General features: G+C 71.2%; 57 protein-coding genes and 2 pseudogenes (2 of these 59 cut by a window edge). 18 read left to right on the plus strand and 41 right to left on the minus strand.

What is annotated here, in order from left to right:
- Positions 1-80, minus strand: the start of a protein-coding gene (locus tag AB0M82_RS16455; protein WP_364722223.1) for a CBS domain-containing protein. It extends 580 nt beyond the left edge of the window; the window shows 80 of its 660 coding nt (coding positions 1-80); it begins with the start codon at positions 78-80; the stop codon falls past the left edge of the window.
- Between the two features lie 154 nt (positions 81-234).
- On the opposite strand from AB0M82_RS16455, the gene AB0M82_RS16460 reads away from it, so the two are divergent.
- Complete coding sequence (locus AB0M82_RS16460) at positions 235-480, plus strand: PLD nuclease N-terminal domain-containing protein (protein ID WP_364722225.1); 246 nt, start codon at positions 235-237, stop codon at positions 478-480.
- On the opposite strand, the gene AB0M82_RS16465 is transcribed toward AB0M82_RS16460, so the two are convergent.
- A complete protein-coding gene (locus tag AB0M82_RS16465; protein ID WP_364722227.1) occupies positions 426-1,319 on the minus strand; it encodes a universal stress protein in 894 nt (297 codons plus the stop codon). The two genes, AB0M82_RS16460 and AB0M82_RS16465, sit on opposite strands and share 55 nt — an antisense overlap.
- Before the next feature lie 218 nt (positions 1,320-1,537).
- Between AB0M82_RS16465 and AB0M82_RS16470 the strand changes: the two genes are divergently transcribed.
- Positions 1,538-2,134, plus strand: a complete 597-nt coding sequence (locus tag AB0M82_RS16470; RefSeq protein WP_364722229.1) for a DoxX family membrane protein — start codon at positions 1,538-1,540, stop codon at positions 2,132-2,134.
- Between the two features lie 313 nt (positions 2,135-2,447).
- Here AB0M82_RS16470 and AB0M82_RS16475 read toward each other — a convergent pair whose 3' ends face one another.
- The 3 genes from AB0M82_RS16475 to AB0M82_RS16485 are packed head-to-tail and all read right to left on the minus strand — an operon-like array spanning position 2,448 to position 4,294.
- The gene (locus AB0M82_RS16475) at positions 2,448-3,146 is read right to left on the minus strand and encodes a CBS domain-containing protein (RefSeq protein WP_364722231.1); all 699 of its coding nucleotides are present in this window, start codon (positions 3,144-3,146) and stop codon (positions 2,448-2,450) included.
- An 11-nt stretch (positions 3,147-3,157) separates the two neighbouring features.
- The gene (locus AB0M82_RS16480; protein ID WP_364722232.1) at positions 3,158-3,670 is read right to left on the minus strand and encodes a universal stress protein; all 513 of its coding nucleotides are present in this window, start codon (positions 3,668-3,670) and stop codon (positions 3,158-3,160) included.
- Between the two features lie 24 nt (positions 3,671-3,694).
- On the minus strand, positions 3,695-4,294 hold the full coding sequence (locus AB0M82_RS16485) for a hypothetical protein (protein ID WP_364722234.1): 600 nt from the start codon (positions 4,292-4,294) through the stop codon (positions 3,695-3,697).
- Positions 4,295-4,501: 207 nt separating this feature from the next.
- On the opposite strand from AB0M82_RS16485, the gene AB0M82_RS16490 reads away from it, so the two are divergent.
- A complete protein-coding gene (locus tag AB0M82_RS16490) occupies positions 4,502-4,903 on the plus strand; it encodes a CBS domain-containing protein (protein ID WP_364722236.1) in 402 nt (133 codons plus the stop codon).
- A gap of 43 nt (positions 4,904-4,946) precedes the next feature.
- Here the strand turns inward: AB0M82_RS16490 and AB0M82_RS16495 are convergent, their stop codons facing one another.
- From AB0M82_RS16495 to AB0M82_RS16505, 3 genes are read right to left on the minus strand one after another with little or no spacing between them, the layout of a single operon-like run.
- Positions 4,947-6,536: an ABC transporter permease gene (locus AB0M82_RS16495; RefSeq protein WP_364722238.1), complete on the minus strand. Its 1,590-nt coding sequence runs from the start codon at positions 6,534-6,536 to the stop codon at positions 4,947-4,949.
- Positions 6,533-7,441, minus strand: a complete 909-nt coding sequence (locus AB0M82_RS16500; RefSeq protein ID WP_364722240.1) for an ABC transporter ATP-binding protein — start codon at positions 7,439-7,441, stop codon at positions 6,533-6,535. The genes AB0M82_RS16495 and AB0M82_RS16500 overlap by 4 nt, the downstream gene beginning before the upstream one ends.
- Positions 7,438-8,373 carry a nitroreductase gene (locus tag AB0M82_RS16505; protein WP_364722242.1) on the minus strand — a complete coding sequence of 312 codons (936 nt, stop codon included), beginning with the start codon at positions 8,371-8,373 and terminating at the stop codon, positions 7,438-7,440. The genes AB0M82_RS16500 and AB0M82_RS16505 overlap by 4 nt, the downstream gene beginning before the upstream one ends.
- A 171-nt stretch (positions 8,374-8,544) precedes the next feature.
- On the opposite strand from AB0M82_RS16505, the gene AB0M82_RS16510 reads away from it, so the two are divergent.
- Positions 8,545-9,000 carry a universal stress protein gene (locus tag AB0M82_RS16510; protein ID WP_364722244.1) on the plus strand — a complete coding sequence of 152 codons (456 nt, stop codon included), beginning with the start codon at positions 8,545-8,547 and terminating at the stop codon, positions 8,998-9,000.
- On the opposite strand, the gene AB0M82_RS16515 is transcribed toward AB0M82_RS16510, so the two are convergent.
- The 7 genes from AB0M82_RS16515 to AB0M82_RS16545 all read right to left on the minus strand — a co-directional run bounded on the left by AB0M82_RS16515 (position 8,987) and on the right by AB0M82_RS16545 (position 16,822).
- Entirely contained in the window at positions 8,987-9,373 is a 387-nt protein-coding gene (locus tag AB0M82_RS16515) for a cation-transporting P-type ATPase (RefSeq protein ID WP_364722246.1), read from the minus strand. The two genes, AB0M82_RS16510 and AB0M82_RS16515, sit on opposite strands and share 14 nt — an antisense overlap.
- Before the next feature lie 136 nt (positions 9,374-9,509).
- Complete coding sequence (locus tag AB0M82_RS16520) at positions 9,510-10,247, minus strand: hypothetical protein (RefSeq protein ID WP_364722248.1); 738 nt, start codon at positions 10,245-10,247, stop codon at positions 9,510-9,512.
- Positions 10,244-10,627, minus strand: coding sequence for a hypothetical protein (locus AB0M82_RS16525; protein ID WP_364722250.1), 384 nt, complete (start codon positions 10,625-10,627; stop codon positions 10,244-10,246). Before AB0M82_RS16525 ends, AB0M82_RS16520 begins: the two co-directional genes overlap by 4 nt.
- A gap of 4 nt (positions 10,628-10,631) precedes the next feature.
- Positions 10,632-11,717 (minus strand): acetate kinase, encoded by a 1,086-nt coding sequence (locus AB0M82_RS16530; protein ID WP_364722251.1) that lies wholly within the window; start codon positions 11,715-11,717, stop codon positions 10,632-10,634.
- 14 nt (positions 11,718-11,731) lie between these two features.
- Entirely contained in the window at positions 11,732-14,362 is a 2,631-nt protein-coding gene (locus AB0M82_RS16535) for a GNAT family N-acetyltransferase (protein WP_364722253.1), read from the minus strand.
- Positions 14,363-14,429: 67 nt separating this feature from the next.
- Positions 14,430-14,840, minus strand: a complete 411-nt coding sequence (locus AB0M82_RS16540) for an Hsp20/alpha crystallin family protein (protein WP_364722255.1) — start codon at positions 14,838-14,840, stop codon at positions 14,430-14,432.
- A gap of 287 nt (positions 14,841-15,127) precedes the next feature.
- Positions 15,128-16,822: a GAF domain-containing sensor histidine kinase gene (locus AB0M82_RS16545; protein WP_364722363.1), complete on the minus strand. Its 1,695-nt coding sequence runs from the start codon at positions 16,820-16,822 to the stop codon at positions 15,128-15,130.
- Positions 16,823-17,063: 241 nt separating this feature from the next.
- On the opposite strand from AB0M82_RS16545, the pseudogene AB0M82_RS16550 reads away from it, so the two are divergent.
- Positions 17,064-17,288: pseudogene (locus tag AB0M82_RS16550) on the plus strand (hypothetical protein); the annotation flags it as partial.
- Positions 17,289-17,307: 19 nt separating this feature from the next.
- On the opposite strand, the gene AB0M82_RS16555 reads toward AB0M82_RS16550, so the two are convergent.
- On the minus strand, positions 17,308-17,946 hold the full coding sequence (locus AB0M82_RS16555) for a response regulator transcription factor (RefSeq protein ID WP_364722257.1): 639 nt from the start codon (positions 17,944-17,946) through the stop codon (positions 17,308-17,310).
- A 164-nt stretch (positions 17,947-18,110) separates the two neighbouring features.
- On the opposite strand from AB0M82_RS16555, the gene AB0M82_RS16560 reads away from it, so the two are divergent.
- From AB0M82_RS16560 to cydD, 3 genes are read left to right on the plus strand one after another with little or no spacing between them, the layout of a single operon-like run.
- A complete protein-coding gene (locus tag AB0M82_RS16560) occupies positions 18,111-19,517 on the plus strand; it encodes a cytochrome ubiquinol oxidase subunit I (RefSeq protein WP_364722259.1) in 1,407 nt (468 codons plus the stop codon).
- Between the two features lie 16 nt (positions 19,518-19,533).
- On the plus strand, positions 19,534-20,553 hold the full coding sequence (gene cydB, locus AB0M82_RS16565; protein WP_364722260.1) for a cytochrome d ubiquinol oxidase subunit II: 1,020 nt from the start codon (positions 19,534-19,536) through the stop codon (positions 20,551-20,553).
- On the plus strand, positions 20,550-23,909 hold the full coding sequence (gene cydD, locus AB0M82_RS16570; RefSeq protein WP_364722262.1) for a thiol reductant ABC exporter subunit CydD: 3,360 nt from the start codon (positions 20,550-20,552) through the stop codon (positions 23,907-23,909). The genes cydB and cydD overlap by 4 nt, the downstream gene beginning before the upstream one ends.
- Before the next feature lie 235 nt (positions 23,910-24,144).
- Here cydD and AB0M82_RS16575 read toward each other — a convergent pair whose 3' ends face one another.
- The 11 genes from AB0M82_RS16575 to AB0M82_RS16625 form a co-directional block, all read right to left on the minus strand.
- The gene (locus tag AB0M82_RS16575; RefSeq protein ID WP_364722264.1) at positions 24,145-24,615 is read right to left on the minus strand and encodes a hypothetical protein; all 471 of its coding nucleotides are present in this window, start codon (positions 24,613-24,615) and stop codon (positions 24,145-24,147) included.
- A gap of 247 nt (positions 24,616-24,862) precedes the next feature.
- Positions 24,863-27,208: a phosphoketolase family protein gene (locus AB0M82_RS16580; RefSeq protein ID WP_364722266.1), complete on the minus strand. Its 2,346-nt coding sequence runs from the start codon at positions 27,206-27,208 to the stop codon at positions 24,863-24,865.
- The gene (locus tag AB0M82_RS16585) at positions 27,205-28,110 is read right to left on the minus strand and encodes a universal stress protein (protein ID WP_364722268.1); all 906 of its coding nucleotides are present in this window, start codon (positions 28,108-28,110) and stop codon (positions 27,205-27,207) included. Before AB0M82_RS16585 ends, AB0M82_RS16580 begins: the two co-directional genes overlap by 4 nt.
- Complete coding sequence (locus AB0M82_RS16590; protein WP_364722269.1) at positions 28,107-28,718, minus strand: CBS domain-containing protein; 612 nt, start codon at positions 28,716-28,718, stop codon at positions 28,107-28,109. Before AB0M82_RS16590 ends, AB0M82_RS16585 begins: the two co-directional genes overlap by 4 nt.
- A 205-nt stretch (positions 28,719-28,923) precedes the next feature.
- Positions 28,924-29,331 (minus strand): hypothetical protein, encoded by a 408-nt coding sequence (locus AB0M82_RS16595; RefSeq protein WP_364722271.1) that lies wholly within the window; start codon positions 29,329-29,331, stop codon positions 28,924-28,926.
- Positions 29,328-30,239, minus strand: a complete 912-nt coding sequence (locus AB0M82_RS16600) for a universal stress protein (protein WP_364722273.1) — start codon at positions 30,237-30,239, stop codon at positions 29,328-29,330. Before AB0M82_RS16600 ends, AB0M82_RS16595 begins: the two co-directional genes overlap by 4 nt.
- Positions 30,223-30,501 carry a DUF1918 domain-containing protein gene (locus AB0M82_RS16605; protein ID WP_364722275.1) on the minus strand — a complete coding sequence of 93 codons (279 nt, stop codon included), beginning with the start codon at positions 30,499-30,501 and terminating at the stop codon, positions 30,223-30,225. The genes AB0M82_RS16600 and AB0M82_RS16605 overlap by 17 nt, the downstream gene beginning before the upstream one ends.
- A gap of 13 nt (positions 30,502-30,514) precedes the next feature.
- Positions 30,515-31,918, minus strand: a complete 1,404-nt coding sequence (locus AB0M82_RS16610) for a DUF4389 domain-containing protein (RefSeq protein ID WP_364722277.1) — start codon at positions 31,916-31,918, stop codon at positions 30,515-30,517.
- Positions 31,915-32,277 carry a flavodoxin domain-containing protein gene (locus tag AB0M82_RS16615; RefSeq protein ID WP_364722279.1) on the minus strand — a complete coding sequence of 121 codons (363 nt, stop codon included), beginning with the start codon at positions 32,275-32,277 and terminating at the stop codon, positions 31,915-31,917. Before AB0M82_RS16615 ends, AB0M82_RS16610 begins: the two co-directional genes overlap by 4 nt.
- Positions 32,274-32,861 (minus strand): CBS domain-containing protein, encoded by a 588-nt coding sequence (locus tag AB0M82_RS16620; protein WP_364722281.1) that lies wholly within the window; start codon positions 32,859-32,861, stop codon positions 32,274-32,276. Before AB0M82_RS16620 ends, AB0M82_RS16615 begins: the two co-directional genes overlap by 4 nt.
- Positions 32,862-32,881: 20 nt before the next feature.
- On the minus strand, positions 32,882-33,721 hold the full coding sequence (locus AB0M82_RS16625; RefSeq protein ID WP_364722283.1) for a universal stress protein: 840 nt from the start codon (positions 33,719-33,721) through the stop codon (positions 32,882-32,884).
- A 185-nt stretch (positions 33,722-33,906) separates the two neighbouring features.
- Here AB0M82_RS16625 and AB0M82_RS16630 point away from each other — a divergent pair, with 185 nt between their 5' ends.
- A complete protein-coding gene (locus tag AB0M82_RS16630; RefSeq protein WP_364722284.1) occupies positions 33,907-34,044 on the plus strand; it encodes a hypothetical protein in 138 nt (45 codons plus the stop codon).
- 64 nt (positions 34,045-34,108) lie between these two features.
- Here AB0M82_RS16630 and AB0M82_RS16635 read toward each other — a convergent pair whose 3' ends face one another.
- On the minus strand, positions 34,109-34,744 hold the full coding sequence (locus AB0M82_RS16635; RefSeq protein WP_364722365.1) for a CBS domain-containing protein: 636 nt from the start codon (positions 34,742-34,744) through the stop codon (positions 34,109-34,111).
- A gap of 2 nt (positions 34,745-34,746) precedes the next feature.
- Positions 34,747-35,631: a universal stress protein gene (locus tag AB0M82_RS16640; protein ID WP_364722286.1), complete on the minus strand. Its 885-nt coding sequence runs from the start codon at positions 35,629-35,631 to the stop codon at positions 34,747-34,749.
- A gap of 189 nt (positions 35,632-35,820) precedes the next feature.
- Between AB0M82_RS16640 and AB0M82_RS16645 the strand changes: the two genes are divergently transcribed.
- Entirely contained in the window at positions 35,821-36,696 is an 876-nt protein-coding gene (locus AB0M82_RS16645; RefSeq protein ID WP_364722288.1) for a universal stress protein, read from the plus strand.
- Positions 36,697-36,834: 138 nt separating this feature from the next.
- On the opposite strand, the gene AB0M82_RS16650 is transcribed toward AB0M82_RS16645, so the two are convergent.
- Positions 36,835-37,182, minus strand: coding sequence for a hypothetical protein (locus AB0M82_RS16650; protein WP_364722290.1), 348 nt, complete (start codon positions 37,180-37,182; stop codon positions 36,835-36,837).
- A gap of 70 nt (positions 37,183-37,252) precedes the next feature.
- Between AB0M82_RS16650 and AB0M82_RS16655 the strand changes: the two genes are divergently transcribed.
- Positions 37,253-38,653: a hypothetical protein gene (locus AB0M82_RS16655; RefSeq protein WP_364722291.1), complete on the plus strand. Its 1,401-nt coding sequence runs from the start codon at positions 37,253-37,255 to the stop codon at positions 38,651-38,653.
- Positions 38,654-38,704: 51 nt separating this feature from the next.
- On the opposite strand, the gene AB0M82_RS16660 is transcribed toward AB0M82_RS16655, so the two are convergent.
- Genes AB0M82_RS16660 through AB0M82_RS16690 form a run of 7 tightly spaced genes read right to left on the minus strand, consistent with a single transcriptional unit; the run spans position 38,705 to position 44,848 of the window.
- Positions 38,705-39,226, minus strand: coding sequence for a flavodoxin domain-containing protein (locus AB0M82_RS16660; protein ID WP_364722293.1), 522 nt, complete (start codon positions 39,224-39,226; stop codon positions 38,705-38,707).
- A 10-nt stretch (positions 39,227-39,236) separates the two neighbouring features.
- Positions 39,237-39,503, minus strand: a complete 267-nt coding sequence (locus tag AB0M82_RS16665) for a DUF1876 domain-containing protein (RefSeq protein ID WP_364722295.1) — start codon at positions 39,501-39,503, stop codon at positions 39,237-39,239.
- 9 nt (positions 39,504-39,512) lie between these two features.
- Entirely contained in the window at positions 39,513-41,135 is a 1,623-nt protein-coding gene (locus AB0M82_RS16670; protein WP_364722297.1) for an NAD(P)-binding protein, read from the minus strand.
- Between the two features lies 1 nt (position 41,136).
- Positions 41,137-42,132, minus strand: coding sequence for a thiamine pyrophosphate-dependent enzyme (locus AB0M82_RS16675; protein WP_364722299.1), 996 nt, complete (start codon positions 42,130-42,132; stop codon positions 41,137-41,139).
- A 4-nt stretch (positions 42,133-42,136) separates the two neighbouring features.
- Positions 42,137-43,378 carry a transketolase C-terminal domain-containing protein gene (locus AB0M82_RS16680; RefSeq protein ID WP_364722301.1) on the minus strand — a complete coding sequence of 414 codons (1,242 nt, stop codon included), beginning with the start codon at positions 43,376-43,378 and terminating at the stop codon, positions 42,137-42,139.
- Complete coding sequence (locus AB0M82_RS16685; protein ID WP_364722303.1) at positions 43,362-43,958, minus strand: 2-oxoacid:acceptor oxidoreductase family protein; 597 nt, start codon at positions 43,956-43,958, stop codon at positions 43,362-43,364. The genes AB0M82_RS16680 and AB0M82_RS16685 overlap by 17 nt, the downstream gene beginning before the upstream one ends.
- Positions 43,955-44,848 carry a fructose-bisphosphate aldolase gene (locus tag AB0M82_RS16690; RefSeq protein WP_364722305.1) on the minus strand — a complete coding sequence of 298 codons (894 nt, stop codon included), beginning with the start codon at positions 44,846-44,848 and terminating at the stop codon, positions 43,955-43,957. Before AB0M82_RS16690 ends, AB0M82_RS16685 begins: the two co-directional genes overlap by 4 nt.
- 156 nt (positions 44,849-45,004) lie before the next feature.
- On the opposite strand from AB0M82_RS16690, the gene AB0M82_RS16695 reads away from it, so the two are divergent.
- The 5 genes from AB0M82_RS16695 (at position 45,005) to AB0M82_RS16715 (ending at position 48,204) form a co-directional block, all read left to right on the plus strand.
- A complete protein-coding gene (locus AB0M82_RS16695; RefSeq protein ID WP_364722307.1) occupies positions 45,005-45,361 on the plus strand; it encodes a spore germination protein GerW family protein in 357 nt (118 codons plus the stop codon).
- Positions 45,348-45,785, plus strand: coding sequence for a pyridoxamine 5'-phosphate oxidase family protein (locus tag AB0M82_RS16700; protein WP_364722309.1), 438 nt, complete (start codon positions 45,348-45,350; stop codon positions 45,783-45,785). The genes AB0M82_RS16695 and AB0M82_RS16700 overlap by 14 nt, the downstream gene beginning before the upstream one ends.
- Positions 45,782-46,105 (plus strand): hypothetical protein, encoded by a 324-nt coding sequence (locus tag AB0M82_RS16705; RefSeq protein WP_364722311.1) that lies wholly within the window; start codon positions 45,782-45,784, stop codon positions 46,103-46,105. Before AB0M82_RS16700 ends, AB0M82_RS16705 begins: the two co-directional genes overlap by 4 nt.
- A 55-nt stretch (positions 46,106-46,160) precedes the next feature.
- Complete coding sequence (locus AB0M82_RS16710; RefSeq protein WP_364722313.1) at positions 46,161-46,856, plus strand: response regulator; 696 nt, start codon at positions 46,161-46,163, stop codon at positions 46,854-46,856.
- Between the two features lie 160 nt (positions 46,857-47,016).
- Complete coding sequence (locus AB0M82_RS16715) at positions 47,017-48,204, plus strand: globin domain-containing protein (protein WP_364722315.1); 1,188 nt, start codon at positions 47,017-47,019, stop codon at positions 48,202-48,204.
- 527 nt (positions 48,205-48,731) lie between these two features.
- On the opposite strand, the gene AB0M82_RS16720 is transcribed toward AB0M82_RS16715, so the two are convergent.
- Entirely contained in the window at positions 48,732-48,944 is a 213-nt protein-coding gene (locus tag AB0M82_RS16720; protein WP_364722317.1) for a hypothetical protein, read from the minus strand.
- 248 nt (positions 48,945-49,192) lie between these two features.
- Here AB0M82_RS16720 and AB0M82_RS16725 point away from each other — a divergent pair, with 248 nt between their 5' ends.
- Entirely contained in the window at positions 49,193-49,420 is a 228-nt protein-coding gene (locus AB0M82_RS16725) for a hypothetical protein (protein ID WP_364722319.1), read from the plus strand.
- 208 nt (positions 49,421-49,628) lie between these two features.
- Here AB0M82_RS16725 and AB0M82_RS16730 read toward each other — a convergent pair whose 3' ends face one another.
- Positions 49,629-49,784 carry a hypothetical protein gene (locus tag AB0M82_RS16730; protein WP_364722321.1) on the minus strand — a complete coding sequence of 52 codons (156 nt, stop codon included), beginning with the start codon at positions 49,782-49,784 and terminating at the stop codon, positions 49,629-49,631.
- 457 nt (positions 49,785-50,241) lie between these two features.
- Here AB0M82_RS16730 and AB0M82_RS16735 point away from each other — a divergent pair, with 457 nt between their 5' ends.
- Positions 50,242-51,687, plus strand: coding sequence for a family 43 glycosylhydrolase (locus AB0M82_RS16735; protein ID WP_364722323.1), 1,446 nt, complete (start codon positions 50,242-50,244; stop codon positions 51,685-51,687).
- A 105-nt stretch (positions 51,688-51,792) separates the two neighbouring features.
- Here AB0M82_RS16735 and AB0M82_RS16740 read toward each other — a convergent pair.
- Together AB0M82_RS16740 and ppdK are read right to left on the minus strand one after the other, a co-directional pair.
- Positions 51,793-52,086: pseudogene (locus AB0M82_RS16740) on the minus strand (cbb3-type cytochrome c oxidase subunit I); the annotation flags it as partial.
- Positions 52,087-52,209: 123 nt separating this feature from the next.
- On the minus strand, positions 52,210-54,578 hold the 3' portion of the coding sequence (gene ppdK, locus AB0M82_RS16745; protein WP_364722325.1) for a pyruvate, phosphate dikinase. 313 nt of this gene lie beyond the right edge of the window; only the last 2,369 of its 2,682 coding nucleotides appear in the window; its start codon lies off the right edge, out of view; it ends in the stop codon at positions 52,210-52,212.

Raw genomic sequence — 54,578 nt, forward strand, 5'->3', positions numbered from 1 at the left:
ACCAGTTCCTTGAACGACGTCCCGGAACCTGCCGACACGACCGGCCGGCTCATCAGGTCGGAAACCAGCGGACCACGCATGACTCCACCTCCGTCGAAAATCCTTCTCCGGCCAAGTTAGAAGCCGGCACGTGCTTCGCACGGCTGGCTACGGTCCCCGGCCGAGAGGCCTTTCGCCCCTTTGCGCCGGGGATTCCGATGCCGTTGCCTGGAAGCCCGACAAGAGGAGAACGACATGGGAGACCACAGGCGGTGGCGTGACCTGACCGCGCGGCAGCGCACGGGAATCGGCGCCGCGGCGAGCGTGCAGCTCCTGCTCGCCGCGGCGGCCTGGTGGGATCTCGTCCGCCTGCCCGCCGGCCGCGTCCGCGGGCCGAAATGGCTGTGGGCGCTGGTGATCGCGGTGAACTACGTCGGCCCGGTGGTCTACTTCGCGTGCGGGCGGGTGCCGCGGGCGACGACGACCGGGCAGAGGGCGTAGGACATCAGCGACTGGCTCGTCGAGCCCAGGGCCAGGCCGCTGAAGCCGCCCCGGCCGCGGCTCCCGACCACAAGCAGTTGCGCCCGGTCGGCGAGGTCGAGCAGCTGCTCGGCCGGGCGTCCGGCCCGCACGACGCGGTCGACGACCACGTCCGGGTACTTCTCCTGCCAGCCGGCCAGCCGCTGGGCGAGCAATTCGTGTTCGTGCTCCTCCACTGCCGAGCTGTCCATCGTCCACCTGCCTTCTTCGAAGACGGCGGCCAGGAACGCTTCGTGCCAGCAGTGGACCGCGACCAGCCGCGCATCCCGCCAGGACGCCTCCTCGAACGCGACCGCGATGGCCTCCTCACTCGCCGGAGTGCCGTCGACGCCCACGACCACCGGCCCTTCGGCCGGCGGCACGTCCTCTCCGGCATGCGCCCGGATCAACGCGACCGGGCACGGCGCGTGGGCAGCCAACGCCACCGAGACCGACCCGAGCAGCACCCGGCCGAGCGGGCGCAGGCCCGGCGTCCCGAGCACGATCATCGCCGCGCCTTCCGCTTCGGAGAGCAACGCCTCGGCGGGCCGTTCCGAGCGCACCACGGTCTCGGCATCCGGACGGGACGCGACGGCACGAGCCTCGGCGAGCATGCGCTCTCCCCGCGCACCGACCGCCCGCTGGATCTGCTCGAACGTCGGGTCGCTCCGTGGGTAGGGCGGGGGCAGCTCGGCCAGCGCATGGACCAGGCGAAGACCGAGGTTTCGTTCCCGCGCGACGCGCGCCGCCCAGCGGACCGCCGTGAACGCGGCCGCCGAGCCGTCGACACCGACCACCAGTGCTGAAGCCGAGCCGGTCATCCGCTTCCCCTTTCCCGTCACTGCTTACGCGGAAAAGCCAACCGGCTGAAGCCGCTGCCGGCGCGGGGCTTCCGTCCTTGTTTCGCAGGACTTTGGTCCATTCCGCCTGGTCCCGTCAACCGGCGCCCAAGGGCCTCCCGGCCGGGGACCTTCGACCCCAGACCGCGCCGCCGCGACGGCAGAAACTGATGGCAACACCGAAGGAACGGAGGTTTCCCATGTCCATCCGACCGGATGAGAAGAAGACCACCTCGGGCCACCGAACCACCGAACCCGCGCCGGTCACCGACTTCGTCACCGCACCCACCATCGCCGGGAAGTCCCTGGCTGTCTTACGCATCGCCACCGGATTCGTCTTCCTGTGGGCGTTCCTGGACAAGCTGTTCGGCCTCGGCTATGCAACCCCGGCGAAAGGCGCCTGGATCAGCGGCGGCTCCCCCACCAAGGGCTTCCTCAGCAGCGTCCACGTCGGCCCGTTCGAGTCGATCTTCCACGCCTGGGCCGGCACCTGGTGGGCCAACACGCTGTTCATGCTCGGCCTGGCCGCCATCGGCATCGCCGTCATCGCGGGCATCGGCCTGCGGCTGAGCGCGATCGCCGGCTCGCTGATGATGCTCATGATGTGGGCCGCCGAATGGCCGTTCGCCCTGAGCACCAGCACCGGCGAACCGACGCACTCCACCAACCCTGTCATCGACTACCACATCATCTACGCGCTGGTCCTCATCGTGGTGGCCGCCGCCGCGGCCGGGAACACGTGGGGACTCGGGCGCCGCTGGGCCGCCCTCGTCGGCGACCGCAAGTGGCTGCGCTGAATCGATTGCCCTCCATGGGCGCCCGCCGACCGGCGGGCGCCCGTTCCCCTGTCCCGGAAAGGCAAGGAGAAGAATGAGTCGGCACCGCTCGAAAACGGCCGCGGTAGATCGGGTTGCAGCGGTCCGGAGTCTTCGGAGCATCCCGCAAAGACCCGCACCGCCGACGAAGTACCCTTGGGACGGCGGGCATCCGCATATCCGTCACCCTGCACCGCCGCGTCTTGGTGGCCGACGTCCAGGACTCATCGCTTCACCGAACACGAAGCGGCCGCCGTCCGGAGTGGACGGTGGTCGCTTCGCCGTGCCTCGAAACTCAGTTGTGCGGTTTGTGTGAGCTCAGGATTCCGACCTGACCCGGCGGAACCGGGGATACTCCCCGGTCGTCGAAGTGGGCCTTCAGGCTCTGCCGCACTTCGACGACACCGTCGACCCGGCGGACCAGCGCCACGATGACCGGGATCATGCTTTCCCGCTCGACTTCCCCGTTGAGCGTCACGATGCCGTTGTGCACCGCGACGTACAAGGACGAGGGGTCCAGAGCCATGTCGCGCAGGAGCACCTCGTCACGAACCTCGTCGCGGATCTCCTGGTCGGTGCGGAGGAATACCCGAAGCAGGTCCGATCGGGACACGACACCGACGAGCTTGCCCGCGTCGTCGACCACCGGCAGCCGGTGGAAGTGGTGCTGCTCCAGCAGTTTCGCCGCCACCGTGACATCGTCGTCCGAACGGACGGTCACCGCGGGCCTGGTCATCAGGTCGGCGACGAACGCCGCACCGGCCTTCCTCCTCGCCTGCCGCGAACCCGGTTTGAGCATACCGTGCGGAGCCTCGTGCTCCAGCAGATCGCCCTGCGAGACGACGCCGAGGACCTGGCCGTCCTCGTCCACCACCGGCGCTCCACTGATGTTCCACGAAGCCAGGAGGACGGCGACGGCCTTGAACGGGGTGTCCGGTCCGACGGTGGCGACGTCGGTCGTCATCACCGAACCCACTTTACGGCGGCTGGGCATCTGGATCTCCTTCACAGCAGCGGGCCCGGGTGGTAGTTGCCCGCGGGTTCCAGCGTCGGCGCCGCTTCCTTCGCCGGCTCCGGGATGGTCCGCACCGGGATCACGACGACGGGGCAGTTCGCATCGCGCAGGCAGTGCGCGGCGACCGAGCCGACGAGCAGCTTGAGCAGCCGGCCGCGGCCGTGACTGCCGAGCACGAGCATCGCCGCCGTCTTCGACGCCTCCTCGAGCGCCACCGCGGCCGAGTGCTCGACCAGCTCGGCCCGGACGGCCACGCCGGGGTGCTCGGCCCGGACCTCGCCGACGACCTCCTCGAGCTGCTGCCGCTCCCGGTCGAGGACCGTCTGCGGTGTGCCGGCGACCGCCGCGCCGAGGTCGTATACCGGTTCGAACGTCCACGCGCGCAGTGCGACGACCTGACGGCCGCTCACCGCCGCTTCCGAAACCGCCCAGCGCAGAGCGGCCACGCTCACCGCCGAATGGTCCACGCCGACGACGATGTCGCCCTGGTTTGCCGTGGTCATGGGATTTTCACCTTCTCTTCGTTGTCAGGAATGGGTCTTGTGGTCCTGCTCCTGGAACCACTCCCGCTGCCACTGGGCGAGGCGGAAGTGATCGAGGGAGAACACCGTGAGCCGGTAGCAGGCGGCCAGCAGGGCCAGCGTGCCGAGCCAGAGGCCGAATCCGACGCCGACAGCGTCGATGACGACACCCGCGCTACTCAGTGGCGGATCCACCGGGGTGCCGTTCCGATCCACCCAGATCGTCAACGTTTCGCCCTTGAGCGTGCCCCGGTCGGCGACCACCTGGCCGACGCGTCGGGTACCGTCGGCGAGCACCCAGGTGGCATCGGCGGGTTCGCCGTTGCCGACGACGCCGGCGCGCGAGTTGACCGTGATGGCCGGTCCGTCGGCCAGCAGGGTCGCGGTGACCTGGGTGCGCTCACCCAGCTGTTGGGCGGACTGCGCCTGTTGCCGGACGTACGTTTCCGAACCGAGGCTGGCGGCGACCGGCAGCGCGGCGAGTGCGAGCAGTACCACGAAGACCAGCAGACCGGCCTGGAGCCGGTCCGAGGCCCGCGCCACCGAACCGCGGCAGGGCAGGATGGTGCGCCACAGCCGCGCGATCGGGCTCGACGACGTGCTCATGATCCTGCCCTCCGGCCGGAAATCTTTGCTACCACCAGGATCATCGATTTCCCGGGCCGTTCGAAGAGGCCTTGGTCCCCGGTACGCCGGACTCGCCCGCCTCGCGTCGGGGGACCTCCGACGACCCCCGCGAGGACTTAGGACTCTTTGCCCGCGCGGGATCACCGGGGATGGTCGGCAGACCCGACCCGAAACGGAGCACGGACCATGCGCGCACGCGAGATCATGACGACGCCGACGTTCGCCCTGGCGCCCTCCGCGACGCTCGAGGAGGCCGCCGAGATGATGACCCACCACGGGTTCACCACGATGCCGGTGGTCGACCCGGACGGGAAGCTGATCGGCCTGGTGTCCGAAGCCGACATCCTGCGGGCCCCCGCGTCGCCCGGCGACCCGGACACCGGCGTGATGCTCGACGGCGGTCCGCGCACGGCGGGCTCGGTGATGCGCCAGTCCGGTCTCGCCGTGCCGGGCGACATCGAGGTGCGCGAGCTGGCGCGGATGATGACCGACGCCGACGTGCGCTCGGCGCCGGTCGTCGACGGCGGGCACGTGGTCGGCATGGTGACCTTCCGGGACGTGCTGCGCGCGACCGCCGGCCATGTCTGAGTCTCATTCCGCCGGGACGTCCGACATCGTTCTTCCCTTCACCTCAGCCGGCGACGTCACGCCGCCGGAACCCGACCACGCCCGCCACGACCAGCACCACGCCCAGCGCGGTGAGCCAGAGCAACGGGGCGGCCTGGACGGCCGCGCCCGGCAGCTTCGGCGAGTGGGTGAACGGCGACAGGTCCAGCACCCACTGGTCCAGCTTCAGCAGCGTGCCGAACTCACCGAGCAGCAAGAACGTCGTCAGCGCGACCCAGGCGAACGCCACCGCCCGCGCCAGGAAGCCGAACAGCGCCGCCGCGAGCCCGGCGAGCACCCAGACCGCGGGCAGCTGAGCCAGCGCGGCACCGACCAGCCGGGCGACCTCGGCGCCGGGCGAGCCGATACGGATGCCGTACGCCAGCCCGGCCGTGACACCCAGCGCCGCGAGCAGTCCCACCGGCGCCACCACGGCGAGCAGCAGGTACCCCGCCAGCAGGCGACGGCGGTCGAGCGCGGTGGCCAGCAGGGGCTCTACCCGTAGCGCCCGCTCCTCGCCCCGCAGATGGACCAGCGCGGTGATCGCGTAGGCGGCGGTAATCACGCCCGCCATCGAGAACTCGGCCGCGAGAAAGGCGTTCTCGAGAGCCTGTTCGCCACCGAGAGCGGTGATCAGCGCCCGGGCGCCGTCGCTGTCGAGCATCTTCCCGACGTTGCCCGCGAGACCACCGAGGACCAGTCCGATCAGGACGTACCCGGCCAGCCACGCGGCCAGGTTCGCCCGGTTGAGGCGCCACACCAGGCCCCACGCGCCGCGCAGGACGGGGCCGGCGTGTGCGGGACCCGCGCGGTCCGGCAGCAGTCCGGCGTCGATGTCGCGGACGCGGGCCAGCGCGGCCGCCACGGCGAGCAGCGCGGCCGTGACGAGCAGGGGGATGACCAGGACCCACCAGACGTCACCGGCGTAGGGCCGGACCTGCTGGGTCCACCCGATCGGCGACACCCACGACAACCAGGGCGGGCCGGCGGAGTCGCCCACCGCCCGCAGGAAGTACGCGGAGAGCAGCGCGCCCACGGCGAGCCCCGACGCGGCGCGCGCGCTCTTGGTCAGCTGGGCGGTCACCACGGCGACCCCGCCGAAGACGAGACCAGCGGCCGCCCAGCCGAGACCGAACGCCAGCGAGCCGGCCACCGGCAGCCCCGCCGCCGCGAGCCCCAGCCCGCTGAAGAGGCCGAGGACCAGGCTCGACACCGACGTGACGACGACTCCCGCCGCCAGGCCCGCGAACCGGCCGACCACGGCGGACCCGAGCAGCTCCCGCCGTCCGGCTTCCTCCTCGGCCCGGGTGTGCCGGACCGCGGTGAAGATCATCAGCAGCGCGATCAGGGCGGCACCGAACGCGGTCAGCTTGAAGACAGACGTCGCACCGAGCGTCGGTTCGTACACCGGGCCGTAGAGCGCTACCAGGGCCGGAACCGAGTTGATGCTGTCAGCCGCGGCCCGCTGGTCACCCGTGGCCGGGTAGACCGCCGCGGTCGCCGCGGCCGAGGACGCCGCCACCGCGGTGAACACCGCGGTCCACACCGGTAGCCGGACCCGGTCCCGGCGCACCGCCAGCCGGACCAGCGCGCCGGTGCCGGTGAGCGAGCTCATGCCGGCACCGCCGTCCGGCCGGGTTCGGTGCGGTAGTGCCGCAGGAACAGCTCCTCCAGGGTTGGCGGGTTGCTGGTCAGGCTCCGGACCCCGCTGTGGCTCAGCAGGGCGAGCACGGCCGCCAGTTCGGTGTTGTCGACGGTCAGCCGCACGTGGTCGCCGTCGGCGGTGAAGTCGTGCACGCCCGGTAGGCGGGCGAGGCCGTCCACGGCGCCGGAGAGCCGCGCGGTGATGGTGGTCCGGCTGAGGTGGCGCAGTTCGTCGAGACTGCCGGAGTCGACCAGGCGGCCGGCGCGGATGATGCTGACCCGGTCGCAGAGAGCCTCCGCCTCGGACAGTATGTGGCTGGAGAGCAGGATCGTCCGGCCCCGCTCGCGTTCCTCGCGGACGCACTCGCGGAAGATCTGCTCCATCAACGGGTCGAGCCCGGAAGTGGGCTCGTCGAACAGCAGCAGCTCGACGTCGGACGCGAGAGCGGCGACGACGGCGACCTTCTGCCGGTTGCCCTTCGAGTAGGCCCGGCCCTTGGTTCGCGGGTCCAGCTCGAACAGCTCCAGGTAACGCTTGCGGCGCTTCGGATCCAGCCCGCCGCGCAGGCGGCCGAGCAGGTCGATGACCTCGCCGCCGGTGAGGTTGGGCCACAGCGACACCTCGCCGGGTACGTAGGCCAGCCGCCGGTGCAGGGGCACCGCGTCCCGCCACGGGTCGCCACCCAGCAGCCGCATTTCACCGGCGTCGGCCCGCAACAGGCCCAAGAGCAGCCTGAGTGTGGTCGTCTTCCCGGCGCCGTTGGGGCCGAGGAACCCGTGCACCTCGCCGGTTTCGACGGTGAGGTCGAGGCCGTCGAGCGCCGTTGTCCGGCCGAACCGCTTGCGCAGTCCGGCGATTTCGATCGCGTCGGTCATCGCCGTCCTCCTGCCGGTCCGTCGGGAACGAGCTCGCCGAGCGGGAGCCGTGGTGAGGGTGCCGCGGGAACGGCCGGGTATCCGTATCGGAAGATCGCCTGCGGCACGCCGGGCAGGGCCAGCTCCGACGCCAGTCGCGCCCGGAAGCCGGTCAGGTGCAGCGGCTGGGTGATCACCGAACCGACCAGGGCCTTGGCCGTCGCGGTCAGCCAGATGCGTTGCAGGGCCGCGCCGGCGGCGAGGTGGTCGGGCCGGGTATCGGTGTCGGTGCAGACGACCAGGAGGTTCTCCGCGGCCAGCCGGCCGGCGAGCACGACTTCGTCCGGCGCGTCCTCGGGGACGCCGTCACCGACCGCGTTCCAGCCGTGGGTGTGCGCGGTCCACAGCTCCAGCTCCCGCTGGTAACCGCGGTCGTCACGGAGCACGCGGGTGGCGAAGCCGAGCAGCTCGGCCAGCTTGCCCAGGCGGCCGGGTTCGACGACGTGCACGCCGGTGGCCTCCCCGGCCGCGGCCACCGCGGTGCGGACGCCTTCGGGCACTCGGCTGTGGAAGAACGCGCGCCGGTGACTGCGGCGCCGGGTGATGGCGTGGTACAGCGCGAAGTCCCGGGTCGAGGCCGGTCGGGGGCGGCCGATCGTCACCGTGGCCACGACGTCTTCTTCGTCGCGGTACTCGACGTGGCAGTCCCGGCCGAGCGCGCGCACAGCGAGCTCGAGGTCGGTGAGCGCGGCACCACAGGACAGCAGCCGATCGCGGCCGAAGGGGTCCTGCCGGCGCAGCTCGACTCCGTGCCCGACCGTGAGGTCGACCTCGGTGCCGCGGACGCGCAGCTGCCACGGCTGGCTGTTGTGCACCGAAGGCGCGCGGCTGACCGCCCGCGCGAGGAAGCCGATCTGCTCGGTGGTCAGTGCGGCCGGTGCGGCGGCGGTCATCGCGATCACTCCCGTCGCGGAGCCGGACGCTCCGCCGTTCTCATCGTCGCCGCGGCCACGGGACCGGCACCGGAGCACAAAGTCCCTCGATCCGGCGGAATTCGTCCCCTACCGACGCACGGTGCCGCGCGTGCACGATCGCGGTAACACCGGGAGGAAAGAAGGCAGATCATGGATTCACCCACCGGCCGCGTGATCATCGTCGGCATCGACGGCACGCCCCACGGCGACGCCGCCCTGCAGTGGGCGCTGAAGATCGGCGCGCATGCCGCCGACACCGTGCGCGCGATCCTCGTCCGGCCGCGCGATTCGCTCCTGCCCGGGACGTCGTTCGCCATCCAGCCCCACGGTCGCGTGCCGGAGGCCGGCTACTCGCTGGACGAGCACGTCGCCAAGCTGGCCATCGACACCGCGGCGCAGCTGGAGACCCGCACAGTGCACGGCGACCCGGCGACCGAACTGGTCACCGCGTCGGCGGACGCGGACCTGCTGGTCCTCGGCACCCACCGCGGCGGCGCGATGTCGGACCTGGTGCTCGGCAGCGTCGGACGAGAGTGCGTGCGCTTCTCCCGGTGCCCGGTCGTGGTCATCACCCCGGAGGCCGCCCACCGGCTCACGCCGGCCTGAATCCGGCGTTTGATCGTCCGTTCTCGGGGGTGGTCGGGCGGCGCACCCTTGGTTGAAACCTGCAGCACGTCGCCAGGCACCAGCTCGCCGGCGCGTGCCACACGTGGCCGTCCCGCAGCACCGGCGCCCGGTCCGGGAGGAACTTGCCGAGCGCCTCGACAGCCTTCTCTGCCTGCTGTTCCTGGAAGAACGCCAGCAGGCCGTTGAGCAGGATCACCCCGGCGATGGCGATGGCCAGGTTCGTGGTGCCCGCGACCCACGCCAGCCCACCCGCCACCCCCAGCAGCAGCGCGAGCGGGTGGACGAACTGCCGCAACAACGCCAGCGGCCACTTCGGCCCGCCGCGCGACGGCAGCGCGTTGGGACCGCTCACCTGGAGCCTGCGATCGGCTTCCCGCGCCGTCAACCCGGACGGCCCCTACGCAGGTCACGCAGCAGCCGCGCGACGGGCTCGCGGGCATCGACCGGCGGCGCCTCCGCGACGGCCGGTTCGGTCCTGAGATGCGTGGTCATCCCGTGTTCCTTTGCTTGGGCGTGGCGAGGCCGACCAGCAGCAGTCCTTGGGGGATGCCGGGCAGCAGCGATTCTTCGACGTACCGGGCCCGTTCCGTGGGCGCCTGGGCCGGCAGCGAGACCTCCTGGGAAGTGAAGCTGCGGACCGCCGCGGCCAACCGGGTCGCGTGCAGCGCGGCACCGGCCAAGACGTGGTGGCGGCGGCTGTCGTCGGCGGTGGTGATCAGCAGGGACGACTGACCGGCGAGGTCGGCCCCGAGCTGCTTGAGCAGCGGTGCCCAGCCCGGGCGGACGATCCGGACCTCGGTCTCCGGCCAGAAGTCGTCACCGGCCAGCGCATCCAGCACGGCCAGGCTGACCGGCCGCAACGGCTTGCTTTGGCCGGGCTTGCCCAGCTTGCGCAGCGCCGCGTACCGCGCCCATTCGCCGCTGGTCGAGCTGCGCGAAGCGCCGACCCGGACGACCGCCACGACGGCGGGGCGGGCCGGGTCGTGCGGGAAGGCCACCACCGGCTCGCGTCCCAGCACCCGCACAACCGTCCAGATCGTCGACAGGGCCGCGCCGCATTCGAACAGTACGGCCCGGTCGGCTCGCTCGCGGCGGATGGGCGGCTCGGTCAGCACGATCTCGTCCGGCCGGACTTCCGCGACGCACCGGTTCGGGCCGAGCCGCATCAGCGCGTCGGCGAGCACGGCTCGCGACGAGCGGTCCCAGCGGAACCCCGGCGTGGTCATCCGCCGAGGTGTCTCGAGGCGGCCCGGCAGGTGGCCAGGAGCCCGTCGACGTCGATCACGGTGACGCGGTTTTCGAGTCCGTCCGGGACTTCCGCCCCCACGTCCGGATCCGGGGAGACCAGCGCGACCGGCACGTGGTCGCGGATCGCGCACACGACGCCGTATTCGCGGGCGGTCAGCTCCGCGCCTTGGCCGCGGACGTCGACGAGCAGGTCGGGCTGGGCGAAGGGCTCGTCGAGCGGGCAGCGGCCGCCCACCGCGACGGCGCGGCACAGTCCGGCGCGGTTGTGGCAGCGGCTGACCAGGCAGCCGGCGTCACGCAGGGGCTGCACCAGGAAGTCGGCGTCCCCGAAGGAAGATTCGGTCAGCAGGACGTGCATGGCTTCACCTCACGGTTACTCGGGCGAGCGCTTCTTCGGCGCCGCGGGCCAGCTCCAGGTCTTCCCGGGGCAGGACGATCAAGGCGGGTATCGGTGAGCCCGCCGCCGTGACGATCCGGTCGACGTCGGTGTGCGGAACCTCCCCGGCCCGCAGGCCGAGCACGCCCAGCCCGTCGATGACCGAGGTGATCACGTCCGGCTGGTGCTCGGCGACACCGCCGGTGAACACGACGGCGTCCAGCCGGGACAGGCTCATCGCGGCCGCGCCGATCTCCCGGCGGAGCCGGTGCCGGTAGACGTCGAGAGCCACCGAAGCGTCCCGCTCCCCGCGGTTCGCCGCGGCCAGCACCTGGCGCAGGTCGCCGTTGGTGCCGGTCATCCCGGCGAGGCCGGACCGGTGGAACAACGCGTCGGCCATCTCCGCCGGGCTCATCGGTGCCGTCTGCAACACGTGCAGCAGCAGCCCTGGGTCGATCGAGCCGGACCGGGTGGCCATCATGGCGCCTTCGAGCGGAGTGAAGCCCATGCTGGTGTCGACGCCGTGGCCGTCGCGGATCGCGGTCACCGACACCCCGGCTCCGACGTGGGCACAAACGATCTGCAGATCTTCCTGCGCACGGCCGAGCAGTTCGGCGGTGCGGCGCAGGGCGTACTGGCACGACAGGCCGTGGAAACCGTAGCGGCGCAAGCGGTTCTGCACGGTCCACGACCGCGGCAGCGGGTACCGGGCGGCGGCTTCGGGCATCCGGGCGTGGAACGCGGTGTCGAAGCAGGCGATGACGGGGACGTCCGGCAGCAGGCGCCGGACTTCACGAGTGACGGTCAGCGACAGCGGCTGATGGTTCGGCGCGAGCGAGATGAGCCGTTCGAGGTTCGACAGCAACGCGTCGTCCACTCTCGCGGGCACCTTCTGCGAGCCGCCGTGCACGAACCGGACGGCGACGGCGTCCACATCGGACCAGCGGCGGATCGCCTGGGCGATCGCACCGGGGTCGGCCAGGTCCCACGCCGTCCAGCCGACGGCGGTGCCGTCGGCGACGAGCGAGACCTTCATGCTCGACGAACCTGGGTTCAGGGTCAGGACACGCACGGTTTCCTCCGGTTTCAGTCGCGCAGGCGGCGCAGGAACGGGTCGGCGGAGGTGGACCGTTCGAGCCGGGCGCGGACGTCGAGTGCCACGCAGCCGTCGGACCGGACTCGCACGGGGTTGAGGTCCAGCTCGGCCAGCTCGGGGACGAGCTCGGCCAGGCGGCTGACCTTCAGCAGCAGTTCGCGCACCGCTGCCCGATCCAGCGCGGAGGCCCAGAGCGTCTTCGACGATCGCAACCCATCAAGGAGCAAGTCGGCGTCGGCGCTCGTGAGCGGGACGAGCCGGGCCGCGCGATCGGCGATCAGGTCGGTGTCGACACCGCCGAGGCCGAACACGACGAGCGGCCCGAACACCGGGTCCGAGCGCACGCCGACCAGCACTTCCCGGCCCGGTTCGGCCATCGGCTGCACGGTGACCCCACGCAGGGCCGAGCCGAAGCGGGACCGCAGGGTGCGGAACGCCTCCAGGATCCGATCGGCGCCGTGCACGTTCAGCAGGACGCCGCCGCCGGCGGTCTTGTGCAGCAGTCCCTCGGCGTCGGCCTTCAGCACGACCGGCGAGCCGAGATCGGCGGCCGCGGCGGCCATCGAGTCGTCGGCCTCGACATAGTGCGTCTCCACCATCGGGATCTCGGCCAGCCGCAGCAGTTCGACGGCGTCCGCGGGCGAAAGCCAGCCTTCGCGGCCGGCGGCGAACGCCCGCAGCGCATCGGGGTCTTCCAGCCGTGGCACGGACTCGCCGGGCTCCGGCCGGTTCAGCCACTGCTCGTACCGGACCAGCCTGGCCAGCACCGCGGCCGCCGCGGCCGGATCGTCGTAGCAGGCCGTCACACCCGTGCCCGGTACCAGCGGGGCAACCCGGGCCCGCTGCCCCGGCCGGACCGCGAAAACGGTCTTGTACTCGGGCGGCACCACGGCCGCCAGCGACGTGCCGGGATCCCCGACCGCGGTGGGCACGGTCGCGGCGATGACCGCGTCGACGCCGTCGTCGGCGAGCACGGCACGCAGCGCGTCGGCGAACATCTCCGGTGCGACGGCGGCCGTCGTGTCGACCGGGTTCCGCACAGCCGCTTCGGACGGCAGCAGCTTGGCGAGCCGTTCCCGGGTCTCTTCAGCGAAGTCGGCCATGACCAGGCCCTCGCGCTCGCAGGCGTCGGCGGCCAGCACCCCGGCGCCGCCTGCGTTGCTGACCACCGCCACGCGCGGCCCGCCCGGCAGCAGCTGCCAGGAGAGCCCGGCGATCACGTCGACCAGCTCGGCGACAGTGTCGACGGCGATGACCCCGGCCTGCTCGAACAACGCGTCCCGGGTGACCGCGGGAGTCGCGGCGGCCGCGGTGTGCGACGCGGCCGCGCGCTGCGCGGTGTCGCCGCTGCCGGAGCGGACGGCCAGCACCGGACGTGTCCGGGCCAGGCGCCGGGCCAGCCGGCTGAACTTGCGAGGATTGCCGAACGACTCGAGGTAGAGCACGGCCAGTTCGGTGCGCCGGTCGGCGGTCCACCACATCAGCAGGTCGTTGCCGCTGACGTCGTACTTGTCGCCGGTCGAGACCAGCGTCGACACGCCGAGGCCGAGGTCACCGAGCGATTCGGCGAGCGCGATGCCGACCCCGCCGGACTGGGTGACGACGCCGATGTTGCCGGGCTTGACCTGCCCGGCGAGGAAGGTCAGGTTCAGCGGGCGAGCCGGGTCGGTCGACAGAATGCCGAGGCAGTTCGGGCCGACCAGCCGCATGCCGTAGTCACGCACCGCCGTGTGGACCCGGCCACCGTGCTCGGTGCCGGTCAGCCCGGAAGAGATGACGACGACCGCCCGGACGCCGCGCTTTCCGCATTCTTCGACCGCCTCGGCGGCAGCCGGTGCGGGCAGGCACACCACGGCGAGTTCGGGGGTGCGGCTCAATGCCGCCACGGACGGGACACTCGGCACGCCGAGGATCGCTTCAGCGTGCGGGTTCACCGCCTCCACCGGGCCTGCGAAGCCGGAAGCGACCAGGTTGGCGAGGACGGCGTGGCCCACCGAGCCGGGGCGCCGGCCGGCGCCGATCACGGCGATCGAGGACGGCTTGAGCAGGTGCGCCAGGCTGGCCGCGTCGGCGACCGAGTCGCGCTCGAGCACGGCATCCAGGTAGGCCGGATCCTCGTCGAGGTTCATCACGACGTCGCGCTCGGAGCCGCCGACGCTGGCCTCGAACCGCAGGCCGAGGTCGGCGAAGACGTGGAGCACCTTGGCGTTCTCGGCGAGCACCTCGGCGACGAACCGCTTCAGGCCGGTCTTCCGGGCGTGGGAGACCAGGTGTTCCATCAGCAGGGTCGCGACGCCCTGCGTGCGCACGGCCGCGTCCACGACGAGGGCGACTTCGGCGTCGGTGGTGTCCTTGAGGACTTCGTAGTTCGCGACACCGACCAGCTCACCGCGCCGGTAGCAACCCACGGCGTAGTGCCCGGGGCCGGGCACGGCGGTCATCTCCGCCGCCAGTCTGTCCAATCCGGACGGCCGGGTGCCGAAGAACCGGAAGTAGGTGTCCTGCTGGGTGAGCCGGGTGTGCAGGGCGAGCACCTCGGCGGTGTCGGCCGGGTGCAACGGGCGCACGAGCACCACGTCGCCGTCCGCGAGCAGGGCTCGGGAGCCCGCCTCGACGCGCATTGTTTCTCCTCGCCGCATGAGGGTGGGCGCGGCCGACCACGGGCCACGCCCACCGCAGGGGAGTCACCTAGTTCTTGGTGACCTGGATCTTGACGTGCTTGTCGCGCGGGTGCTCCGAAACCGGCATCGTGATCTCGAGGATGCCGTCGGTGTACGTCGCCTTGACCTTCGCCGGGTCGGCCCCGGCCGGCAGGCTGACCGTGCGGCTGAAGGTGCCGTAGTAGAACTCACTGCGGCCGCCTTCGGCGACTTCCTTCGCCTCACGCTCGGCGGAGATGGTCAGCAGCCCGTTGTGGGTGGTCACGGAGATGTGCTTCTCCGGGTCGAAGCCGGGCAGTTCGGCCCGCACGAGGTACCGTCCGTCCTCAGTGGACTCCTCGATCCGGACCGGGTTGTGCTCGGCGAACGGCCAGGGGTTCTCCAGCCACGCCGCGATGCTCGGCAACGCCAGGCGTGAACCCGGCACCAAGGCAGTCATCGTGGTTCTCCTCTCCGCGACGACGGGCGTCGCACCACAAGGAGACCTCGGGCACCGGCTGCCGCGACGCGGCCGGACTACCCGAACACCGAGGACCTTCGTCACCGAAACCGACCGGGCGAACCTTTGGCCCCGTTACCGCAGAAGCTGAGGGCGGGCCGACACGCCGAGGGGGAGGAGCGTGCCGACCCGCTCCGCCAAGGGTGTCGGGCGGAGTCTTCCCCACTCCGCCCGACACCCACGCAGAATAGAACACACGTTCGACTCAGGCAATCCGGGGCCGGTGATCAGCCGACCGGGGCCGACCACTCCACCTTCACGCCCCCATCAGGACCGCGGCCGAGGGTGAACGCTCCACCGACTGCTTCGGCGCGGTCACCCAGGTTGCCCAGCCCGCTCGGCGAGACGTCCTCGGGTAGTCCCTTGCCGTCGTCGACCACGAGAACGCGCAGCACGTCGTCTTTGACCGCGACCGACACCGACAAGGTCGAGGCCTCAGCGTGCCGTACCGCGTTGCTGACCGCCTCGCGGACCACCGCCTCGACGTGCTCGGCCAGCTGGGTGGGCACGGTGTCGATCGAGCCGGACATGCTGACCGTCGGGTGGACCGGCGCGTCGTCGGTGAGCTCGGCGACCGCGTCGTGCAGCCGGTGCCGCAGCCGCAGGCCGGTCTCCCCCGCCACGCCGCCGTGCAGGTCGAAGATCGCCGTGCGGATCTCCTGGACGATCTCGTGCATCTGCTCGATGCTGTCGCCGAGCCGCTTCTGCAACTCCGGCGACTTCGTCCGCCGCTGGGTGCTCTGCATCGACAACCCGACCGCGAACAGCCGCTGGATGACGTGGTCGTGCAGGTCGCGGGCGATCCGGTCGCGGTCACCGAGCACGTCCAGCTCCCGCGCCGCCCGCTGCTGCGCCGCCAGCTGCAGCGCCAGCGCCGCCTGATCGGCGAAGGAGGCCACCACCGACAGCTGGGTCGAGTCGAAGGACCCGGCCCCGGATTCCCGGATCGCGATGAGCACACCGGTCGTCCGGTCACCCGCACGCAGCGGCACGACCAGCGCGGGCCCGAAGCGGTGTTGGCCCAGGTGGAGTTCAGCGACACTGCGGGGTGTGCGGTCCCGGAACACCGCGCCCGGCACGCTGTCCTCGAGCTCGATGTGGAGGCCCGAGAGCTGCGCGGCCCGGGCGCCGGCGCTGACGGTCACGGTCAGGTCGTCGACGTCGTCACCCCAGTCCTCGTCGACGTCGAGCCGCCCGGAGTTCGGCAACGCGAGCATGGTGACGTCCGAGCCGGTCAGCTCCAGGGCCCGGCTGGCGATGGTGGTCAGCGCCTCGGCCGGGTCGGTGCCGCCGAGCAGCTCGGTGGTCACCTCGCTCGTGGCGGCCAGCCACTGCTGCCGCACCCGTGCCTGCTCGTAGAGGTGCGCGTTCTCGATCGCGATCCCGGCCGCCGCGGCCAGCGCCTGCACAACCACCTCGTCGTCGTCGGTGAACGGCTCCCCGTTCTTCTTCTCGGTCAGGTACAGCCGCCCGAACACCTCGTCGCGCACCCGCACCGGGACCCCGAGGAACGAGTGCATCGGCGGGTGGTGCGCCGGGAACCCCACCGACGCCGGATGGGACGAAATCTCCTCCAGCCGCAACGGTTTCGCCTCATCGATGACCACACCCAGCACGCCGTGACCGGTCGGCAAATCACCGATCAGCCGGCGGGTCTCGTCATCGATGCCGACGTAGACGAACTCCGACAGGGAACCGTCCTCGGCCAGCACCCCGAGAGCGCCGTACTGCGCCTCACCGAGTTCCATCGCGGCCTGCACGATCCGCCGCAGCGTCGCGTCCAGCTCCAGCCCGGACGCGACGGCCAGGACGGCGTCGAGCAGGCCATCCATCTTGTCCCGGGTACCGATCAGCAGCTCGATCCGATCCTGCAGGTCGCGCAGCACCTCGCGCAGCCGCAGGCCGGACAGCGTGCCCGCCATCCGTCGCGGACCGGGTCCGTCCGCCGCCAGATTCTCGAACTCGTCCACCGACCCCCGTCCCAATCCCCGCCTCACCGGCCACGGCCTCACCGCTGGCGACTTTCTGCCGGAGACCCTTTCCCCGGACCCGTGCCCGAAGAGATGGTTGCGTTGAGCCACCCGTACGACAGTGTGCCCGCCTGGGCACCGAGGGGAAACCATGACATTGCCCATCACCTCGATCGGCCTGCTGGACCCCGATCAGGCGATGCGGCGAGTGCTCTTGACGGCGACCGCCGCCGGGCTGGACACGTCGTTCATCTCCCAGCCGGTGGAGGTCCCCACGGTCCGGAAGGAACTGCGCCAACTGCTGGGTGGCGGGCTGTGGCCGCAGATCGTGCTGCGGCTCGGCCGCGGCGCACCGGTGCCGTGGACCCCGCGCCGGTCCCTGGCCGACGTCCTGCTGGAGCCGGACCGGCTGAGCGCCTGTGCGGACCGGGGACGGCTCAGCCGTTCTGGTTGCGGAGTTCGGTGGCGAGGACGGCGGCTTGGGTGCGGCGTTCCATGCCGAGCTTGGTCAGCAGCCGGGAGACGTAGTTCTTGACCGTCTTCTCCGCGAGGAACATCCGCTCGGAAATCTGGCGGTTGGTCAGCCCCTCGCCGATCAGCTCCAGCAGCTTCTTTTCCTGGTCCGAGAGATCGGCCAGCGGGCCTTTCTTGGTTTGGTTGTCCCGCAGCTTGGCCATCAGGGCGGCCGCCGCGTGCGCGTCGAGCAGCGATTTGCCCGCGCCGACCTCCCGCACGGCCGAGACCAGGTCCATGCCTTTGATGTCCTTGATGACGAACCCGCTGGCCCCGGCCATCACCGCGTCGAGCATCGCCTGCTCGTCGGTGTAGCTGGTGAGCATCAGGCACTTGAGTTCGGGCAGCTTGGAACGCAGCTCGCGGGCCAGCTCGATGCCGTTGCCGTCCGGCAGCCGCACGTCCAGCACCGCCACGTCCGGATTGAGCGCCGGGATCCGGGCCAAGGCCTGCGACACGCTGCCGGCCTGCCCGATCACGGTGAGGTTCTCGTCCTCGTCCAGCAGATCGGCGACACCACGGCGGACGACCTCATGGTCGTCGACGAGAAAAACGCGAAGCATCCGACCTCCCCAATCCGGTTCGACGGAGATCAGCCTACGACCATCGGGCTCCAGACAGCAGGGACTCGGGACCGTCGGGGAAGTGACCAAGGACCCTCTCGCCGGAAGGCCCGCGGACCGGATGCTGCCGGGGTCAACATCGTCCGCGCGAGCAGGAGAACCGGATGAGCACCCTGGACCTCGCCCGATGGCAGTTCGGGATCACCACCGTTTACCACTTCATCTTCGTCCCGCTGACGATCGGGCTGTCCTTCCTGGTCGCCGGGATGCAGACGGCGTGGGTGCGGACCGGCAACGACAAGTACCGCCGGATGACGAAGTTCTGGGGCAAGCTGTTCCTCATCAACTTCGCCATGGGCGTGGCGACCGGCATCGTGCAGGAGTTCCAGTTCGGGATGAACTGGTCGGACTACAGCACCTTCGTCGGCGACATCTTCGGCGCACCGCTGGCCATCGAAGGGCTGCTGGCCTTCTTCCTCGAATCCACGTTCCTCGGCCTGTGGATCTTCGGCTGGGACAAACTACCGAAGAAACTCCACCTCGCGACCATCTGGATCGCCGCGATCGGCACCGTGCTGTCGGCGTACTTCATCCTCGCCGCCAACTCCTGGATGCAGCACCCCGTCGGCTCGATCGTGAACCCGGCGACCGGCCGCGCGGAACTGAAGGACTTCGGGGCCGTGCTCACCAACTCCACCGCCGTCGGCGCCTTCGCTCACACCATCACCGCGTGCTTCCTCACCGCCGGCATGTTCGTCGTCGGGATCAGCGCCTGGCAACTCCGGAAGAACCGCTCCGCCGACGTGTTCCGCCCGTCGATGAAACTCGCGCTGGTCACCGTGCTGCTCGCCAGCCTCGGCGTGATCGTCACCGGTGACCTGCAGGCCCGGCTGATGACCGAGCAGCAGCCGATGAAGATGGCCGCCGCCGAAGCGCTCTACGACACCGTCGCACCCGCGTCGTTCTCGCTGTTCACCATCGGCTCGCTCGACGGCTCGCAGGAGAAGTTCAGCATCCGCGTGCCCGGCGTGCTCTCGTTCATGGCCACCGGCCACCTCGACGGCCGTGTCGAGGGGATCAACGACCTCCAGGCTCAGGAACAGCAGGTCTACGGGCCCGGCGAGTACCGGCCGGATATCCCGGTCGCCTACTGGACGTTCCGCCTGATGATCGGCTTCGGCTTCCTCTGCCTGCTGATCTCGCTGGCCGGGCTGTGGCTGTTCCGCCGCGGCCGCACCCCACGCGCCCGCTGGTTCTACCCCGCCGCCACCGCCGGGCTCGCCTTGCCCTTCCTCGCCAACAGCGTCGGCTGGATCTTCACCGAGATGGGCCGCCAGCCGTGGTCGGTGTTCGGGGTCCTGAAGACCGCCGACTCGGTGTCGCCCACGGTCCCGGCCGGGAGCGTGCTGACCTCGCTGATCGTCTTCACGCTCCTCTACGGCGTCCTCGCGGTCGTCGACGGCCTCCTGATGGTCCGCTACGCCAAAGCCGGTCCCCCACCACCGGAAGCACCCCACGACACCCCCGAACCCGAGTCCGACGAGCCGCGGCCCGCGGCCTTCGCCTACTAAGCGCCGGAGACCCGCCATGGCCCTCACCGACATCTGGTTCCTGCTCATCGCGGTCCTCTGGACCGGCTACTTCGTCCTCGAAGGCTTCGACTTCGGTGTCGGCACCCTGCTGCGCATCCTCGGCCGCGACGACACCGACCGCCGCGTGCTCATCAACACCATCGGCCCCGTCTGGGACGGCAACGAAGTCTGGCTGCTCGTCGCCGGCGGCGCCACCTTCGCCGCCTTCCCGCTCTGGTACGCCAGCCTGTTCTCCGGGTTCTATCTGGCCCTGCTGCTGGTGCTCGTCGCGCTGATCCTGCGCGGGGTGGCGTTCGAGTTCCGCGGCAAGATCGACAGTCCGCGCTGGCGCAACGTCTGGGACTGGGTCATCGTCTTCGGCTCGGCCGGCCCCGCGCTGCTGTGGGGCGTGGCGTTCGGCAACATCGTCCACGGCGTCCCGCTCGACGCGCAGCACCACTTCACCGGCTCGTTCTTCACCCTGCTCAACCCGTACGCCCTGCTTGGCGGGCTGGCCACGCTCAGCCTCTTCACCTTCCACGGCGCGGTGTTCCTCGCGCTGAAGACGACCGGCGAAATCCGCTATCGGGCCCGGACACTCAGCCGGGCCCTCGGCGGCGCAGCGATCGTGACCGGCGGCGTCTTCCTCGGCTACACCGCGATCGACCACGGCGGCTCGGCGTGGCTGACATCGCTGATCGCCGCGCTGCTGCTGATCGCAGGCGTGCTGTTCACCGCCGGAGAACGCGACGGGCTCGCCTTCGCCAGCACCGCCGGCGCGATCATCGCCGTCACCGTCACGCTGTTCTGGTCGCTCTACCCGAACGTGTTCCCCTCGACGACCGACCCGGCGTTCAGCCTGACCACCACGAACGCTTCCTCGACTCCGTACACGCTGCAAATCATGACCTGGGTCGCGGTCGCGTTCACCCCGATCGTGCTGGCCTACCAGGCCTGGACGTACTGGGTGTTCCGCAAGCGCATCAGCCGGGCGTCCATTCCCGCCGGCGGCGGGCTCCCCGCGGCTCGCCGGTGAAGCCCCTCGACCCCCGGCTGCTCCGCCACACGAGCGCGGTCCGGCCGTTCATCCTCGCCTGCGCCGCTCTCGGCACGCTGACCGCGATGCTGGTGCTCGCCCAGGCGGAGCTGCTGGCGAAGACGATCACCCGGGCCTTCCTCGACGGCTTCGTTCTCCGGGATCTGCTGGTCCCGGTCGGGATGCTCCTGCTCGTGGTGCTCACCCGGTCCGGCATCGCGTGGCTGTCGGAGACGACCGCGCACCGCGCCGCCGCCCGCGCGCTCTCCCAGCTGCGGGAGACCGTCATCGGCTCGGCGCTGCGGATCGGGCCTCGGCAGGCGGACCGCTCCCCCGCCGAGGTCGCGTCCTTGGCGACGCACGGCGTCGACCGGCTGGAAGGCTACTTCGCCCGGTACCTGCCGCAGCTGCTGATCGCCTCCGTCGTCCCGCTGGTGGTCGGCGTGCGGATCCTGGCCGCCGACTGGGTCGCTGCGGTGCTCGTCGGCTTCACCGTACCGCTGATCCCCATCTTCATGATCCTCATCGGGCTCTACACCCAGCGCGACGTCCAGCGGCAATGGAAGACCCTTTCCGTGCTGGGCAACCACTTCCTCGACCTCGTCGCCGGGCTGGCCGAGCTGACCGCCTTCGGCCGGGCCCGCGCCCAGCTGCGCTCGCTGCGAGAGATCACCGAGAAGTACCGCACGCAGACCCTGCGGACGTTGCGCGTCGCGTTCCTGTCCGCGTTGGCCCTGGAGCTGCTGGCGACGTTGTCGGTCGCGGTCGTCGCCGTGTCGATCGGCCTCCGGCTGCTGGCCGGCGAACTCGACCTGCAGACGGCGCTGGTCGTGCTGATCCTCGCGCCGGAGGTCTACCTTCCGCTGCGGGCGGTCGGCGCGCGCTTCCACGACAGCGCCGAGGGCCTCGCCGCCGCGGAAGAGATCATCGCGCTCACCGACACCCCCACCGGCGACACCGGTACTCACACGGTTCCCGACCTCACGCGGGTGGCGCTGCGGTGCGAAGACGTCACGGTCGACGGGCGGTCGGGGCCGATCCTCGACCGGTTCTGCCTCCGCGTTCCTCCGGGCGAGGTCGTCGGCGTGACCGGGCCGAGCGGTGCCGGGAAGTCCACGCTGCTCGACGTCCTGCTCGGCTGGCGCCGTCCCGACCGCGGCCGGGTCCTGCTCGGAGACGTGGATCTCGCCGACATCGGCCGCGCCACCTGGCACCGGCACCTCGCCTGGGTGCCGCAGCAGCCGCACCTCGTCGCCGGGACCGTGGCGGAGAACATCCGGCTCGGCTCTCCCGACGCCACCGACGACGCCGTGGTCGCGGCCGCCGACACCGCGGCGCTCGACGTCCCGCTGTCCACTATGGTCGGAGAACTCGGCGCCGGGCTGTCCACCGGCCAGCGCCGCCGGGTCGCACTCGCCCGCGCGGTCCTGCTCGACCGGCCGCTCATCCTGCTCGACGAACCCACCGAAGGGGTCGACGCGGAGACCGAGGCCGCCATCCTCGACCGGCTGCCGAAGGTCCTCGCCGGACGGACCGCGATGATCGTCAGCCACCACCCCGCGGTGCTGGCCCGGTGCGACCGGGTCGTCACCCTCGGCGCACCCGTCACCTCACCCGCCGCGCCGCCCGCACCCGTCGCCGCACCGGCTGCGACTCGCCCCGCTGTGGCCGCACCGTCCGCCGAAGCGTCCACAGTAGAGGGTCCTGGTTCGAAGTGGCGGCCGTTGCTGGACGCCGCGCGCCCGTACCGGTGGCGCCTGGCCCTGGCGTGCCTCGCCGCGACCGCCGCCCTGGGCTGCGGGGTGGCGCTGACCGCGACGTCGTCGTGGCTGATCGCCAGTGCCGCGCTGCACCCGCCGGTGCTGAGCCTGATGGTGGCGATCGTCGCCGTGCGCACTTTCGGCCTGGCCAAGGGCATTCTGCGCTACCTCGAGCGCCTCCTGTCCCACGACGTCGCCCTGCGCGCGCTCACCGAACTGCGCGTGCGGGTCTGGGCGCAGCTGGTCCGGATCGGGCCGGCCCGCACGTCGCGCCTTCGCCGCGGTGACCTGCTGCACCGCCTGGTGTCCGATGTGGACAGCCAGCAGGACGTCCTGGTCCGCGGCCTGGTCCCCGGAATCTCGACGTTCACCGTGCTCGCCGCGACCGCGGTCACGCTGGGCGTGATCCTGCCCGGCGCCGGGCTCGCGGCCGCCGTGGGCCTGTTCGCGGCCGGCGTGCTCGCCCCGCTGGTGGCGGCGGCGACGGCCCGCCGGGCGCAGCGGGAAACCGCCCGGCTGCGGACCGATCTCGCCGCCGGCACCGTCGAGCTGCTCCAGGCGTCGGCCGACCTGATCGTCCACGACGCGGCGGTGGGCCGGCGCTCCCGGCTGCGGGAACTCGACGCCGGACTGACCGCCCTCGCCCGCCGGTCCGCGATCCGGCGCGGGCTCGGCACCGGGATCGCGACGCTCGGCGTCGGCCTGACCTCCGTCGCCTGCCTCGTGCTGGGCATCCTGGCCGTGCGCGCGGGCACCATCCCCGGGCCGGCACTGGCCGTGCTGGCCCTGACCCCGCTCGCGACCGCCGAACTGGTGGCCGGCCTGCCCGAGGCGGCGCAACGGCTCCTCGGCGCCGGGCACGCCGCGCGCCGGCTCGCCGACCTCGACGCCGTCCCGGCCTCGCAGCCCGAACCCGTTGTTCCTGCGCCCGCCGCGGTGGAGGTGGCGGCCGAGCGGCTCGCCGTCCGCTGGCCGGACAGCCGCCACGACGCGGTCCAAGAAGTCACCCTGCGGATCGGCCCCGGCCGGCGGCTCGCACTGACCGGCCGGTCCGGCGCGGGCAAGAGCACGGTGATCGCGGCGCTGATGCGCTACCTCACCCCGACGGCCGGCCACGTCCTGCTCGACGACGTCGACACCCGCACCTACAACGGCGACTCGGTGCGGGAGCAGATCGCCTGGTGCGGACCGGAGACGCACCTGTTCGACAGCACGCTGCGGGAGAACCTCCGGCTGGCCCGGCCGTCCGCCACCGACGCCGAGCTGACCACCGCACTGGACCTGGCCCAGCTGGGGCGGTGGCTGACCGCCCTGCCCGACGGCCTCGACACGACGCTGGGCACCCACGGAAGCGCGGTATCGGGCGGCGAACGTCAGCGCATCGGCGTGGCCCGGGCACTGCTGTCGGACCGCCCGATCCTGCTCCTCGACGAACCGACGGCCCACCTGGACGCCCCCACGGCAGCAGCACTGGCGGCCGACGTCCTGACGGCGACCGAGGGCCGCTCGACGCTGGTGGTCACCCACCGCCCAGCGGAGTTCGCACCCCTGCCCGCCGTCGACCTGGGCCTCGCTGGTGTGACGACGCCGGATTGAGCCGAGGTGACGGGACAACCGACCGGTTTTCGTCCTTGATCTGTCGAAACGTTCTGGCGGTCGTCAGCCGGCTGGGCAACCTCGAGAACATAGCCAGCCGGCTCCAACGCACAGCTGCGGACGTCCAGCGAGCAGCGAACGACCTGAAGCCGGCATCGGCACCTGCATCATCGGCCCGGCAGGAGGAAGCCGACGCTGGATCTCAAGGTCCCGGACTCGCCTCCTGACGGTCACCTCAGGACAGCGGAACCCACCAGCTCAGTTCGCTTTCCTGCACCTCGGACACGCCGCCCCGGCGGCGCGCCGGCTCGGCGAGCCGAGCCAGCTCGTCCTCCGGCGTCCGGTCGAGCGTGCCGCTGCCGTCGTGGGCGAGGACCACGCTCAGCCGCTCCGCGCCCGAGCGCACCGCCACCTGGACCGAACCCGCGCCGGTGTGGCGGGCGATCAGCCGCAGCCCTTCCCGCAGTGCCGTGATCAGCTCGTCGGCGAGTTCCTCCGGCTGGATCGCGTCGAGCTTGCCGGAGAACTCCGTCGACGCGGTGAGCCCCAGCTCGGCACCGACCTCCGACAGCACCTCGAGCACCCGGTCGTGCAAGCTGCCCGCACGCCGGGGCAGGACTTCGTCCAGCTGGAACACCGTCTCGCGGATCTGGGTGATCACCGTGTCGAGGTCGGCGATCGCCGTCCGGATCCGGCGGCCGACCACCTCCGAGCGGGCGTGAGGTGCTCGGCTCGGCGGTACAGCTCACGCAGCCGCACCACGCGGCGCACGTCCGGCTCGGTCTCCAACCCCGCGATCGCCCGCCGGTAGGCGTGCTCCGCGGCATCCAAGGAAGACGTGGCACAGCGACCAGCGCAGCCACCGAGTTCGCGGAGTCGTGGAACCCGTTGGTGAAGTCGAAGACCAGGGTGATCGTGACCGCCACGGCCGGCGCGACCGCGGCGGTCACGCCTCAGCCTTCCCAGGTCCAGTTCCGGATCTCGGGCAGGTCCTCCCCGTGGGCCAGGATCCACCGGCGATGCCGGCCCTGGGCCTCGGTCATCCGCTGCCGCAGCACACCCGCCGTCGCGACCAGGCCCGGCACCCGGTCGATCACGTCGATCACCAGCTGGAACCGGTCCATGTGGTTGAGCACCAGCATGTCGAACGGCGTGGTCGTCGTCCCGTGCTCGGTGTAACCGCGCACGTGCATGTCGTGGTGATTGGTGCGGCGGTAGGCCAGCCGGTGGATCAGCCACGGATAGCCGTGGTAGGCGAAGATCACCGGGCGGTCCGGGGTGAACAACGCGTCGAACTCGCGGTCGCCGAGCCCGTGGGGATGCTCGGCTTCCGGCTGCAGCCGCATGAGGTCGACCACGTTCACCACGCGCACCGCCAGATCCGGTAGTTCCGCGCGCAGGATCTGCGCGGCCGCCAGCACTTCCAGCGTCGGGGCGTCGCCCGCGCAGCCGAGCACGACGTCCGGTTCACGGTCGGTATGCGTGCTCGCCCACTCCCAGATGCTCACACCCCGGGCGCAGTGCAACGCGGCCTGCTCGGCGTCCAGCCAGTTCGGACTGTCGTTCTTCCCCGCCACGACCACGTTCACGTAGTCCCGGCTGCGCAGGCAGTGCGCCGCGACCTCCAGGAGCGTGTTCGTGTCCGGCGGGAAGTAGATCCGCACGACTTCGGAGCTCTTGTTCGCGACGTGGTCGACGAACCCGGGGTCCTGGTGGGAGAAGCCGTTGTGGTCCTGCCGCCACACGTGCGAGGTGAGCAGGTAGTTCAGCGACGCCACCGGCCGCCGCCACGGGATCTGCCGGTGCACCCGCAGCCACTTGATGTGCTGGTTCACCATCGAGTCGACGATGTGCACGAACGCCTCGTAACACGAGAACAGCCCGTGCCGGCCCGACAGCAGGTAGCCCTCGAGCCAGCCCTGGCACAAGTGTTCGGACAGCACCTCGAGCACCCGGCCGTCCCGAGTGAGGTGTTCGTCGACCGGCTCCACCGCGGCCTGCCACTGCTTGCCGGTGACGTCGTAGACCGCGTCGAGCCGGTTGGACGCCGTCTCGTCGGGGCCGAACAGGCGGAAGTTCGCCCGGTCGGCGTTGAGCGCGAAGACGTCACGCAGGAACCGGCCCAGCGCCCGGGTCGGCTCGGCCTGCGTCGCCCCCGGGGCCGGGACGGCGACGGCGTGGGCCGCGGTGTCCGGCAGGGCGAGCGGGCGCAGGAGGATGCCGCCGTTGGCGTTCGGGTTGGCGCCCATCCGCCGCTCCCCCGCCGGGATCATCGCCGTGACGTCGGCGACCGGGCGGCCGCGTTCGTCGAACAGCTCCTCCGGGCGGTATGAATGCAGCCACTGCTCCAGCTGCCGCAGGTGCTCCGGGTTCTTACGGACCTCCGACAGCGGGACCTGGTGCGCCCGCCAAGTGCCTTCGACCGGCAGGCCGTCCACAACAGACGGTCCGGTCCAGCCTTTCGGGCTGCGCAGCACGATCATCGGCCAGACACCGCGCCGCTCGGCGAGCGTCGCGACCGCCGAGTCGAGCGCGGCGACCATCGCCTGGTGCATCATCTCCGGGTCGCTGCCTTCGACGTAGAGCGGCGCATACCCGTACCCGCGCAGCAGCGCGTCCAGCTCGGCCGGCGCGATGCGCGAGAGCACCGTCGGGTTGGCGATCTTGTAGCCGTTGAGGTGCAGGATCGGCAGCACCGCGCCGTCACGGACCGGGTCGAGGAACTTGTTGGCGTGCCACGATGTCGCGAGCGGACCGGTCTCGGCCTCACCGTCACCGACGACACAGGCCACGAGCAGACCCGGGTTGTCGAACGCCGCCCCGAAGGCGTGCGCGAGCGAGTAGCCCAGTTCCCCGCCCTCGTGGATCGAGCCGGGGACCTGCGGGGCGACGTGGCTGGGCACGCCACCGGGGAACGAGAACTGCTTGAACAGCTCCCGCATGCCCTCGGCATCCCGCGTGATCTCCGGCCACGCCTCGGTGTAGCTGCCTTCCAGCCACGTGTTGGCCAGCAGCGCCGGACCGCCGTGACCGGGGCCGGTGACCATCATCGCGTTCAGATCGTGAGTGAGGATCGCGCGGTTGAGGTGGGCGTAGACGAAGTTGAGGCCGGGTGAGGTCCCCCAGTGCCCGAGCAGCCTCGGCTTGACCTGCTCGGGCCGCAGCGGTTCGCGCAGCAGCGGGTTCGCCATCAGGTAGATCTGGCCGGCCGCGAGGTAGTTCGCGGCCCGCCAGAGCGCGTCCACCTGGGCGAGTTCAGTGCTGCCGAGCACCGCTGGCCGGGCGTCGACGGCGGTCACTTCTCCGGCTCCGGCCGGACGACGAGCACCGGGCACCTGGCATGCTGGGCCAGCGCCTGGCTGGTCGAACCCAGCAGCATCCCGGAGAACCCACCCCGGCCCCGGCTGCCGACGACCACCAACTGCGCGGTCTCGCTCGCCTCGATCAGCACGTGCCGCGGCCGGTCGCGGACCAGCTGCCGACGGATCTCGACGTCGGGGTACTTCTCCTGCCAGCCCGCGAGCCGCTGGCCGAGCAGCCGCTCTTCGCCCTCTTCGAGGCTTTCCGGCTGGGTGAGGATCCGCGCACTGCCGAAGGCGTCCTCGTAGGTGACGTCGTTCCAGGCGTGCACCGCGACCAGTGTCGTCCCGCGCAGCGACGCCTCCTCGAACGCGACGGCGATGGCCTGTTCACTGTTCGGGCTACCGTCGACGCCGACCACGACCGGGCCCGTCACCGGGATGTCGGTGGAGTCCTGCCGGCCGCGGACGACCGCGACCGGACAGTGCGCGTGGCTGGCGACCGAAGCCGCGGTGCCCCCGAGAAGCATGTCGGCGAACCCGCCGGTGCCGGTCCGGCCGACGACGAGCATCCGGGCGTGCCGGGACTCGTCGATCAGCATCGGCACCGGCGGCTCGTTCGGCAGCTCGGTCGAGACGATGAGATCCTTGTCGATCGACGCCGCGACGCTGCGGGCGTCGGCGATGGCGCGTTCCCCGTCCACCTGGATCGCGTCGAACAACGCCTCCGCGCCCGCGCCGAGCAGGCCGCCGCCGTAGTACAGGCCGGCGAGCTGCAACCCGTGCACGATCCTGAGTTCGAGGTGGCGTAAGGAGGCGATCTTCGCCGCCCACGCGACGGCGGCGGTCGAACCCGCCGAACCGTCCACGCCCACGGTGATCCTCGAGTCGATGGTGCTCATCGTGTCTGCTCCTCACCCGCGTAGGCGGTGTCTGCGGCGACGACACCCGGCACGGCCAGCGCCAGCAGCTGGGCGACGTGCCAGTCGGTGTCGTCGTCGAACTGGTCGGTGATGTGGACGCGGCCGTCGCGGACGTCGATCCTCCAGCGGCCACTGCCGCCGTAGATCTCCAAGCGGTGCTTGACATCCCTGGCGATGTCGATGTCCTCCCGCGCGAGCACGCGCACGATGTCGCCGCGGGTGACGATGCCGACGACGGCCGAGCCGTCGACGATCGGCATCGCGCGGATCCGGGCGTCCACCAGCGCCTGACACAGGTCGGCGACATCGGCGCCCGAGCTCATCGCGGTGGCGGGACTGGTCATCACGTCCCCGACCGTCCGCGCGGCGATGGCGGCCTCGTGGTGCTCGTGGGTGTAGCGCGGGTCCGCCGGGATCCAGCCGCGGATCAGGTCGGCCTCGGTGACGATGCCGATCAGCCGATCGTCGTCGTCGACCACGGGCAGAGCGGTGAAGCCGTGCCTGGACAACAGCCCGGCCGCCTCCTTGGCCGACGTCCACGCCTGCACAGTGATCACCGGCGAGGTCATCAGATCGCGTGCGCGCATCGCAAGTTCCTTTCCTGTCACCTCCCAACCTAGGAAGGCCAGACGCCGGCGACCGCTGGCGTCGGTCACCGCTTGCGGGGACTTACGTCCCTTCTCGCGATCACGCCACAAAAGGACGAAGGTCATCCCGGACGTGGCGCCATGCTTCCGGCAGCGCCGCGACTCAGCGTGCACAGGGCTTCCCGCGCGACGACGGCGGCTACGATCACGGCTCCCCCAACCGGTGCCGGGCCAGTAGTGCGAGACCGAGCAGCACGATCACCAGCCCGGCAGTCACCCACTGGACCGGCGCGCGCACGCCGATCACGCCGAACTGGATCGCCAGCCAGCCGGTGAGCACGCCACACGCGGCGAGCGCCGCGATCGGGGCGCGTAAGTCGATCCGCCAGGCGAACACCGAAGCCCACGCCAGCGTGCCACCGATGCCGAGTGCCAGCGCGATCCCGGGCAGCACCCAGCTGGTCAGCCCGAGCGGCGCCAGCCACTCGACCGGCATCGTGAAGCCCGGTGCTCCGACGACCAGTGAGATCCCGCCGTACACCGCGCTCGCGGCGAACAGCGACTCGAACGTGGCCAGCAGCCGCATCGTGGCCCGGGTCCGCAGGGTGCTCACGGTGTTCTCCCGGTCCGCTGGGGCCGCACCACCGCTACCGGGCAGGGCGAGTGCGCGATCAGGGCCTGGCTGGTCGAGCCGAGCAGCATGCCGGTGAACCCGCCGCGGCCGCGGCAGCCGACCACGATCAGCTGCGCGCGCTCGCCGCGCTCCAGCAGCGTCCGCACGGGCCGCCCGCGCGTGACCTCCAGCTCGATCGTCAGGTCCGGGTACTTCCGCTGCCAGCCCACGACCTGCTCGGCGAGCTTGACGCGCTCCGCCGCCGCGATCTCGTCCGGGTTCTCCTCCATCGGATGCGGCCGGAGCGTGCCGTCGGCGAGGACGTCGCTCCAGGTGTGCACCGCGACGAGCCCAGTGCCACGCAGCCACGCTTCCTCGCAGGCGAACGCGATAGCGGCTTCGCTGTCGGGCGAACCGTCGGTGCCGACGACGACCGGTCCCGTGACCGGCGGCGGATCGTGCGGCTTCCGGCCGCGGACCACCACGATCGGGCAATGCGTGTGCGCCGACACCGCGACCGCGGTCGAGCCGACCAGCAGCCCGGTGAACCCGCCCAGTCCCCGCGAGCCCAGCACCAGCAGTTCGGCGTGCTGCGACTCCTGGACCAAGGCGGTGACCGGGCTCCATTCCCGGGCGGCGGTGGTGATGTCGAGGCCGGGGTGCTCGGCGAGCACCGCGTCCCTCGCGTCGGCGAGCCAGCCTTCGGCCCGCTCGGCCAGGCCCGCCCGGACCTGCTCGTGGGTGCCGAACGCGACCGGGGACTTCACCTGCGGCAGGGCGTAAACCTGCACCAGCCGCAGCGGGCGGCCGCGGCGGCGGGCTTCGGCCCCGGCCCACACCCCGGCCCGCAAAGCCGAGCCCGAGCCGTCGATCCCGGCGACGACCGCGCCGTCAACGAAGCCGTGCATGGCCGTCCTCCTCGTGGATCAGGTGCTGGACCCGGTCGTACCGGGTGCGGGCCTGCTCGGCGGCGGCCTGCTCCTCCTCGGCGGTGAGCACGACGGCGTCGGGCCCGGGGAACACCGTCGACACGTGGTCGTCGGCCGTCCAGCGAACGACGTACGGCGGTGTCCCGTCGGCGGAGTGCACCTCGAGGATGCAGCCGCGCTGGTCCGGCACGTCGACCCGCGAGCCTTTGATGACGAGCCAATCGCCCGGCTTCGCGTGCATGGTCCTTCCCTTCTCAGATGTCCACGGTGGATGGTTCGGGCGTGGTGGGCGTGCCCGGGTGCCGCGAGGCGCGGAGCGCCGCGATCCCGATCAGGGTGGCGCCACCGGCCAGCACCACGACTCCGGTGATCAGCAGGCCGAGCGCGATCCAGCCGACGGCGGGCGCGGTTGCGCCCGCTTCCGCCCGCGCGGAGATCCCGCGTGACGCGTCGGCGTTCATCACGACGGCGGTCCACTGCCCGTCGAGGACCGGCCAGGCGAGGCCCTGGGTGCCCGGGCCGGACGTGCTCGCCACCCACACCCCGGCCTCGCCGGGCGGGACGGCCGGGGCACCGCCCGGGTGCGTCCGGTCGCCGGAGCGGCGGTCGGCGAGGGTGGTGTACTCGGTGGTGGCCAGGTAGCCGGCGACGGCGTCCGAGCGGCCGATGCCGACGAACACCGGGCCGCCGTCCGCGCTCGTGGCCCGGACCCGGACGTCACCGACGAAAGCCGTGAACCCGGAGATGCCGTGCACCTGCACGGGGTCGGTCGTGACCGCGTAGCCGTTCGCGACGACGTTGGTCGACGCGGTCAGGTAGCCGTCGGCGTCGCGCTGGGTGCGGTCGGCCCACAGGAGCGCCCCGCCGCCGGTCAACAGGCCCATGGAGCCCAGCACCAGCACGGCTCCGGTCACCGCGGCGGCGATCCGGCCGCCGGTCCAGCCGGACGGGCCGGCCGGGTGCGCCTGCGGATGCGGGTGCGGTGGCTCGTGGCCGGCTTCGGCGCCGCCCATGTCGAGCCGGAACGGCGGGTACTCGTCGGTCATGAGCGACACGTAGGCGGCGACGCGCAGCACCCAGCGGTCCATGCCGAGGACGAAGTCGAAGATCGGCCGCGGGTAGCGGCCGGTGAACAACAGCACCACCCCGGCGACCAGCACCAGCACGCCGACGAGACCGCCGGCGGCCCAATTGAAGTCATCGCTCCCGCCGCGGACTGCCAGCCAGCTGCCGCCGCCGGCGAACAGGCCGACGATCACGAGGTGCGGGAGGGCCAGCAGCCACCACTTCACGAGCACCAGGCCACGCGAAAGCCGTTCCGGGTAGGCGATTTCGAGCCGGGCCGGGTAGTCCGGGACGTCGGCGAAGGTGAACGGCGGGTACCGGTCGGTGCCGAGCGCGGCGTAGGAGTAGTACTGCACCCGCCAGCTCCAGCGCAGCACCCCGGAGGTGAACTCGAAGAGCGGCCGCGGGTAACGGCCGGTCACGAGGATGGCGAAGAACGCGGCGATGGTGACGAACGGGTAGGCGAACCACAGGAACGCCAGCACGACGTAGTGCGGGATGGCCAGGATCCACTTGACCAGCCAGAGCCAGCGGGAAAGGGGTTCGTCCAGGGTCGCTTCGACCCGGACGGGGTAGGTGTGCGGTTCGGTCATGACGTGCTCCTCGGAGCCTGGGCCTGGGCCAGGCTCGAACCGATGTCCCGGCCCCAGGCCCGGATCGACGGCCAGTCCCGGTTGTCGGCGTCCGCAACGCGCAGGGCCGCCACGAGGGCGCGTTCCGGGAAGTGCAGCGCGTGGCGGTCGAGCTTCCCGCCGAACAGCCGGTGGCCACGGGCCCCGAGCCGCTTCACGAGATCCTCGATCGCGACCGGCTCTTCGGCCGGCCTGTCCTGCTCGCCGACGGGACCGCTGGAGAAGAGCCAGACCGGCACCCGGCGGAGTTCGTCCGAAAACGACTCCGCGAGCTTCCGCGCCGGCTCCAGCCAGTGTCCCATGTAGACAGCGCTCTTCATGTCCTCACCGAAGTCTCTTCCCACAGCTCCACGCCGACGACGCCATAGACGGTCTTCGCCAGGGCGGTCACGACGCGGCGCTCGGCCTCGTCGGTGAAGACCCCCCGGATCGTCACGATGCCGCCGGTGACGGAGATCGCCCACCGGTCGCGATGACCGGCGTAGTCGGTCAGCAGTGCATTGAGGTGCGAGGCGACCGAGTCGTCCTGGCGCACCAGCGGGCTGAGCATGTCGCGGCGGCTGACGATGCCGACGAGCACGCCGTCGTCGTCCACCACGGGGATGCTGCGCCGCCGGTCGCCCAGCATGTGGCGGGCGATTTCGGTGACGTCGGTGTCGAGCCCGACCGTCTCGGCGGGCACGGTCATCACCGTGGCCACCAGCACCTCCGGGGCCGGTCCGATCCCCGCGACGCCGCTGCGGAGCGCGTCCGCCTCGGTGAACACGCCGAGTACCGCGTCGTCCTCACCGACCACCGGCAGGGCGGCGACGCAGTGTTCGGTGAGCATCACGATGGCCTCGCGGACCGGTGTTCCCGGGCCGACCCGCACGACCGGCCTCGTCATGATGTCGCGTGCCTTCATGGCGGTTCCTCTCCTGGAGTTCAGTGCACGACCACGACCGGGCAGGCCGCGTGCGCGAGCAAGGCGTTACCGGTCGAACCCAGCACCCCGCCGGCGACCGGGCCGCGGCCGCGGGTGCCGACGACGATCAGCCGCGCGTCGGGGTGGGCACTCAGCAGAGCGCGCGAGGTGATGCGGTTTCGGATGGCCCGTGCGGTGATGTCCAGCGTCGGGTACTTGCGGGCCCAGCTCGCGATGTGAGCGTCCAGCTCACGCTGCTCGGTGACCCCGATGTCCGCGAGCTCCACCTCGGACGCCAGCAGGCCGTCGTGCCAGGCGTGCACGACGTGCACCGGCGCCCGCACCGCGGCGGCTTCCTCGAGGGCGAACCGGAGAGCGTGCTCGCTGGAGCCCGACGGGTCGACGCCGACGACGACCGGGCCGGTCCGCTCGGGCCGGTGCGCGGGCACGACCACGACCGGGCAGGCCGCCCCGGCCGCAACCCGCAGGGCCACGGAACCGATCAGCGCGCCGCGCAGGCCACCGATACCGTGCGAACCGAGGACGACGAGCGCCGCGCCGCCGGACTGGGCGAGCAGCAGATCGACGGCGAGCCCGAGCCGGACCGAGGTCTCGACCCGCACGCCCGGCGCGTGCTCACGGGCGATCTCCGCGGCGCGGCGCAGGAAGCGGTGAGCGGGTTCGAGCAGCAGCTCGGAGTCGTGCGCTCGCGATGGGCCGTCTTCGAAGATGCAGGCGTGCAGGAGCCGCAGCGTCGTTTCGCGCCGTCGAGCTTCCTTCGCGGCCCAGCGGACGGCGTCGAACGACGCCGCCGAAGCGTCCACCCCGGCGAGTACGGGCCGGTTCGCGGTTGCGGTCATCAAATCCTCCTGCGGGGTCTCGGGCCAGCATGGTCGCTCGCGTACTCACCGGTCAGAGCACGAAGTCCCTTTCACCGGGGACCAAATCCGCCTGTCCCGCGCGGTGTCGTCACCGACCCTGGACCAATGACGGCACCAGACCTGCTGATCGACCCTTCCTCCCGCACGGCGAACCCCAGATCGTCGTGCGCATCGGCTACCTCCCCGAGGGGGTGGCCCCGCTGCCGGCGACACCGCGGCGTCTGCTCGGCGAGGTCGTGTGGCCGGTGGCCCACCCGTACGGCATCGGCCTGCCGGTACCGGCACAGCTGCGCGGCCGATGAACCAGGCACAGGCCCGACTAAGGCCTCCACCCGGATCCGGGTGGAGGCCTTAGTCGTGTGCCGTTCAGGCGACGTCGTTCCAGACGTAGTCCAGGCGGTTCCGGACCTCCACCACGCCGGACAGCTCGTGGATCAGCCGCGTCACCGGGTCGATGTCGCTGCGCCGCTCCACGCGCCCCACGACCGTCACGACCCCGGCCAGGACCTGCACGCGCACCCGGTCGGGCCCGAGGTTGAGCCGGTCACGCAGCACGCGGTCGGTGATCTCGAGCTCGAGGTCGGCGTCGCCGCGGGTGAAGACCGCCACCAGGTCGCGGCGGGACAGCACTCCGGCCACCGTTCCGTTGCGCAGCACGAACAACCGGCGGACGCCGGTGCGTGCGAACTCCGCTGCGGCGACGGCGAGCGTGGCCTCGGCGTCGATCGTGACGGCCGGGCTCGTCATCAGGTCCTTCGCGACGCACGCCGTGGCCTTGCGGGCCAGCCGGCGGTCACGCCACCGGGGTTTGCGGTCCTCCCACAAGTGCGGAAGCAGGTCAGCTTCGGAGACGACGCCGACCAGGGCACCAGTCTTGTCGAGGACGCCGACCGCGCTGATCTCATTGCCGGTCAGCAGGGCGGCGACGTCCTTGAACGGCGTCTTCGTGGAAACGGTGATCGGGTCGGCGGTCATCACCGCGGACACCATTCCGGCGTTCATGCTCACTTCTCCTCCTCGGTGCGGACCACCATGACCGGGCAGGCCGCGTGGTGCAGCAGGGCCTGGCTCGTCGAGCCCAGCACCAGCCCGGTGAAACCACCCCGGCCACGGCTGCCGACCACGACCAGCTGCGCGCCGTGGCTCGCCGACAGCAACCGGGAACGGGGCTTGTCGTGCTCGACCCGGCGCTCGACTGGGACGTCCGGATACTTTTCCTGCCAGCCGGCGAGCCGCTGAGCCAGCAGCCGCCGACCGGAGTCCTGCAGACCTTCGCCCTGGAAGGCGATGTTGCCGTCGCTGAACAGGCCCGCGGTGTCCCCGTCGTGCCAGGTGTACAACGCGACGAGCGGAGCGTTGCGGAGCGAGGCTTCCTCGAACGCCCAAGCGATCGCGGCCTCGCTAAGGGGGCTGCCGTCGACGCCGACGACCACCGGGCCGTCGACGGACTCGTTCCCGCGCACGACCACCACCGGGCAGTGCGCCTTGGCGGCGAGGTCGACGTCGGGCGAACCGCTGAACAAGCCCGCGATCGCCCCGACCGGCTCGCCCGTGACGAGGATCCGCGCCCGCGCCGAGACCTCCAGCAGGCCGGGTGCCGGACCGCGGTCACTGGCCTGAGTGGACACGTCCAGCCCGGGGACGGCGGCCTCGAGGGTCGCCCGCGTCTCGCGCAGCAGTTCGCCGGCTTCGGCCTCCTTGATCACGAGCCAGTCGGACGGCGGGTACATCTTCCCGCCGAACCCGGCGTCCTCGTAGCCGTAGGCGGTGAAGACGAGCAGCGACGCGTGCCGGCGGGCCGCTTCCCCGGCCGCCCACAACGCGGCCGCAGCGGCGGTCTCCGAACCGTCCACGGCCACGACGACCGGTGGGTTTCCGGTTGCGCTCATGATCTGTTTCCTCTGGGTTCCCGGTGCGCGGATCACGCATCCGACTCGAAGGTAGGCCTCGCGGCGGGCGGACGCTGCGGCCGTTCGTCCCCGCCCGCGAGGACCTTTGGCCGCTCCGGCCGACCCGGCCGGAAGCGCACCGTGGACCTCGAGGAGATGACCTGGGATGCAACGAGAATGGAGCCGCCGATGACCGCACCAACCGGACAGCCCATCGTCGTCGGTGTCGACGGATCGGCCGAGTCGCTTGACGCTGTCCGCTGGGCAGCCCGTACCGCTCGCCGGCGCGACGCGACGCTGGAGATCGTCTACGCGATCGACTTCTCGGCCTTGCTCGCCGGCGGTGTCGTGCCGCCGCCCGAGGAGATGAAGGACGTCCTGCGCGAGCGCGGCGGCCACTCCCTGCGCACCGCGGCGGAACTCGCTTCCGCGCAGGGCGTTCCGAGCGCGACGATCCGGCTCGACACCGACCGCGCCGCCCAAGCACTCGTCGACGCGTCCAAGACGGCCGCCCTGCTCGTGGTCGGGTCATCCGGCCGGGGCCGGCTCACCGGCCTCCTCGCCGGGTCGGTCGCCTCGGCCGTCAGTGCGCACGCATCGTGCGACACGGTCATCGTGCGCGGCGATGCCTGGGACGAGGCCGAGAAAAACGCACGCCCGGTCCTCGCCGGCATAGACGGCGGCAAGGCAAGCAGCCGCATCCTCGCCGTCGCGCTCGACGAAGCCAAGTCCCGTCACGCCCCGCTGGTCGTCGTGCACGCGTGGGCCGACGATCCGCCACCGCACGAACCCGGCCACCCAGAGCACCATGAGTCGGTGACCGACGCCGGCCACCGGCTACTGACCGACCGGCTCGGTGGCCACGACACCGGCGACGTGGAAGTCGACCGGGTCGTCGTCCGGGCGCACCCGCGGCGTGAGCTGATCGAGCGGAGCGGGACCGCCCAGCTCGTCGTGCTCGGCGACCGCGGCCGCGGCGGGTTCCCCGGCCTGCTGCTCGGCTCCACCGGCCAGGCTCTGCTGCACAACGCGGCCTGCCCGGTGTACCTCGTGCGCACCGCCTGAGGGAGGCGAAAGTCCTCGCGCCTGTGGGCCTTCGACCCACCCCCGACCGGTGTCCGTGGGCCCGGGAACGAGGACGGTACGGCCCTCGTCGTCCGGCCCGGACCGGCGGAGTCTGGGACCAGACGAAAGTGAGGCAAATCATGGACACGCCAGGACCTCGCGGCGCTCGCCACCGAGCTCGGGTTCCACCCGCTGGCCGTCGCCTCCGTGCTCGACGAAGACCACCAACGCCCCAAGCTCGTCCGCTACGACCTGCACTCGTTCCTCGCCGCGTACATCGTCCGCGTGACCGACGGCGTCCTGGCGGCCGCCGAGCTGGACGCCTTCGTCACCGACCGCGTCCTCGCCACCGTCCACCGGAACAACACGACCGACATCGACGGCCTGCTCGACTACCTCGTCGACGGGCACCTCGACGCCGTCCAAGCACTGGACGAGCAGGTCGAAGCGCTCGAAGACCTCGTCTTCGCCGACCGCGTCGACCACACCGACCCTGCAGCGCCGGTCCCTGCAGCTGCGCCGGAGCCTCGGCTGACCGCGACACCTGGCCGTGCCGATGCGGGAGATCGTCGCCTCCCTGATGCGCCGCGGCGACACGCTCCTGCCCTACTTCCAGGACGTCTACGACCACGTCCTGCGCGTGGCGGAGTGGACGAAATCCCTGCGCGAGCTGATCGCCACGATCCGCGAGACACAGCTGAGCATCCAGGGCTGGGCCGCGATCACCGACTTCTACGGCCAGAACATCCCGTACCCCGGGTTCGGGCAGGCGTCCGGGGTGTGGGTCTCCACGCTCGCCATCCTGGTCATCTCCGCCACGCTGTACGCAGTGTTCAAAACGCCGCGACTGGCTTTGAACTCGACGGGTGGCCAAAGTCCCCCGGCCGGGGTTCGATGGGCCCTGCCGCCGCCGTGCGCCGCCGCCTGTACTGACGGGATGACGACTGGCACTGCGAAACCGATCCGACCCGGCGTACCGAACCGGCTGCTCCTGCGACTGCTCGGCTCCCGGCTTGCGCCGCTGCTGAACGGAACGCTCACCGCCCTGCGGTACCGGCCCGCCACCGCGCCGAAGCCGGTCGCGCTCCCGGTGCAGTACGCCCGCTCCGGTGAGGAGATCCTGGTCACCGCCGGAAACCCCGATCGCAAGCGCTGGTGGCGGCACTTCCGCCACAGCGCCGGAGCCGATGTCCTGCTCGACGGCCGCTGGGTCGCGGGCGAAGGGCGGCTGCTCGCCGGGACGGAGCGCGACGCCGGAGCCGAGACCTACCGCCGCCGCTTTCCCCGCGTCCCGCTGACCGCGGACACGCCGATACTGGCGTTCACCGCTCCACCGGTGCCTCCTTTGCGAGGCAGCCGCCTGGCTTGGACGTGGTTCCTGGTCGTCACGGCCGCCGAATTCCTCGGCTTCGCGATTCCGGCCGTCACCGGTGCCCTGACCGCGGACGGCCCCACCGTCGTTTCGCTGCCCGCGCTGCTGCTGGCCGGCGCCACCGAAGGAGCCGCGCTGGGCGCCGGGCAGGCGCTCGTCCTCCGGCGCGCGTTACCGGCCCTGAACAGCCGGCGGTGGGTGGCGGCCACGGCCGGGGCGGCGTCCTTCGCCTACCTCGCGGGGCTCGCCCCGAGCACGTGGGCGGCGGACCTCGTGTCCTGGCCGCCGCTGGTGCTCTGGCCGGTGGCCGCCGTCCTCGGCACCGCCCTGCTGCTGTCCATCGGCTTCGCCCAATGGCTCATCCTGCGCCGCCACCTCGCCCGCTCGGCTCGCTGGATCTTCACCACCGCCGGCGCCTGGCTGCTCGGCCTGGCCGTCTTCCTGGGCGTCACGATGCCGTTGTGGCAACCCGGTCAGAACATCGCACTGACCATCCTGATCGGCATCCTTGGCGGCTTGGTGATGGCGGCGACCACGTCGGCGGTGACCGGCGTCGCCCTTCGCCGCCTGCCGGGGCTGAAGTGAACCGGCGCCACAGCCGTCCGCCGGTGAGCACGGCGGACGGCAACCGGCCGTTCAGGCCACGGTCCGGCGCACGGCCGCGCCGAGCGCCGCGCCCCACGCCTTGGCACGGGCCAGCTCGCCGGGCTCCGGGCCGGCGTCGATCGAACCGGTGCCGACGAAGAAGCTCTCGGCGGGCGCCGCCGCCCGGCCCCCGAGCCGGTCCAGCCGCTTCACGGCGCCGAGCGACGCTGCACCGGTGAACACGCGCGGCTTGTCGATCCGGGTGTCGAACGCCGCGAACACGAGCCCCGGCGGGAGCGACTCGAGGGAGCCCAGCCATTCCCGGATCCCGGTCCGCGACCGCACCGTGTAATCCACCTGATCCGCGGCAGACTTCCGGGTGGCGGCCCGGCTCATGCCGTGCACGTGAGTGGGCCCGCCGACGACGAGCAGCTCGACCCCGGCGAGGTCCGATGGCGCATCGTCGACGTTCACCACTTCGGCCCCGACCGACTGGGACAGGCCGTCGGCGATGGCCCGGGCCACCTTCTCGGTGGCGCCGAACATCGACTCGAACACGATCACGGTGCGCATCTCCGCCTCCTCAGCTTTCCAGCCGGATCGGCTGGTGGGTCAGTTCTTCGATGTCGCCGGCCGCGCATTCGAACAAGTTGTGCGCGAGGTCGCTCAGCGCGCGGGACGCGGCGAGTTCGTCGCCGATCTCGGGCACGTTCCGGTCGGCCGGGTTGAGCCGGGCGGTCCCGGTTCCGGAAACGCGGGTGTCTTCGGCGGTGTGCAGCCGGGCCGTGGCCCGGGTACGCCCTTCGTCCTCGTCGATGATGATCTCCACTTGCCAGCGCTTCTCGCGCATGTGTCCTCCTCAGGTTTCTTCGGGCACCATTTCGATGGCGCCACAGGGACATTCGGCAACGCAGATCCCGCAGCCTTTGCAGTAGTCGAGGTCGATCGCGTACTTCTCTCCCGGTTCGAGCTTGATCACCGCGTTGTCGGGGCAGACGCCGTAGCAGTTGTCGCATTCGAAGCAGTTGCCGCAGGACAGGCAACGGCGCGCCTCGAACAAGGCGGTCGACTCGGTCAGGCCGCCCTTGATCTCGTCGAAGGTGGACACTCGCCGGGACAGGTCGAGGTGCGGCCGGACGGTCCGGTCGGCGTCGCTGTAGTACCAGGTGTTCAGGTTTTCGAAGGCCGCCTCGCGGCGGGCCGGCGGCTCCGGCGTCACCACCTCGCGCAGCCACGCGTCGATCTCCCGCGCGGCCTTCGCACCGTGCCCCACGGCGACGGTCGCGGTCCGGCCCGACGGCACCATGTCGCCGCCCGCGAAGATCCCCGCATGCCCGGTCATCAGCCCGGGCCCGACCCGCACGACGCCGGCGGCGTGCTCGACGTCCGGCAGATCGTCCACAAGGGACAGATCGGTGTCCTGACCGAGGGCCAGCACCACGCTGTCCGCCGCGAGCCGCTCGAACTCGCCGGTCGGCTGTGGGAACCCGGACTCGTCGAGCCGCATCTTCTCGACCGTGATGCCGTCACCGTCGATCTCGCTGATCGTCGACAGCCAGCGCATCGCCACGCCCTCTTCGACCGCTTCGGCCACTTCGGACTCGTGCGCGGGCATCCGGTCACGCGTGCGGCGGTAGACGACGACGGCGTCGGTGGCGCCGAGCCGCCTCGCCGTGCGCGCGGCGTCCATTGCAGTGTTGCCGCCGCCGTAGACGGCGACGCGGCGGCCGAGCAACGGCCGCTCCCCGCTCTCCATCCCGTGCAGCAGCGAAACGGCGTCGAGCACGCGGGCGGAGTCGCCGGCCGGGATGTAGGCCCGCTTGCCGACCTGGGCGCCGACCGCGAGGAACACGGCGTCGAACTCGGCCTTGGCCGCGGCGACGTCGGTGACCCGGCTGTTCTGCTCGAACTCGACGCCCATGGCCCGGATCCGGTCGATTTCGGCGTCGAGGACCTCGCGCGGCAGCCGGTAGCGCGGGATGCCGTAGCGCATCATCCCGCCGGGCGCGGCTTCCGCGTCCCGGATCGTGACCGCGTGGCCGAGTCCGGCCAGGTGGTAGGCGGCGGACAGGCCGGCGGGTCCGGCACCGACGACCAGCACCCGCTTTCCGGAAGGCGCGGAGACCGGCATCGACCAGCCCTGCTTGATGCCTTCGTCGCCGAGGAACCGCTCGACGGAGTTGATGCCGACGGCCTCGTCGAGCTGGCCGCGGTTGCACGCGCTCTCGCACGGCCGGTAGCAGATCCGGCCGAGCACGGCCGGGAACGGGCTGTCGACCATGATCCGCCGCCACGCGTTCTCGTAGTCCCCGGATTCCGCGTGGTAGAGCCACTTCTGGATGTCCTGGCCGGCCGGGCAGGCCTGGTTGCAGGGCGGCAGCAGGTCGACGTAGACCGGTCGCTCGCTGCGCCACGCGCCGGTCTTGTTGGCCCGGCTGGACCCGACGTCGAGCGTGATCGCGAACGGCTTCTCGTGCTCCATGTCAGTCCTCTCCGAGCAGGCCGTAGCGGCGGATGTTCCGGTCGGCCTGCGCCTGGATCCGCGCGATCACGTCGGCGCGGGGCTTCTCGCCGAACAGGTGCGCATACCGCGTCTGGCGTCGCAGGTAGTCCTCGACCGGCACCCGGCGACGGATCTTCGACGTCGCCACAATCTCGCCGTGCTCGGCCTCGAACACCGGGAACAGCCCGCTTTCCTTGGCCAGGCGGGCGATCAGGATCGTGTCGTGCGACGAGCTGCCCCAGCCCAGCGGGCACGGCACCAGCACGTGCAGGTAGCGGGCGCCGCGGAACTCCATCGCCCGCGTCACCTTCGCTTCGAGGTCACGTAGGTCCGCGACGGTCGCCGTCGCGACATACGGGATCTCGTGCGCCAGGGCGATCATCGGCACGTTCTTGCCCTGCCCGAACACCGCCCCGGGCTCCGGTCCCACCGCGGGCGTCGTCGCCGTGCGGGCCGCGGCCGGCGTCGCGCCCGAGCGCTGGACGCCGGTGTTCATGTACGCCTCGTTGTCATAGCAGATGTAGAGCACGTCGTCGTTGCGCTCGAACATGCCCGACAGGCAGGCGAAGCCGATGTCGACGGTGCCGCCGTCGCCGCCCTGGCCGACCACGCGCACGTCGGTGCGGCCCTTGGCCTTCATGGCCGCGGCGACGCCGGTGGCGACCGCGGGCGCGTTGCCGAACAGCGAGTGCAGCCACGGGATCCGCCACGACGTCTCGGGGTACGGCGTCGAGAAGACTTCCAGGCAGCCGGTCGCGTTGACGGCGACCATCTGGTTCGCGGTGGCTCGCATGGCGGCGTCGAGGGCGTACCGCGCGCCCAATGCCTCGCCGCAGCCCTGGCACGCGCGGTGGCCGCAGTCGATCGAGTTGATCCGTTCGCGGTCGGACTGCACGCTGCGCTGGTCGTCGCCGAGGAGCCGGCCGCCGACCGCGAAGCTGCCGGTCTGGTAGAACTTGATCGGCGTCACCACCATGTCATCACCCGATCCGTGAGGCGACCGCACCGAGGTCGCGCAGGAGGTTTTCGGCCGTGGGGCCCGAGCGCCGGGCGGCGGCGAGCCGGCCCAGTTCCCGGTCGATCAGCGAGCGGTCGAGGTCCAGAAAAGTCAACGACGGCAACCGGTCCGCCGCTCGCAGCACCCTGTCCAGCGAGGTCTTGGTGACCGCACGGCCGCCGAGGCCCGCCACGACCGTGTGCGCCCGGGCAGCGGGCACCGCCGTGACCACGTTCTGCGTGACGATCCCGCCGACACCGGGCTCGAAGGCCCGTTCCAGGACCACGACGTCCCGAGCGTGCCCGAGCGCCGCGCGGACGGCTTCGGCGGGGAACGGCCGGAAGCAGGTGAGTCCCAGCACTCCGACCCGCAGACCGTCTTCGCGCAGTTCGTCGACGGTGTCCTTGAGCGTGCCCAGCACCGAGCCGAGCGCGACCACGATCGTGTCGGCGTCCTCGGTGCGGTAAGCGCGGGTCAGCCCGCCGGAGTTGCGGCCGAACACCTCGGCGAAGCGGTCCGAGACGTCCGGGACGACGTCGAGGGCCTCCATCAAGCGGGCGTGGGCGAGGTAACGGACTTCCGTGAAGGCCTCGGGCCCGACCATGGCCCCGATGGACGACGGTTCGGCCGGGTCGAGGACCTGGCGGGGTTCGTAGGGCGGCAGGAAGGCGTCGACCTGGTCCTGGTCCGGCGTGTCGACCTGTTCCCACGCGTGGGTCAGCACGAAGCCGTCCATACAGACCATCACCGGGGTGGACAGCTCTTCGGCGATCCGGAAGGCCTGGATGTGCAGGTCCGCGGCCTCCTGGTTGGTCTCGGCGTAGAGCTGGATCCAGCCGGCGTCGCGCAGGGCCATGCTGTCGCTGTGGTCGTTCCAGATGTTGATCGGCGCGCCGATCGCCCGGTTGGCCACCGTCATCACGATCGGCAGGCCGAGCCCAGAAGCGTTGAACACCGCCTCGGTCATGTACAGCAGGCCCTGGCTCGCGGTGGCGGTGTAGGCCCGCGCGCCGGCCGCGGACGCCCCGATGGCAACCGACATCGCCGCGAACTCCGACTCGACGTTGACGAACTCGCACGGCGCGAGCGACCCGGACTTCACCAGCTCCGCCAGGCCTTCGACGATGTGCGTCTGCGGCGAGATCGGGTACGCGCAGATGACTTCCGGGCGGCACAGCGCGACCGCGTCGGCGACGGCCCGGGATCCCTCAATCTGCCTGAGCACGAGCCAGCTCCTCTCGTTCCGCACGCACGAACCCGTAGGCTGCGGTGGCCGCGGCGATGTTGCCGTCGGCCTTGGCCCCGGTGAACCGGCCGGAGATCGCGGTGATCACCGAGCGCAGCTCGACGACGCCGGTCAAGGCGGCGAACCCGCCGAGCAGCGCAGCGTTCGGCATCGGGCGGCCGAGGTGCTTCTGTGCCAGCTCGGTCGCGGGCACGACGAGCAGCCGCTCGGGCCGTAAGCCGCGGACGAACTCCCCGAGCCCCAGTTCCTCGAAGGTGTGCGCGGAGTTGACCAACAGGTAGCCGTCGGGCTTCATGCCTTCGAAGACGTTCACCTGGTGCAGCAGGGTGGCGTCCTGGATGATCAGCGCGTCCGGCCGCACGATCGGTTCCCTCGTGCGGATCACCCGGTCGGCGATCCGGCAGAAGGACATGACCGGCGCGCCGGTGCGCTCGGAGCCGAAGCTGGGGAACGCCTGCGCGTGGCGGCCTTCGGTGAACGCGGCGACCGACAGCAGCTCGGCCGCGGTCACCACGCCCTGGCCGCCGCGGCCGTGGATGCGGACCTCGGTCATGCTCATGTGCTCGGGTACTTGGCGAGGATGTCGCGCAGCGCCGAGACAAAGCGCAGGGACTCGTCGTGGTCGCGCTGCCAGACGTTGCGGCCGAAGATCAGCCCGGTGGCGCCGGCTTCCATCGACTCGCGCGCCTTCTCGAGCATCGCCTCGTCGCCGGCCTTGCCGCCTCCGGAGACGAGCAGCAGCGTCCGTCCGGCCGACCGGACGACGGCGTCGATCGCCTGTTGGCTGGTCGTTTCCTTCGCGTAGGGCGCAGGAACGTTGTCGATCTTCGCCGGGTGCGGGAAGTTGACCTTGACGACGTCGGCGCCCAGCTCGGACGCGGTGCGCGCGGCGTAGTCGACGGCGTAGAACGAGTCCTTCCCGCCCTTGCCCTTGATGGCCGAACCCCGCGGGTACGCCCAGACGATCAGCGGCATGCCCAGCCGATGCGCGTCCGCGCGGACTTGCCGCAGCTGCGCGAAGTCTTGCTCCTGCGCGGGAGTTCCGACGTAGAGGGTGTACCCGACGGCGTCCGCGCCGAGCCGGACCGCGTCCTCGACGCTGCCGTGCAGCGGGGACAGCGCTTCGGCGTCGGACGGGATCTCGGTCTTGCCGTTGAGCTTCAGCACCAGCGGCAGCTCGCCCGCGTAGTCCCAGTAGAACTTCTCGGCCAGGCCGATCTGGATGGCGATCCCGTTGAAGCCGCCTTCGAGCGCCAGCCTGAGGATGTACTTCGGGTCGCTCGCCGCCGGATTGGCGAAGAAGTCCCGCGGCCCGTGCTCCAGCCCCTGGTCGTAGGGCAGGAAGAACGCGGTGCCGTTGCGCAGGCCGTGCTCGTGCAGAATGCGGTGCAGCCGGGTCTTCTTGCCGGTGTTCAGCCCGAGCTCGGCCAGCGGGGGACGGTGCGCCATGGGGGCCTCCGGTGTCGCTGAATTCGTGCACCCAGCAAATCGCGCCACGGCGGCCACCACCGCTGGCGAACGCCACCGGTGCAGGGGCCCTCGGTCCCCAGCGGGTGGGACCATCGGCTCTGCTGTTCACGCACCCGCGGCGGTAAGACTTGGCCCATGAAGGTCGACGAACTGCTCACGAAGGCAAAGGACGGGCTGGAGACCAAGCTGGTCTACGGCGAGCCGTACGAGGTCGACGGCGTCACGGTGATCGTGGCCTCGGCCGTCGGCACCGGCGGAGGTGGCGGCGACAGCCGCGACGAGAAAGGCCGTTCCGGCGAAGGCGGCGGCTTCGGGCTGTCGGCCAAACCGGTCGGGGCGTACGTCATCAAGGACGGCCAGCTCCGCTGGGAACCGGCCGTCGACGTCAACCGCCTCGTGGCGACGCTGGGCGCGATCGCCGTCGCGGCGATCTTCGCCGCGACACGTCTGGCGAAGCTCAAGTACCGCGCCGAGACCGATGAGCGTCCCTGATCTGGCGCCGCTGGGCCCGGCCAGCTGCCGCGCGCTGCTCGCCTCCGTCCCGCTCGGCCGGCTTGGTTTCGTCCGCGACGGACGGCCGGCGATCCGGCCGGTCAACTTCACCGTGGCGGGCGAAGCGATCTGGCTGCGGGCGGGCCGCAACTCCTGGGCCGACCTCCTCGACGGGCAGCCGGTCACCTTCGAGGCCGACGCCTACGACCCGGTCGACCACACCGGCTGGAGCGTGATCGTCACCGGGATCGCCACCCTCACGACGGACATCGACACCATGGCCGCCCAGTTCGGCGTCGGCCTGCGCTCGTGGGCTCCCCCACCACGCGACCGGCTGCTGCGGATCAGCATCGACCGGATCGAAGGCCGCCGGCTCGCCCTCCGGCCGGGCGCGGACGACACAACGGAATCGGGACCACCATGACGACGACGCATCGGCGCGCCATCCTGACGGGCTTGACGGCCGGGCTCGCCCTGCTCCTCGCGGCGTGCGCTCCCACCGGCAACACCCTCGCCGGCTCCGCTTCGCAGCCTGGCTTCTGGCTGGGTCTGTGGCACGGGTTCATCTGCCCGATCACGTTCCTCGTCTCGCTGTTCAACGACCACGTCGGCGTCTACGAGGTGCACAACAACGGCCACTGGTACGACTTCGGGTTCGTGTTTGGCATCCTCGTCGCGGCCAGCGTCTTCCACAGCCGGGGTTATGTCCGGCGCAATCGGCCTCCTCGCGTTACCCGCCGCTAACCGTCCGCTGGCGTCCCGAAAACCCGGCAAGACGCGAAGCCCACGCGCGGGCATCATGGCGGCCATGCCGCACCGCGTCCTGCTCGCCGACGACGACCGCGCGATCCGTGAATCGCTCGTGCGCGCCCTCAACCTCGAGGGCTACCACGTGACCGAGGTGACCGACGGCGTCCACGCCCTGGCCACCGCCCGGCGTTGCGACTTCGACGTGCTGATCCTCGACGTGACGATGCCCGGCGTCGACGGCCTCGGGGTGTGCCGGGTGCTGCGCGCCGAAGGCGACCGGACGCCGATTCTCATGCTGACCGCCCGGGTTGAAACCCCCGACCGGGTGGCCGGGCTGGACGCCGGGGCCGACGACTACCTGCCCAAGCCGTTCGAGCTCGACGAGCTCCTGGCCCGCCTGCGCGCCCTGCTGCGCCGCACGGCACCCGAGCCCGACGCGCGCCGCACGCTGCGGCTGGGTGAGCTCGCGGTCGACCCGGGCGCGCGGCGGGTGTGGTGGCAGGGCACCGAGATCACCTTCGCTGAACAGCGGCTTTGCACTGGAACTCTTGTTGTTAGGCCTGTTGCGGGTCCCGTCATGTCCTTCCAGCACAGCTTCATCGTCAGCGAGAACGGCACCGCGACGATCAGGGGCAACGACTCGAACGAGCAGGCCCAGCAGATCGTGGACCGGGTCGCCCACCCGGACGCCCGCGACGACCTCCGGGCACGGGGGCGAGAGCTCGGGTTCACCCTCCGGGGTTGATCCGATCGGCCGAATCCTTTTGGTGACCAAGGTCCTCGCCTGAAGGCCGAAGATCCCTGTCGCCTTGCACAGCGTCCCGGCAAGATCGGGAGCGAGACAGTTCCGGCCGCATCGGTGCCGCCGTGAGACCCCCATCCCGCTCCCTTCCCAGGAGGATTCCTTGCTGTCCCCAGCATCCGCCGCGGTGGTTCGCGCCACCTTGCCCGTGGTTCGCGCGCATGCCGTGGAGATCACCGGAGAGTTCTACTCATCGATGTTCGCCGCGCACCCCGAACTGCTGGACCTGTTCAACCAGGGCAACCAGTCCGACGGCCGGCAGAAGCTCGCGCTCGCCGCGGCCGTGGCCGGTTTCGCCGAACACCTGCTCGGCGGGGACACCGTTCCCTTCGACCGGATCGCCGAGCGGATCGTCCACAAGCACGTGTCGCTTGGCATCCGGGCCGAGCAGTACCCGATCGTCGGACACCACCTGCTCACCGCCGTCGGCACCGTCCTCGGCGACGCGGTCACCCCCGAGATCGCCGCCGCGTGGCACGAGGTCTACTGGCTGCTGGCCTGCCGGTTGATCGCCGCCGAAGCGCGGCTCTACCAGCGCGGCGACCTGGACCCCGCCGACCTCTGGCGCCGCTGGCGCGTCGCCAAGCGCCTCGACGAAGCCGTCGACGCCGTCTCGTTCACCCTGGTGCCCGACGACGGCGGAACGGTGCCGGACTTCGCCCCCGGCCAGTACGTCTCGGTCGCGGTCGACCTGCCCGACGGCCACCGCCAGCCGCGCCAGTACTCCCTGTCGCAGGGCCCCGGCCGCGGTTCGCTGCGGATCACCGTCCGCCGGCTCCGCGGCCGCGACGGCACACCGGACGGCGCGGTCTCCAACCACCTGCACGACCACGTCTCCGAAGACGACGTCCTCCTGCTCGGCCCGCCCGCGGGCGAGACGACCCTCGATCCCGGCGACGGACCGGTGCTGCTCGTCAGCGCCGGCATCGGGATCACGCCGATGGCCGCGATGCTGGACCATCTCGCCCGCACCCAGCCGACCCGGCGGGTCATCCTCGCCCACGCCGACCGCTCCCCCGCCCACCACGCGCTGCGCCGCGAAGGCACCCAGACCGCCACGGGCCTCGCCGGGGCCGATGTACTGTCCTGGTACGAGACCGGCCACGACGACCGTTCGCGGCCCGGCCGCATGGACGTCGACGCCTTGCCGGTGCCCCCGGGCACCACCGCCTACCTGTGCGGCCCGCTCCCGTTCATGCACGAAATCCGCGCCGGGCTCATCCACCGCGGCCTGCCCGCCGAGCGCATCCACTACGAGGTGTTCGGCCCCGGCATGCTCGACCGGGCCTGACCGGAGCGTCATTCAGCGGCGTTGCGGCGGGTAGAGAGCCCGGCGCTCAGTTCCAACAGTGATCATTGTCCGTCGCGCCCTGCCCTACGGCCACCGGCGGACGTGGGACGGGAAGGGTGCACGATCGGTTCCGCCTGACGGCCGCGAAAGGAAATCTGCCGACGATGTCGAACATACCGCTGCCCCGCCCCAGAGAGCCTGACGCCGGCCGATCTCCTCGCCGGCGAACTCGAACGGGGACCGCAGGTACCGGCCGCCCGCTCGGCGGCGAAGGGAGCGAACAGCTCGAGCAGCTCGGCGGCCGATAGGGCCCCGTGAGGCCGCGGTGCCGGCATGGGGACGTCATCCTGGTCCAAGCCGAGCATTTCCAGCAGATCAGCCTCGTCCTGGTCGTCGCGAGTGTGATGCCGCACCACCCGGATCGCGCGGTCGCGTTCGTGAGCCGTCGGCTGGGTGGTGACGAGAAGGTCGAGCATTGCGATCCTGCCGTGGGTGGTGGGCGCCGGTTCGCGGCACCTGCGGGAGCCTCAGACAGCGGTGAGTGCGGTGTGCCGGCCGCGTACCAAGGCGCGGACGTCGGCGGGTATAGCCGGGTGCCCGGTCTTCCGTGCCACGATGGTGAGGGCGCCGAGCGAGTGCGTTGCACAGAATGCCCGCGCCTGCGAAAGCGCGTCGTCGAGCAGTGTGGGATCAATGCCGGGCCCGACCTCTGCGGTGACCGTCGCGGATGAGCTGTCCACCCCTTCACCATGCCCCCGCCCCGGGTCCGCGCAGGGCCCTTGGTCACCAACCGCCGCCCCGGAAGACCCATCCGGACGTCGCGACCGCCGGTGTGTACTGCGCCGGGGCGGGAACAACGACTCTATCCGGACGGGCAGATCGGCCCGCCGGGTCTTGGCCTTCTCCCCTGCACCCACCTGCCCGCCGAGCGGCATCATCGAGGGACGGGGAGAAGACCAAGGCCCCTTCCACCGAACTGGAGGCCGACATGCGACTCGCCCACCGCACCAAGCACCTCGGTCCAGCCCGGACCGGCGGATTCCCCACCGGGCTGCGCGTGCGTGCACACAGCGGCCAGTTCGACGGCCAGACCGGACTCGTGGTCGACCACGCACCCGACCTCCGCCCCGGATCGGTGTGGATCGAATTCACTCCCGGCCGCCCACGGCTCGTGCCCGGTTACCGGCTCGACGTCGTCGACCACCCGGAGAACTGAGGCAGCATTCCTTCTCCCGATGGACAAACGGCGCAACGTCATCGCGCGGCACATGATCGTGCCGCGCGATGACGTTGCGGTTTCCGACGCACAGAGCCATTTTCATCGTGGGTAGCGGGCGTCTCCGGCGGCCCAGGAATGTTTGCGGCGGCGATCTCCGGCGTGACGGCGTCGGGTTGAGCGGCGTGAAGCCGGCGGATCGTATCGGTTAGCCGGCGCGGGCGAACGCCTTGAGGAGCCAGTTGTCGAGCGCGGGGACGATGTCTCCGACGTGGACGTTGCGTGGGTGCTGGACGTGATTGGCGAGGGCGTACACGTAGCGGCACCGGCAGTAGTCGGTCGCATGTGCCTGGTGGCTTTGCATCTTGGCTCCGCACAGCCCGCAGAGCATGAGTCCACGAAGGATGTAGCCGGCGTTCTCCCAGCACCGCGCCGGTGAACTCGTGTTTCTGCGTCCCGCTGTCCCGTGGCCGCAGGGCTGCCGGGCCGTTGAGCGCGCCTTCACGGGATGTTCGCGCTGAGGCTTCACTGTGGCGCTCACCCCGCCGCTCGGCACAGCGAGCTCCCGGCTGCCGCTTGCCCATGGTCGGCGGGGCCCTCACCTATGTGAACGCTCACACCTCCGGTTCGGTGACCAGCAGCTCACCTCCGGTGACGCACGGCGCCTACGAGCACAGGACTGCGTTGACCAGCGCACCGCAACTTGCTGTTGACATCCCCGTAACCGCCGGAGAGGCTGTTAGCGCTCACATCGCATCTGCTCGTGCGCCAGCCCCCTGGCTCGCCAGCGCGGTCCCCTCCTTCCCCCGAGGAGCCCACCCATGGCAACGTTCACCCGCGTCCGTCAAACGTTGGCGGTCGCGCTTGGCGTGATCATCCTGCTGCTGACCGTGTCCGCCCCGCCGGCCGGCGCGCAGTTCATCACGGTCAACAACCCGGTCATCCAGCAGCGCGCCGACACCGCGATCTACAAGCACACCGACGGCTACTACTACATGACGGCCTCGGTCCCCGACTACAAGCGGGTCGAACTGCGACGCGCCACGACACTGCAGGGCCTCGGCAGCGCCGCGACGGTCAACGCGTTCACCGCGCCGTCGAGCGGCGCGCTGAGCGGTTGGATCTGGGCGCCGGACATCCAGTTCATCGACGGCGCCTGGTACATGTACTTCTCGGCCTCGCCCAGCACCGCGCGATTCGACCAGCGGCTCTACTGGATCCGCAACACCTGCGCCAATCCGATGACCTGCGCATGGAGCGCGCCCCAGCGCTTCAACACCGGCTGGGAGTCCTTCCAGCTCGACCCGGCCTCGTTCGTCAATCGCGGGGTGCGCTACTTCACCTGGGCCCAGGACAGCCCGTCCACCAACTTCAACAGCCACATGTACATCGCCCGGATGAACGGGCCCACCGGCATCACCGGCACGGTCACCGAGATCGCGCGCCCGACGTACGCCTGGGAGATGGAAGGCGTCGCCGGCGTGGTGGAAGGGCCATCGCCGCTGGTCAAGAACGGCCACGTGTTCATCGCCTACTCGGCCTCGGCGACCGACTCCCGGTACAAGCTGGGCCTGCTGTCAGCCGACGACACCGCGGACCTGCTGGACCCCGCCTCCTGGCGCAAGAGCCCGAACCCGGTGTTCCAGACCGCGAACGGGGTCTACGGCCCGGGCCACGGCAGCTTCACCGTGGCCGAGGACAACAGCACGGACGTGTTGGTCTATCACGCCCGTGACTACGCCAACCCGACGCCGGACGCGCTCACCGACCCGAACCGGCACACCCGCTTCCAGCAGCTCTACTTCAGCGACAACGGCGCCCCGTTCTTCGGCCAGCCGCTGCCGAACGGAATGACCGCGCCCGGCATCCGGGGCCAGTACAGCAACCGCTGCGTCGACAACTACGACTTCGACACCACGCCCGGCGCGCTCGTTCGGCTGTACAGCTGCAACGGCAACGCCGCGCAGGAATGGGAATTCAACTACAAGGGCGTCAGCTGGTACGAGATCCGCAACCGCAACACCGGTACCTGTCTGACCGACATCAACGCCAGCACGGCGCTGAACGCCGACGTCGGCCTGGTCGCCTGCAACAACACGACGGCCCAGCAGTGGCAGATCATCGACCAGGGCAACGGCTGGTTCTCGCTGCGCAACGTCGCCGGCAACATGTGCCTGGACAACTATGGATGGAAGGCCGAGAACGGTGCCCGGCTCTCGCTCTACACCTGCAACGGCTTCGCCGTCCAGCTGTGGCGGCGTGGCTAAAGCAGCACCGATGGCCTAAAGCTGGGTCTGCCTCGCTGCGGCCCGGATCGATCCGCGCTTTCGTAAGATCGGTCCGGGCCGCTCCCTGCTCGACGCGGCAAGTTAGCCGAAGACGCTCAGCGTCGCGTACAGCAGCAACATCACCGTGCCGTGCATGGTGAACAGCTGGTTGTACTGCTCCGGAGAGAGGAACTGCAGCCCCGGCCGCGCCAGCTCGGAGCGGATCAGCATCGCCATCGCGCCGCCGATGAGGCAGAACGCGAACGTCGCGACCAGATACATCACGCCGATCTGCTTGTGATCGGTCGTGCGCAGCAACCGCAGCAGCCACGCACCCTTGACACGTTCGCGTCCCGCCTGCGGCCGGATGGCAACCGGGCCGGGTCTCGTGGCCGTCACGGGCACTCCTGTCTGTCCGTTCGTCGCACGCGACAGTCGACCGCGGCACCCGCCCGGCCCGACAGGGACCAAAGTCCTCTGTGGATACCCCAAAGTCCTCCCGAGACCACGAGGCCTCGGCTCCTAGCGGTTGTCGACGGCGCTGTCGGTCCGGCCGACGGCGGCGCGGCCGGCCTCGAGCCGGGCGACCGGCACGCGGAAGGGCGAGCAGGACACGTAGTCCAGCCCCACCTCGTGGAAGAACTCGATCGACTCGGGATCGCCACCGTGCTCGCCGCACACGCCCAGACCGAGATCCGGACGGGTGGCACGGCCCGCGGCCACGGCGTCCGCAATGAGCCTGCCGACGCCGTCCCGGTCGATCGTCTCGAACGGCGACACCGCGAAGATGCCTTCGGCGAGGTAGGTGGGGAAGAACGACGCCTCGACGTCGTCGCGGGAGAAGCCCCACACGGTCTGGGTCAGGTCGTTGGTACCGAAGGAGAAGAACGCAGCCGACCCGGCGATGCGGCCCGCGGTCAGAGCGGCCCGGGGCAGCTCGATCATGGTGCCGATCTCATACGGGAATTTCGACTCGGCGGTGACCGCGTCGAGGATCCGCCGGGCGCGGCCGGCCATGATGTCCAGTTCTCGCACATCGCCGACCAAGGGAATCATGATCTCCACGCGCGGTTTCCCGCCCGCGCGGACCCGGGTCGCGGCGGCTTCGGCGATGGCGCGCACCTGCATCTCGTAGAGACCCGGCACGACCAGGCCCAGCCGTACCCCGCGGGTGCCCAGCATCGGGTTCTCCTCGTGCAGCCGCTCGACCGCGCGCAGCAGGGCCTCCGGCGCGCCCGGCCGTCCGAGCGCCCGGGCCACCGCCACCTCGGCGGTCAGCGCGGTGCGGTCGGGCAGGAACTCGTGCAGCGGCGGGTCCAGCAACCGGATGGTCACCGGCAACCCGTCCATCTCCTCCAGGATCCCCACGAAGTCCGCGCGTTGCAGCGGAAGCAGCGCCGCGAGCGCGGATTCACGCTCGACGTCGGTCTCGGCGAGGATCAGCCGTTCGACCAGCACCCGCCGGTCGCCGAGGAACATGTGCTCCGTGCGGCACAAGCCGACCCCGGTCGCCCCGAGGCGACGGGCCCGTTGCGTGTCCTGCGGCGTGTCGGCGTTCGCCCGCACCTCCAGCCGCCGCCGCGCGTCGGCGTGCGTGATGATCCGGTCCACCGCCTGCAGCAGCGCGTCGCTGCCGGGCTCGCGGCGACCTTCGAAGTAGTCGACGACCGGCGACGGCACCACTGCCAGCTCGCCGAGATAGACCTCGCCCGCGGTCCCGTCGATGGAAATCACGTCGCCCTCGGCGACGACCGTGCCGTCCGCGGTCGTGAACCGCCGGTTCGCCACATCGACGTCCAAGGACTCGGCCCCGCACACACAGGTCCGCCCCAGCCCGCGCGCCACGACGGCGGCGTGCGACGTCTTGCCGCCGCGGCTGGTCAGCACCCCGCGCGCGTGGATCAGACCGTCGAGGTCATCGGGGTTGGTTTCCTTCCGCACCAGGATGACCGCTGCCCCTTCCTCTGCCCGGCGGACCGCGGTGGCCGAGTCGAACACGGCCTCACCGACCGCCGCACCCGGGGACGCCGCAACGCCGGTGGCGACCGGCGTGGTCGCGGTGTCGGCGAAGCGCGGGAACATCAGCTGGGCCAGCTGCGCCCCGGTGACCCGGCGCAGCGCCTCGTCGGCGTCGATCACGCCTTCCTCGCGCAGGGCCTCGGCAATGCGGAACGCGGCGGCCGCGGTGCGCTTGCCGACCCGGGTCTGCAGCATCCACAGCCGGCCCCGCTCGATGGTGAACTCGATGTCACACAGGTCCCGGTAGTGCTCCTCCAGCGTCCGCATGATCCCCAGAAGCTGCTCGTAGGGCCGAGGATGCAGGTCGGCGAGCCGGTGCAGCGGCAGGGTGTTGCGGATACCGGCCACGACGTCCTCGCCCTGTGCGTCGGCGAGGTAGTCGCCGTAGACACCCGGTGCCCCGGTGCCCGGGTCGCGGGTGAACGCGACGCCCGTCCCGGATTCCTCACCCAGATTGCCGAACACCATCGCGCACACGTTCACCGCGGTACCCAGATCCTCGGGAATGTGCTCGGCGCGGCGGTAGACGTGGGCGCGGTCGGTGTTCCACGACTCGAACACCGACCCGATCGCCAGATCCAGCTGCTCCCGCGGATCCTGCGGGAACTCCCGGCCCGCCTGCTCACGGACGATGTCCTTGAACGTGCCGGTCAGCGCCCGCAGGTCGGCCGCGTCCAGCCCGAGATCACCGGTGACGCCCTTGGCCTGCTTGGCCGCCCGCAACGCGTCGGCGAAGCAGGCGGCGTCGACTCCCAGCACCGTCGTGCCGAACATCTGCACCAGCCGCCGGTAGGAGTCCCACGCCAGCCGCTCGTCCCCCGACCACGCGGCCAGCCCGGTCACCGACTCGTCCGTCAGCCCGATGTCGAGGA

The sequence above is a fragment of the Amycolatopsis sp. NPDC051128 genome, assembly GCF_040682715.1.
Taxonomy (GTDB): Bacteria; Actinomycetota; Actinomycetes; order Mycobacteriales; family Pseudonocardiaceae; genus Amycolatopsis.

Excerpts from the sequence above, each read along its gene's own strand:
- AB0M82_RS16705 (WP_364722311.1), top strand. The coding sequence starts at position 45,782 with ATGACGACGACGCATCGGCGCGCCATCCTGACGGGCTTGACGGCCGGG.
- AB0M82_RS16675 (WP_364722299.1), bottom strand. The coding sequence starts at position 42,132 with ATGGTGGTGACGCCGATCAAGTTCTACCAGACCGGCAGCTTCGCGGTC.
- AB0M82_RS16660 (WP_364722293.1), bottom strand. The coding sequence starts at position 39,226 with ATGCGCACCGTGATCGTGTTCGAGTCGATGTTCGGCGCCACCGAGAAG.
- AB0M82_RS16495 (WP_364722238.1), bottom strand. The coding sequence starts at position 6,536 with ATGAGCTCGCTCACCGGCACCGGCGCGCTGGTCCGGCTGGCGGTGCGC.
- cydB (WP_364722260.1), top strand. The coding sequence starts at position 19,534 with ATGGCCCTCACCGACATCTGGTTCCTGCTCATCGCGGTCCTCTGGACC.
- AB0M82_RS16475 (WP_364722231.1), bottom strand. The coding sequence starts at position 3,146 with ATGCCCAGCCGCCGTAAAGTGGGTTCGGTGATGACGACCGACGTCGCC.
- AB0M82_RS16505 (WP_364722242.1), bottom strand. The coding sequence starts at position 8,373 with ATGACCGCCGCCGCACCGGCCGCACTGACCACCGAGCAGATCGGCTTC.
- AB0M82_RS16695 (WP_364722307.1), top strand. The coding sequence starts at position 45,005 with ATGAAGGTCGACGAACTGCTCACGAAGGCAAAGGACGGGCTGGAGACC.
- AB0M82_RS16465 (WP_364722227.1), bottom strand. The coding sequence starts at position 1,319 with ATGACCGGCTCGGCTTCAGCACTGGTGGTCGGTGTCGACGGCTCGGCG.
- AB0M82_RS16635 (WP_364722365.1), bottom strand. The coding sequence starts at position 34,744 with ATGAACGCCGGAATGGTGTCCGCGGTGATGACCGCCGACCCGATCACC.
- AB0M82_RS16605 (WP_364722275.1), bottom strand. The coding sequence starts at position 30,501 with ATGCACGCGAAGCCGGGCGATTGGCTCGTCATCAAAGGCTCGCGGGTC.
- AB0M82_RS16625 (WP_364722283.1), bottom strand. The coding sequence starts at position 33,721 with ATGACCGCAACCGCGAACCGGCCCGTACTCGCCGGGGTGGACGCTTCG.
- AB0M82_RS16545 (WP_364722363.1), bottom strand. The coding sequence starts at position 16,822 with ATGGCGGGCACGCTGTCCGGCCTGCGGCTGCGCGAGGTGCTGCGCGAC.
- AB0M82_RS16645 (WP_364722288.1), top strand. The coding sequence starts at position 35,821 with ATGACCGCACCAACCGGACAGCCCATCGTCGTCGGTGTCGACGGATCG.
- AB0M82_RS16560 (WP_364722259.1), top strand. The coding sequence starts at position 18,111 with ATGAGCACCCTGGACCTCGCCCGATGGCAGTTCGGGATCACCACCGTT.
- AB0M82_RS16710 (WP_364722313.1), top strand. The coding sequence starts at position 46,161 with ATGGCGGCCATGCCGCACCGCGTCCTGCTCGCCGACGACGACCGCGCG.
- AB0M82_RS16610 (WP_364722277.1), bottom strand. The coding sequence starts at position 31,918 with ATGACCGAACCGCACACCTACCCCGTCCGGGTCGAAGCGACCCTGGAC.
- AB0M82_RS16730 (WP_364722321.1), bottom strand. The coding sequence starts at position 49,784 with ATGCAAAGCCACCAGGCACATGCGACCGACTACTGCCGGTGCCGCTAC.
- AB0M82_RS16460 (WP_364722225.1), top strand. The coding sequence starts at position 235 with ATGGGAGACCACAGGCGGTGGCGTGACCTGACCGCGCGGCAGCGCACG.
- AB0M82_RS16685 (WP_364722303.1), bottom strand. The coding sequence starts at position 43,958 with ATGAGCATGACCGAGGTCCGCATCCACGGCCGCGGCGGCCAGGGCGTG.
- AB0M82_RS16490 (WP_364722236.1), top strand. The coding sequence starts at position 4,502 with ATGCGCGCACGCGAGATCATGACGACGCCGACGTTCGCCCTGGCGCCC.
- AB0M82_RS16510 (WP_364722244.1), top strand. The coding sequence starts at position 8,545 with ATGGATTCACCCACCGGCCGCGTGATCATCGTCGGCATCGACGGCACG.
- AB0M82_RS16525 (WP_364722250.1), bottom strand. The coding sequence starts at position 10,627 with ATGCACGTCCTGCTGACCGAATCTTCCTTCGGGGACGCCGACTTCCTG.
- AB0M82_RS16590 (WP_364722269.1), bottom strand. The coding sequence starts at position 28,718 with ATGCGCGCACGCGATCTGATGACCTCGCCGGTGATCACTGTGCAGGCG.
- AB0M82_RS16520 (WP_364722248.1), bottom strand. The coding sequence starts at position 10,247 with ATGACCACGCCGGGGTTCCGCTGGGACCGCTCGTCGCGAGCCGTGCTC.
- AB0M82_RS16670 (WP_364722297.1), bottom strand. The coding sequence starts at position 41,135 with ATGGAGCACGAGAAGCCGTTCGCGATCACGCTCGACGTCGGGTCCAGC.
- AB0M82_RS16600 (WP_364722273.1), bottom strand. The coding sequence starts at position 30,239 with ATGCACGGCTTCGTTGACGGCGCGGTCGTCGCCGGGATCGACGGCTCG.
- AB0M82_RS16555 (WP_364722257.1), bottom strand. The coding sequence starts at position 17,946 with ATGCTTCGCGTTTTTCTCGTCGACGACCATGAGGTCGTCCGCCGTGGT.
- AB0M82_RS16700 (WP_364722309.1), top strand. The coding sequence starts at position 45,348 with ATGAGCGTCCCTGATCTGGCGCCGCTGGGCCCGGCCAGCTGCCGCGCG.
- AB0M82_RS16620 (WP_364722281.1), bottom strand. The coding sequence starts at position 32,861 with ATGAAGGCACGCGACATCATGACGAGGCCGGTCGTGCGGGTCGGCCCG.
- AB0M82_RS16725 (WP_364722319.1), top strand. The coding sequence starts at position 49,193 with ATGCGACTCGCCCACCGCACCAAGCACCTCGGTCCAGCCCGGACCGGC.
- AB0M82_RS16690 (WP_364722305.1), bottom strand. The coding sequence starts at position 44,848 with ATGGCGCACCGTCCCCCGCTGGCCGAGCTCGGGCTGAACACCGGCAAG.
- AB0M82_RS16485 (WP_364722234.1), bottom strand. The coding sequence starts at position 4,294 with ATGAGCACGTCGTCGAGCCCGATCGCGCGGCTGTGGCGCACCATCCTG.
- AB0M82_RS16470 (WP_364722229.1), top strand. The coding sequence starts at position 1,538 with ATGTCCATCCGACCGGATGAGAAGAAGACCACCTCGGGCCACCGAACC.
- AB0M82_RS16500 (WP_364722240.1), bottom strand. The coding sequence starts at position 7,441 with ATGACCGACGCGATCGAAATCGCCGGACTGCGCAAGCGGTTCGGCCGG.
- AB0M82_RS16640 (WP_364722286.1), bottom strand. The coding sequence starts at position 35,631 with ATGAGCGCAACCGGAAACCCACCGGTCGTCGTGGCCGTGGACGGTTCG.
- AB0M82_RS16735 (WP_364722323.1), top strand. The coding sequence starts at position 50,242 with ATGGCAACGTTCACCCGCGTCCGTCAAACGTTGGCGGTCGCGCTTGGC.
- AB0M82_RS16655 (WP_364722291.1), top strand. The coding sequence starts at position 37,253 with ATGCGGGAGATCGTCGCCTCCCTGATGCGCCGCGGCGACACGCTCCTG.
- AB0M82_RS16665 (WP_364722295.1), bottom strand. The coding sequence starts at position 39,503 with ATGCGCGAGAAGCGCTGGCAAGTGGAGATCATCATCGACGAGGACGAA.
- AB0M82_RS16540 (WP_364722255.1), bottom strand. The coding sequence starts at position 14,840 with ATGACTGCCTTGGTGCCGGGTTCACGCCTGGCGTTGCCGAGCATCGCG.
- AB0M82_RS16480 (WP_364722232.1), bottom strand. The coding sequence starts at position 3,670 with ATGACCACGGCAAACCAGGGCGACATCGTCGTCGGCGTGGACCATTCG.
- AB0M82_RS16585 (WP_364722268.1), bottom strand. The coding sequence starts at position 28,110 with ATGAGCACCATCGACTCGAGGATCACCGTGGGCGTGGACGGTTCGGCG.
- AB0M82_RS16535 (WP_364722253.1), bottom strand. The coding sequence starts at position 14,362 with ATGCGCGTCGAGGCGGGCTCCCGAGCCCTGCTCGCGGACGGCGACGTG.
- AB0M82_RS16615 (WP_364722279.1), bottom strand. The coding sequence starts at position 32,277 with ATGAAGAGCGCTGTCTACATGGGACACTGGCTGGAGCCGGCGCGGAAG.